Source organism: Bradyrhizobium sp. 197 (assembly GCF_023073375.1).
Lineage (GTDB): Bacteria > Pseudomonadota > Alphaproteobacteria > Rhizobiales > Xanthobacteraceae > Bradyrhizobium.
In genome coordinates this window covers 1-56,498 of the sequence record NZ_JADPJJ010000048.1, presented here as the reverse complement: position 1 = coordinate 56,498, position 56,498 = coordinate 1, and the positions used below count along the sequence as shown (strand labels likewise).

50 protein-coding genes and 2 pseudogenes (1 of these 52 running past the window's edge) are annotated in these 56,498 nt (G+C 64.4%); 30 read left to right on the top strand and 22 right to left on the bottom strand.

The window, feature by feature from the left end; all coding sequences use genetic code 11:
• Both pdxR and IVB27_RS10785 read left to right on the top strand, forming a co-directional pair.
• Positions 1-1,417 carry the 3' portion of a MocR-like pyridoxine biosynthesis transcription factor PdxR gene (gene pdxR, locus IVB27_RS10790; RefSeq protein ID WP_247443479.1) on the top strand. 56 nt of this gene lie to the left of the window's left edge, so only the last 1,417 of its 1,473 coding nucleotides appear in the window; its start codon lies off the left edge, out of view; it ends in the stop codon at positions 1,415-1,417.
• A gap of 65 nt (positions 1,418-1,482) precedes the next feature.
• The gene (locus tag IVB27_RS10785; protein ID WP_247443476.1) at positions 1,483-1,728 is read left to right on the top strand and encodes a DUF6719 family protein; all 246 of its coding nucleotides are present in this window, start codon (positions 1,483-1,485) and stop codon (positions 1,726-1,728) included.
• A gap of 3 nt (positions 1,729-1,731) precedes the next feature.
• Here the strand turns inward: IVB27_RS10785 and IVB27_RS10780 are convergent, their stop codons facing one another.
• Together IVB27_RS10780 and IVB27_RS10775 are read right to left on the bottom strand one after the other, a co-directional pair.
• Positions 1,732-2,097: a hypothetical protein gene (locus tag IVB27_RS10780; RefSeq protein WP_247443474.1), complete on the bottom strand. Its 366-nt coding sequence runs from the start codon at positions 2,095-2,097 to the stop codon at positions 1,732-1,734.
• Between the two features lie 36 nt (positions 2,098-2,133).
• Positions 2,134-2,298, bottom strand: coding sequence for a hypothetical protein (locus IVB27_RS10775; protein ID WP_247346471.1), 165 nt, complete (start codon positions 2,296-2,298; stop codon positions 2,134-2,136).
• 414 nt (positions 2,299-2,712) lie between these two features.
• Between IVB27_RS10775 and IVB27_RS10770 the strand changes: the two genes are divergently transcribed.
• A complete protein-coding gene (locus IVB27_RS10770; protein WP_247443472.1) occupies positions 2,713-2,922 on the top strand; it encodes a hypothetical protein in 210 nt (69 codons plus the stop codon).
• 31 nt (positions 2,923-2,953) lie between these two features.
• Here IVB27_RS10770 and IVB27_RS10765 read toward each other — a convergent pair whose 3' ends face one another.
• Positions 2,954-3,502, bottom strand: coding sequence for a CreA family protein (locus IVB27_RS10765; RefSeq protein ID WP_247443470.1), 549 nt, complete (start codon positions 3,500-3,502; stop codon positions 2,954-2,956).
• Positions 3,503-3,710: 208 nt separating this feature from the next.
• Here IVB27_RS10765 and IVB27_RS10760 point away from each other — a divergent pair, with 208 nt between their 5' ends.
• The 4 genes from IVB27_RS10760 (at position 3,711) to IVB27_RS10745 (ending at position 7,786) form a co-directional block, all read left to right on the top strand.
• The gene (locus IVB27_RS10760) at positions 3,711-5,384 is read left to right on the top strand and encodes a L,D-transpeptidase family protein (protein ID WP_247443469.1); all 1,674 of its coding nucleotides are present in this window, start codon (positions 3,711-3,713) and stop codon (positions 5,382-5,384) included.
• 101 nt (positions 5,385-5,485) lie between these two features.
• Complete coding sequence (locus tag IVB27_RS10755) at positions 5,486-6,052, top strand: glutathione peroxidase (RefSeq protein WP_247443468.1); 567 nt, start codon at positions 5,486-5,488, stop codon at positions 6,050-6,052.
• A 164-nt stretch (positions 6,053-6,216) separates the two neighbouring features.
• Positions 6,217-7,227, top strand: coding sequence for a polysaccharide deacetylase family protein (locus IVB27_RS10750; protein WP_247346437.1), 1,011 nt, complete (start codon positions 6,217-6,219; stop codon positions 7,225-7,227).
• 7 nt (positions 7,228-7,234) lie between these two features.
• Positions 7,235-7,786 carry a dihydrofolate reductase family protein gene (locus IVB27_RS10745; RefSeq protein ID WP_247443467.1) on the top strand — a complete coding sequence of 184 codons (552 nt, stop codon included), beginning with the start codon at positions 7,235-7,237 and terminating at the stop codon, positions 7,784-7,786.
• Positions 7,787-7,797: 11 nt separating this feature from the next.
• Here IVB27_RS10745 and IVB27_RS10740 read toward each other — a convergent pair whose 3' ends face one another.
• Together IVB27_RS10740 and IVB27_RS10735 are read right to left on the bottom strand one after the other, a co-directional pair.
• Positions 7,798-8,250, bottom strand: a complete 453-nt coding sequence (locus IVB27_RS10740; RefSeq protein ID WP_247346422.1) for a DoxX family protein — start codon at positions 8,248-8,250, stop codon at positions 7,798-7,800.
• A gap of 214 nt (positions 8,251-8,464) precedes the next feature.
• Positions 8,465-10,774 (bottom strand): NADP-dependent malic enzyme, encoded by a 2,310-nt coding sequence (locus IVB27_RS10735; protein WP_247443466.1) that lies wholly within the window; start codon positions 10,772-10,774, stop codon positions 8,465-8,467.
• Between the two features lie 245 nt (positions 10,775-11,019).
• Here IVB27_RS10735 and IVB27_RS10730 point away from each other — a divergent pair, with 245 nt between their 5' ends.
• Positions 11,020-12,984 carry an aq_1923 C-terminal domain gene (locus tag IVB27_RS10730; protein WP_247443465.1) on the top strand — a complete coding sequence of 655 codons (1,965 nt, stop codon included), beginning with the start codon at positions 11,020-11,022 and terminating at the stop codon, positions 12,982-12,984.
• A 43-nt stretch (positions 12,985-13,027) separates the two neighbouring features.
• On the opposite strand, the gene aspS is transcribed toward IVB27_RS10730, so the two are convergent.
• Positions 13,028-14,800 (bottom strand): aspartate--tRNA ligase, encoded by a 1,773-nt coding sequence (aspS, locus tag IVB27_RS10725; protein WP_247443463.1) that lies wholly within the window; start codon positions 14,798-14,800, stop codon positions 13,028-13,030.
• 195 nt (positions 14,801-14,995) lie between these two features.
• Between aspS and IVB27_RS10720 the strand changes: the two genes are divergently transcribed.
• From IVB27_RS10720 to rnd, 3 genes and pseudogenes are all read left to right on the top strand, one after another.
• Complete coding sequence (locus tag IVB27_RS10720) at positions 14,996-16,471, top strand: protein adenylyltransferase SelO (RefSeq protein ID WP_247443462.1); 1,476 nt, start codon at positions 14,996-14,998, stop codon at positions 16,469-16,471.
• Between the two features lie 56 nt (positions 16,472-16,527).
• Positions 16,528-16,638 (top strand): annotated as a pseudogene (locus IVB27_RS10715) (LysR family transcriptional regulator); the annotation flags it as partial.
• 366 nt (positions 16,639-17,004) lie between these two features.
• Entirely contained in the window at positions 17,005-18,156 is a 1,152-nt protein-coding gene (rnd, locus tag IVB27_RS10710; RefSeq protein WP_247443460.1) for a ribonuclease D, read from the top strand.
• Between the two features lie 180 nt (positions 18,157-18,336).
• On the opposite strand, the gene IVB27_RS10705 is transcribed toward rnd, so the two are convergent.
• From IVB27_RS10705 to IVB27_RS10685, 5 genes are all read right to left on the bottom strand, one after another.
• Positions 18,337-19,719: an aspartate aminotransferase family protein gene (locus tag IVB27_RS10705; protein WP_247346405.1), complete on the bottom strand. Its 1,383-nt coding sequence runs from the start codon at positions 19,717-19,719 to the stop codon at positions 18,337-18,339.
• A 171-nt stretch (positions 19,720-19,890) separates the two neighbouring features.
• Entirely contained in the window at positions 19,891-20,061 is a 171-nt protein-coding gene (locus IVB27_RS10700; RefSeq protein WP_247346393.1) for a hypothetical protein, read from the bottom strand.
• Between the two features lie 30 nt (positions 20,062-20,091).
• Complete coding sequence (locus IVB27_RS10695) at positions 20,092-20,655, bottom strand: isochorismatase family protein (protein ID WP_247443458.1); 564 nt, start codon at positions 20,653-20,655, stop codon at positions 20,092-20,094.
• A gap of 25 nt (positions 20,656-20,680) precedes the next feature.
• A complete protein-coding gene (locus tag IVB27_RS10690; RefSeq protein ID WP_247443457.1) occupies positions 20,681-21,301 on the bottom strand; it encodes a GNAT family N-acetyltransferase in 621 nt (206 codons plus the stop codon).
• Entirely contained in the window at positions 21,288-21,905 is a 618-nt protein-coding gene (locus IVB27_RS10685) for a hypothetical protein (protein WP_247346386.1), read from the bottom strand. Before IVB27_RS10685 ends, IVB27_RS10690 begins: the two co-directional genes overlap by 14 nt.
• Positions 21,906-21,976: 71 nt before the next feature.
• Here IVB27_RS10685 and IVB27_RS10680 point away from each other — a divergent pair, with 71 nt between their 5' ends.
• Positions 21,977-23,017: a LysR family transcriptional regulator gene (locus tag IVB27_RS10680; protein WP_247346384.1), complete on the top strand. Its 1,041-nt coding sequence runs from the start codon at positions 21,977-21,979 to the stop codon at positions 23,015-23,017.
• 77 nt (positions 23,018-23,094) lie between these two features.
• On the opposite strand, the gene IVB27_RS10675 is transcribed toward IVB27_RS10680, so the two are convergent.
• Complete coding sequence (locus IVB27_RS10675) at positions 23,095-24,246, bottom strand: autotransporter outer membrane beta-barrel domain-containing protein (RefSeq protein WP_247443452.1); 1,152 nt, start codon at positions 24,244-24,246, stop codon at positions 23,095-23,097.
• Positions 24,247-24,625: 379 nt separating this feature from the next.
• On the opposite strand from IVB27_RS10675, the gene IVB27_RS10670 reads away from it, so the two are divergent.
• On the top strand, positions 24,626-24,832 hold the full coding sequence (locus tag IVB27_RS10670; protein ID WP_148752975.1) for a cold-shock protein: 207 nt from the start codon (positions 24,626-24,628) through the stop codon (positions 24,830-24,832).
• Between the two features lie 87 nt (positions 24,833-24,919).
• On the opposite strand, the gene purN is transcribed toward IVB27_RS10670, so the two are convergent.
• Both purN and purM read right to left on the bottom strand, forming a co-directional pair.
• Complete coding sequence (gene purN / locus IVB27_RS10665) at positions 24,920-25,573, bottom strand: phosphoribosylglycinamide formyltransferase (protein ID WP_247443451.1); 654 nt, start codon at positions 25,571-25,573, stop codon at positions 24,920-24,922.
• On the bottom strand, positions 25,573-26,646 hold the full coding sequence (purM, locus tag IVB27_RS10660) for a phosphoribosylformylglycinamidine cyclo-ligase (protein ID WP_247443450.1): 1,074 nt from the start codon (positions 26,644-26,646) through the stop codon (positions 25,573-25,575). The genes purN and purM overlap by 1 nt, the downstream gene beginning before the upstream one ends.
• Before the next feature lie 155 nt (positions 26,647-26,801).
• Between purM and IVB27_RS10655 the strand changes: the two genes are divergently transcribed.
• The 4 genes from IVB27_RS10655 (at position 26,802) to ppx (ending at position 31,972) form a co-directional block, all read left to right on the top strand.
• Complete coding sequence (locus IVB27_RS10655) at positions 26,802-27,344, top strand: CDP-alcohol phosphatidyltransferase family protein (RefSeq protein WP_247346374.1); 543 nt, start codon at positions 26,802-26,804, stop codon at positions 27,342-27,344.
• A gap of 111 nt (positions 27,345-27,455) precedes the next feature.
• Entirely contained in the window at positions 27,456-28,133 is a 678-nt protein-coding gene (locus IVB27_RS10650) for a P-loop NTPase family protein (RefSeq protein ID WP_247443510.1), read from the top strand.
• 128 nt (positions 28,134-28,261) lie between these two features.
• A complete protein-coding gene (locus IVB27_RS10645; protein WP_247443509.1) occupies positions 28,262-30,454 on the top strand; it encodes an RNA degradosome polyphosphate kinase in 2,193 nt (730 codons plus the stop codon).
• Positions 30,455-30,469: 15 nt separating this feature from the next.
• Positions 30,470-31,972: an exopolyphosphatase gene (gene ppx / locus IVB27_RS10640; protein ID WP_247443449.1), complete on the top strand. Its 1,503-nt coding sequence runs from the start codon at positions 30,470-30,472 to the stop codon at positions 31,970-31,972.
• A 22-nt stretch (positions 31,973-31,994) separates the two neighbouring features.
• On the opposite strand, the gene IVB27_RS10635 is transcribed toward ppx, so the two are convergent.
• The gene (locus IVB27_RS10635; protein ID WP_247443448.1) at positions 31,995-32,855 is read right to left on the bottom strand and encodes a TerC family protein; all 861 of its coding nucleotides are present in this window, start codon (positions 32,853-32,855) and stop codon (positions 31,995-31,997) included.
• 44 nt (positions 32,856-32,899) lie between these two features.
• Positions 32,900-33,322 (bottom strand): nucleoside-diphosphate kinase, encoded by a 423-nt coding sequence (gene ndk, locus IVB27_RS10630; protein ID WP_106943663.1) that lies wholly within the window; start codon positions 33,320-33,322, stop codon positions 32,900-32,902.
• 310 nt (positions 33,323-33,632) lie between these two features.
• Here ndk and IVB27_RS10625 point away from each other — a divergent pair, with 310 nt between their 5' ends.
• The 3 genes from IVB27_RS10625 to IVB27_RS10615 all read left to right on the top strand — a co-directional run bounded on the left by IVB27_RS10625 (position 33,633) and on the right by IVB27_RS10615 (position 36,203).
• Entirely contained in the window at positions 33,633-33,887 is a 255-nt protein-coding gene (locus tag IVB27_RS10625) for a sulfur globule protein precursor (protein ID WP_247443447.1), read from the top strand.
• 219 nt (positions 33,888-34,106) lie between these two features.
• Complete coding sequence (locus tag IVB27_RS10620; protein WP_247346363.1) at positions 34,107-34,280, top strand: hypothetical protein; 174 nt, start codon at positions 34,107-34,109, stop codon at positions 34,278-34,280.
• A gap of 57 nt (positions 34,281-34,337) precedes the next feature.
• Positions 34,338-36,203: an ABC-F family ATP-binding cassette domain-containing protein gene (locus tag IVB27_RS10615; RefSeq protein ID WP_247443446.1), complete on the top strand. Its 1,866-nt coding sequence runs from the start codon at positions 34,338-34,340 to the stop codon at positions 36,201-36,203.
• Positions 36,204-36,303: 100 nt separating this feature from the next.
• Here IVB27_RS10615 and IVB27_RS10610 read toward each other — a convergent pair whose 3' ends face one another.
• The 3 genes and pseudogenes from IVB27_RS10610 to IVB27_RS10600 all read right to left on the bottom strand — a co-directional run bounded on the left by IVB27_RS10610 (position 36,304) and on the right by IVB27_RS10600 (position 42,755).
• The gene (locus IVB27_RS10610) at positions 36,304-37,758 is read right to left on the bottom strand and encodes an HlyD family type I secretion periplasmic adaptor subunit (protein WP_247443445.1); all 1,455 of its coding nucleotides are present in this window, start codon (positions 37,756-37,758) and stop codon (positions 36,304-36,306) included.
• Positions 37,745-39,877, bottom strand: a complete 2,133-nt coding sequence (locus IVB27_RS10605; RefSeq protein ID WP_247443442.1) for a type I secretion system permease/ATPase — start codon at positions 39,875-39,877, stop codon at positions 37,745-37,747. The genes IVB27_RS10610 and IVB27_RS10605 overlap by 14 nt, the downstream gene beginning before the upstream one ends.
• Before the next feature lie 29 nt (positions 39,878-39,906).
• A pseudogene (locus IVB27_RS10600) lies at positions 39,907-42,755 on the bottom strand (beta strand repeat-containing protein).
• 198 nt (positions 42,756-42,953) lie between these two features.
• On the opposite strand from IVB27_RS10600, the gene IVB27_RS10595 reads away from it, so the two are divergent.
• Complete coding sequence (locus IVB27_RS10595; protein WP_345946860.1) at positions 42,954-43,505, top strand: class I SAM-dependent methyltransferase; 552 nt, start codon at positions 42,954-42,956, stop codon at positions 43,503-43,505.
• A gap of 245 nt (positions 43,506-43,750) precedes the next feature.
• Here the strand turns inward: IVB27_RS10595 and IVB27_RS10590 are convergent, their stop codons facing one another.
• The 3 genes from IVB27_RS10590 to IVB27_RS10580 all read right to left on the bottom strand — a co-directional run bounded on the left by IVB27_RS10590 (position 43,751) and on the right by IVB27_RS10580 (position 46,368).
• Positions 43,751-44,242 carry a hypothetical protein gene (locus tag IVB27_RS10590; RefSeq protein WP_247443507.1) on the bottom strand — a complete coding sequence of 164 codons (492 nt, stop codon included), beginning with the start codon at positions 44,240-44,242 and terminating at the stop codon, positions 43,751-43,753.
• A 167-nt stretch (positions 44,243-44,409) separates the two neighbouring features.
• Positions 44,410-44,862, bottom strand: coding sequence for a DNA polymerase III subunit chi (locus IVB27_RS10585; protein ID WP_247346350.1), 453 nt, complete (start codon positions 44,860-44,862; stop codon positions 44,410-44,412).
• Positions 44,863-44,868: 6 nt separating this feature from the next.
• Complete coding sequence (locus IVB27_RS10580) at positions 44,869-46,368, bottom strand: leucyl aminopeptidase (RefSeq protein WP_247443440.1); 1,500 nt, start codon at positions 46,366-46,368, stop codon at positions 44,869-44,871.
• A 339-nt stretch (positions 46,369-46,707) separates the two neighbouring features.
• Between IVB27_RS10580 and lptF the strand changes: the two genes are divergently transcribed.
• The 9 genes from lptF to IVB27_RS10535 all read left to right on the top strand — a co-directional run bounded on the left by lptF (position 46,708) and on the right by IVB27_RS10535 (position 56,088).
• Positions 46,708-47,877 carry an LPS export ABC transporter permease LptF gene (gene lptF, locus IVB27_RS10575; RefSeq protein WP_247346345.1) on the top strand — a complete coding sequence of 390 codons (1,170 nt, stop codon included), beginning with the start codon at positions 46,708-46,710 and terminating at the stop codon, positions 47,875-47,877.
• Positions 47,874-48,971, top strand: a complete 1,098-nt coding sequence (lptG, locus tag IVB27_RS10570; protein WP_247443439.1) for an LPS export ABC transporter permease LptG — start codon at positions 47,874-47,876, stop codon at positions 48,969-48,971. Before lptF ends, lptG begins: the two co-directional genes overlap by 4 nt.
• Positions 48,971-51,460, top strand: coding sequence for an LPS-assembly protein LptD (gene lptD, locus IVB27_RS10565; RefSeq protein ID WP_247443438.1), 2,490 nt, complete (start codon positions 48,971-48,973; stop codon positions 51,458-51,460). The genes lptG and lptD overlap by 1 nt, the downstream gene beginning before the upstream one ends.
• A gap of 68 nt (positions 51,461-51,528) precedes the next feature.
• On the top strand, positions 51,529-52,455 hold the full coding sequence (locus IVB27_RS10560; RefSeq protein WP_247443437.1) for a peptidylprolyl isomerase family protein: 927 nt from the start codon (positions 51,529-51,531) through the stop codon (positions 52,453-52,455).
• Positions 52,455-53,471, top strand: coding sequence for a 4-hydroxythreonine-4-phosphate dehydrogenase PdxA (pdxA, locus tag IVB27_RS10555; RefSeq protein ID WP_247443436.1), 1,017 nt, complete (start codon positions 52,455-52,457; stop codon positions 53,469-53,471). The genes IVB27_RS10560 and pdxA overlap by 1 nt, the downstream gene beginning before the upstream one ends.
• Complete coding sequence (rsmA, locus tag IVB27_RS10550) at positions 53,468-54,322, top strand: 16S rRNA (adenine(1518)-N(6)/adenine(1519)-N(6))-dimethyltransferase RsmA (RefSeq protein WP_247443432.1); 855 nt, start codon at positions 53,468-53,470, stop codon at positions 54,320-54,322. Before pdxA ends, rsmA begins: the two co-directional genes overlap by 4 nt.
• Positions 54,323-54,346: 24 nt before the next feature.
• Entirely contained in the window at positions 54,347-55,405 is a 1,059-nt protein-coding gene (locus IVB27_RS10545) for an alcohol dehydrogenase (protein ID WP_247443430.1), read from the top strand.
• Positions 55,406-55,614: 209 nt separating this feature from the next.
• The gene (locus IVB27_RS10540; RefSeq protein WP_247443506.1) at positions 55,615-55,776 is read left to right on the top strand and encodes a Flp family type IVb pilin; all 162 of its coding nucleotides are present in this window, start codon (positions 55,615-55,617) and stop codon (positions 55,774-55,776) included.
• A 75-nt stretch (positions 55,777-55,851) separates the two neighbouring features.
• Positions 55,852-56,088 carry a hypothetical protein gene (locus IVB27_RS10535; protein WP_247443429.1) on the top strand — a complete coding sequence of 79 codons (237 nt, stop codon included), beginning with the start codon at positions 55,852-55,854 and terminating at the stop codon, positions 56,086-56,088.
• The last annotated feature ends 410 nt before the right edge of the window (positions 56,089-56,498 follow it).

Sequence of the window (56,498 nt, the reverse complement as noted above, 5' to 3'; positions counted from 1 at the left end):
CGACCTCACGGGCCCGCACATCACGGCCGCCGCCTCGTCGGCGCACCGGCTGTATCAGGCACTGTGCGAGATGATCGTCGGCGGTCTGGTGAAACCCGGGGAGCCGCTGCCGCCATCGCGCACGCTGGCCAAACAGACCGGCTTTCGGCGCAACGCCGTCGTCACCGCCTATGAGCGCCTGATCGCCGACGGCTTTGCCGACGCCACCGTCGGCTCCGGCACGTTCGTCGCCGCGCGTATCCCCGCGCGCGCGGCCGAGCCGAAGCGACCGAAGATCATCGTCGGAACGCCAGGACAAGGCGCGTTTTCGCTCGGCTGCACCCATATCGACGCGCGCGCCGTGCAGCGTTTCCGCGCCTTCATCGGCCGGCGCATGCGCGCCTTCGGCGCGGAGCATCTGCATTATGGCGATCCTCGTGGAAGCCGCGAGCTGCGTGCCGCCATCGCCGATCATCTTTTGTCGGCGCGTGGCCTGCGCTGCGATCCCGATCAGATCATGCTGACGTCAGGCACGCTGCATGCGCTACGCATCGTGCTGAGCGCGATCCTGAAGCCGAACGACCAGGTTTGGTGCGAAGACCCCGGCTACCCGGCTGCGCGGAAAACCATCGCGCATTGCGGCTATCGCGCCGTGCCCGTTCCCGTCGACGCGCACGGCATGCGTGTCGCCAGGGGCCGCAATGCGGCGCGGTCCGCGCGCGCAGCCTATGTGACGCCGTCGCACCAGTTTCCGCTGGGCGTGCAGATGTCGATGCCGCGGCGGCTCGAGCTGCTGGACTGGGCGAAGCAGGCTGGCGCCTTCGTGCTGGAGGACGATTACGACAGTGAGTTCCGTTATGATGGCGCGCCGCTGATGTCGCTTGCAGGCATCGATCACCTCCAGCGCGTGATCTACATGGGCACGTTCGCCAAGACGCTGTTTCCGGGCCTGCGCATCGGCTATTGCGCCCTGCCCGAGCGCCTGATCGCGGACGTCACCGCCGCGCGGGCCGCGCTCGACCGGTTTCCCGGCACGCTGATGGAGGGCGCGGTGGCCGACATGCTCAACTCCGGCGCGTTTGCCGCGAACCTGAAGCGGGTGCGCAAGCTGTACCGCGAGGCGCGCGACGCGCTGGCCGAGACCCTGGAAGCCGCATCCGACGGCGTGCTGTCGGTGCCGGTCCCGTCACAGGGTCTGCATCTTGTCGCCCGGTTCGATCCCTCGGTGGACCTGCCCGTTGCGGCAGAAGCCAAGCAGGCCGCCGGCGCCGAAGGCTGGCTATTGGCCGACACCTATTCACGGGCACGTCCCCTGCCCGGTTTCGTGCTGGGATTTTCCGGCCACTCGGTTCCGAAGCTCGTGGCTTCCGCCGAGCGGCTCGCGCGGGAATCGCGCGCGGCCTTGCGTGCGAGGAGCAAGCCGGCCTGGCGGGCATGACGAACGTTCACTATGAGAATCGGCTGCCGCTCCCTACATTGCGGCATCGATGGGGACCTCACACCATGCTGCTGTGCCGTGCGACTGGACTCTCGCTCCTGATCTCCATCGCACTCGCCGCGACGGCGCACGCAGGCACGATCGGACGCGAGCAGGACATCGTCGATCTCAAGCTCGGCCAGCGCGTTCAGGTGGATGACGGAACCTGCCCCGCCGGACAGATCAAGGAAGTGCGCGGCGCCAAGATGACCGAGAAGGGCGTGGCGCGGACCAGCGTCTGCATGCCGCGACACGGTCCAAGATCGAGGTGACGGCTACGATTTGGCCGGATCGAACATGCATTGCAGGGTCGGCTTGGCGATTTTGGTGAAGGTCGGCCCGATCTCGCCTTGCTTGGACGTCGGCACCCAATCGGTCTCGATCGTCGGCACGCCGGTCTCGCTGATGCCGCGCAGCAGCGCCTCGCGCAAATCCCGATCCTCGACGACCGCGGCGGCATGGTCGTGCAGGCAGCCGCAGACTTCCTCCGGATGTTCCCAGCGCCCGAGCATGCGCGGCGCACACTGACGCACGAATTCGGTCCGGGGATCCGGCAGCCTCGCGGGCGAACGCACCTGGGCCTGGGCGGCACTGATCGTCAGAACAGATATGAACGCCGCAGCGCCGAAACGAACAAGCATGATGGCCTTTATCGGCTGTTTTTTCGTTGTTGGCGATCAGAAGCGCGCGGCGACCACGATCGGCTGCGGCGCAGTGGTCGTGATTGGCGAGCCGCTGTACCGGAAGGTGCCGACACCCGGGAGATTGCCGTCCGGCGAGCCCGCGAATGAGGAGCCGGCGAGCACGAAACCAAAAGCAAGGATGAGGCTGAGCGTGCGCATGGACTTGTCTCCGAATTCGGTGGCCGGCGGTGAGCCGTCGTCGTTGTGAGGTTGATAACCATGGGCGGTTTCGCGTGTGATGCGCCAAAGGCCGAAAATGGTTTCATCTCCGTGAGAATTGTTTCGTCCCGCTCGGGGCGACGACACATTCGGCGGAAAATCTCAGTGTTTTCAAATGGGTCGTGCCGCTGCCGAATGTCGTTGGCAGGTTCCGTGCGAGCTCGGACGTGCGCCGGACGATAGGCGCCGTCATGGTCCCGCCTCGCACGCTTCACATGCATTTTACGTTTTTCTGCTGAAGCGAAGCCGAACGAAGGCTGGGCCCTGTTGAACCGGGGGCGCTTCGGCTGCGACCCAAGCCATCGAAACCTGGAGTCCGGATCACTGGGCGCGCTCATTTGAGGAATGGCCATCATGATGGCGCAAGATCGCGCACGGCCGCGCGATGCGGACCTACGGACAGACCGCGGAGATCAACGACCCGTTCGCAGCGGCGCCACCTCGCCCGGCGAAATGGTGCTGCAATCGAGCCGCGGCTTTGAGGCCGTGCCACAGATGTTCGTGCGGCTGACCGGCTCGCATCTTGCAAAGCCCCGCGCCTGCCGCGCAGGCATCACTGAGTGAACGCAAACGTCATTGAGTGAACGCAAGCGCGTCACTGAGTGAAGAATTCGCCGCACTTCTGGACGTTTGCGTCCGCAGGCCCCCATGGCATGATCGGTACGGTCGAGGTCGAGTTCTTCGGTGAACCCTCGATCAGCCTGTCCGAATAAACCATGTAGACCAGCACGTTGCGCTTGGCGTCGCAGCCGCGAACGATCTGCATCTTCTTGAAGAACAGCGAGCGGCGCTGGCGGAACATGTCGTCGCCCTGCTCCATCTTGTTCTTGAACTTGATCGGGCCGACCTGACGGCAGGCGAGTGAGATGTCCGAAACCTCCTCGGCAAGGCCCAACCAGCCCTTGAAGCCGCCCTTCTCCGGTATCGTGAAATGACAGGCCACGCCCTCAACCTCAGGATCGTCCAAGCCGTAGGTCGCGAGCTTGTCGTTCGGGCTCATCCATTTGAACACGGTCGATCGGCGGAAGATCAGATCGGGCTCGTCCGCGGCGGAGGCGGACGTTGCCGACCCGGTCAGCGCCAGGAAGAATAAAGCGAGGCCTTTCAAGCGGATGCCGGAACGACCGGGGAAACGAGATGACATGAAGTTCTCCGATAACAAGTCCCTGCAATGTAGGCATCTGGCGGCCGATCAGGAAGACGGCCCGCAATCCGACACGCCCGCCGTTTACCGCTCCGTGAGGCTTTCTTGCTACGGTTTGGACAAAAGTAGCTGATGGCAGAACTGCCGTGCTGGTGAACGCGTATCCCCTCTGAGAGACTAACATCTGGTTTGGATTGTGGATTGGAAGATGAATAGCGTGAAAGGGTCCGGTTTTTCTGCCAAACCGACGCGGCTTTGGCAGGTCGCCATTTTGACGGCGGCGGGTGCAATCGGTACGGCAAGCCAGGCAGACGCAGCGTTTTATTACTGGACGGATTATTCCGACGGGTTCTACGGGCGCCAGGAGCGCCATTCCGAAGTCCCGCGCCAGAAGCCACAGAAGCGCGGCGCCGCGGGCAAGAAAGGCGTCGTTGCCGAGAAAGAAGCCGGCACGAAACCGCAAGGTCCTCTCGTCATCGTCGTCTCGATCGACCGGCAGAGAGTCACGGTCTACGACACCAACGGCGTGTTCGCGGAATCTCCGGTGTCGACGGGCATGAAGGGCCATTCGACGCCGATGGGTGTGTTCAGTGTCATCCAAAAGCACAAATTCCACCACTCCAACATCTATAGCGGCGCGCCGATGCCGTACATGCAGCGGGTCACGTGGTCCGGCATCGCCATGCATGCCGGCGTGCTGCCGGGCTATCCGGCCTCGCATGGCTGCATCCGCATGCCGATGGCGTTCGCGGTGAAGATGTGGAACTGGACCAGGATGGGCGCGCGCGTGATCGTTTCGCCCCGCCAGATATCGCCGCAGAACTTCTCACATCCGCTGCTCGCCTCCGTGCGCGTGCCGCCGCAACCCGCGGCCAGCCTGGAGCCGCAGACCAATGCCAGCGACAAGGCCGACAAGGACGCGGCCAATACCTGGGCCGCCGAAGCCAAGCCGGCTGAAACGAAGACCGCCAGCGCCGACGGCGCGCTCGAGCTGCGCTCGTCGGTAGGCCACACCGTAATGTCGGACGTGACCACCGGCAATGCGCCGACCCGCGGCGAAGCCGCGGCATCGACCCAGACCGAGCCGACGGCAAAGCCTGAGACCAAGACCGCTGAGGCATCTGACGCGGCCAAACCACAGGAACCCGCAAGCACCGAAGCGAAGCCTGTCGAAGCCGCGGAGGCGCTTAAAGAAACGACCAAAGAAACGACCAAGGCTTCGACGGCTGCCGGAGACAAGGTAGAGGCTGCCAAGTCTGACGCCGTAAAGTCTAACGCCGCAAAGTCTGACACCGCAAAGTCCGAGCCCGCGAAGACGTCCGATGCACCAGCCACCGCGCCGGCACAGGCCGCCATGCCCGACGTCACGAAGGACGAAACCCGCGCCGCCGATCCGGCGCCGGCCGCAAAGCCGGAAGCGCCCAAGCGCGCCGGCCAGATCGCGGTCTTCATCAGCCGCAAGGATTCCAAGCTCTACGTGCGGCAGAACTTTGCGCCGCTATTCGAGGTGCCCGTCACGATCGCAGCGAGCGATCGGCCGCTCGGCACGCATGTCTTCACCGCCGAAGTCGACAAAGCCGATGCCAATGCGCTGCATTGGTCGGTGGTGTCCTTGCCAGTGTCCGTCCGCTCTGCCGCGCGCGAAGATGACGGCCGCGCGACACGCCGCCAGAGTGGTGCCGCCGTCATCCCCGTCGCCATCAAGCCGGTGGTGACACCGGACAGCCCGGCCGAGGCGCTCGACCGCGTCTCGATCCCTGCCGACACCATGGTCAAGATCAACGAGATGCTGACGTCGGGCGGATCGATCATCATCTCCGATCAGGGCATCAACCAGGGCGAGACCGGCGAAGGCACCGACTTCATCGTGCGGCTCTACTGAGCAGTTCGCCGCGTCAGATCGCGTCAGATAACGTGGTGTTGAGCAGGCTGATCGCCGCGGCGGAGTAAGGTGAGTCCCGGATCAGGTCGGGGGACGCCGCCATGCTGAACCGCAGGACCATGCTCGCCGCGCTTCTGACGACGGCCGCATCCGCAACTCGCGCATTGGCCAACGGCGGCATGAGCCGTATACCGGCCTACGCCTTTTCCTTCCCTGCATTGTCAGGCGACGACATCCGCCTTGCGGCTTTCACCGGCAAGCCGCTGCTGGTGGTCAACACCGCCTCGCTCTGCGGTTACACGCCGCAATATGCCGGCCTGCAAGAAATCTGGAGCGAGTTTCGCGAACGCGGGCTCACCGTGATCGGCGTTCCCTCCAACGATTTTGGCGGACAGGAGCCCGGCGGCATCAGCGAGATCTCGGAAACCGCGCACCACCAATATGGCGTTACCTTCCCGATTGCGGCCAAGGCCGTCGTGGTCGGTGCGAAGGCGCATCCGTTCTACAAATGGGCGGCAGAGGCGCGGCCAAAGGAGGTCCCGAAATGGAACTTCCACAAATATCTGATCGGCCGTGACGGCTACATCGCCGACGTCTTTGCATCCACGGTCGAGCCGGCCGACACGCGGATCAAGACGGCAATCGCCAAGACGCTGGCCGACAGCTGACGGGCCGCAGCCCAATCCGGTTGGGCACAATTGTGGTGAGGCGCCAAACAGCCGTTGCAATGGCGAGGGCCCACCATCTAGGCTAGGATTGTTTGGGGCAGGATGGTTTTGCCGGAAGCGAAAAGCCACGGCAGAACAACGGGATCAATCTCGAGGACAACACCATGCGTGTGGCAGCAGGACTGATTTTGGCAAGCGCGATGTCAGTTGCGTTGACAGGCGCGGCTTGGTCGCAGACCCCCGCGGCAAAACCTGCAGCCGCTACCCAGGCGGCACCCGCCGCAGTGCCCGCTCCAGCACCTGCTGCTCCCGCGGCTGCAGCCGCCGCACCGGCGCAACCGGCCTTCCCACCGCCGCCGAAGCAAGCGCCGCAGCCTGCCCGTGCCGCCTGCAACACGCCCGGCGCACTCGGCGTCGCCCGCACCGTCGAGATCGACACCACGGGTGGCCCCGGCTTTGGCTTCGAGCATTTCAAGGAGCTCGACTTCCTGCGCGACAAGGAGGTGGTGCTGACCTTCGACGACGGTCCATGGCCGAAGAACACACCCGCGGTGCTGAAGGCGCTCGCCGACGAATGCACCACCGGCATCTTCTTCTCGATCGGCAAGCACGCGACCTATGAGCCGGAGATCCTGAAGCAGGTCTACGCGGCCGGCCACACCGTGGGCACCCACACCTGGTCGCACGCCAACCTCAACAACAAGAAGCTCAGCGAGCAGCAGCGCAAGGAAGAGATCGAGAAGGGTCTTTCCGCGGTGAAATGGGCGCTCGGCGGCATCTCGCCCTCGCCGTTCTTCCGCTTCCCGGCGCTCCAGCACCCGCCGGAGATGGTCACCTATCTCGGCAACCGCAACGTCGCGATCTTCTCCTGCGACATCGACTCCTTCGACTTCAAGGCCTCGAAGCCCGAGAAGGTGATCGAGACCGTGATGAAGAAGCTCGACAGCAAGGGCAAGGGCATCATCTTGATGCACGACTTCCAGAAGCATACGGCGGAGGCCCTGCCCGAGTTGCTCAAGCGCCTGAAGGCGGGCGGCTACAAGGTGGTGGCGATGCGCGCCAAGTTCCCCGCTTCGTCGCTGCCCGAATACGATCAGGAGCTGCTCAAGGACGTCAAGCTGCCGACAGTCAGCACCCGGCCGGTCAACAGCGTCGTCACGACAGTTTCCGAATAGCCGGCAATTGTCTTTCCGCTTCGAAGGCTACGTCATCGTCTCCGCGGACGGCATGCTCGCCGATCCGGCGCACGTCATGCCAGACAGCCTGAAGTTCGAAGGCGACAAGCTGTTCTTCGAACAGGCGCTCGATCGCGCCGCGCTGGTCGTGCACGGCCGGCACTCCCACGAGCAGCAGCCGAATTCACCCAAGCGCAAGCGCCTGATCCTGACCCGCAAGATCAAGGCTCTGACCGTCGATCCCGAGATGCCGAACGCGACATTGTGGAATCCGGATCATGCGCGCTTCGAGGAGGCCTGCGCCTTCGCCGATGTCGCCTCCGGCACCATCGCGATCATCGGCGGCCCCGTCGTGTTCGACATGTTCATGGACCGCTACGACACGTTCTGGCTGTCGGAAGCCCCCCATCTGCGGCTGCCCGGCGGCGAAGGCTGTTTTGTGGATGTACCGGCGCGGACGCCGCACGAGGTGCTTGCGTCACACGGGATGAAGCCGGGCACGCCGTATCTGCTCGATGCGGCGCATGACGTGACCGTCACGCCGTGGCGTAGGACGTAGGTGGTTTAGCCTCACACGTCCCCGTAGGCCGCCTCGGCCGGACGCGTGGCGCGGCCGTAGCCCATGATCATGAACAGCGCGCCGATGATGGAGAGGTTCTTGAGCGCGTCGACCAGCATCTTGGCGTTCTCGGGCGCCGCCTGGTTCCAGAAGTCGTAGAACAGGAAGGTCGCGACCGCGACATAGATGATCATCAGCATCGCGAAGAAGCGCGCACCGAAATTCAGCGCGATCATCACCCCCCCGATGATCTCGAGCACGCCGACCGCGATCGCCAGCAGTTGCGGCGTGGACATGGCCGTCGCCGTCTCGATCTGCTTGGCGTAAGGCGCGATCATCTCGGGCACCACGACCTTGGCGGTGATGAAATCAACCGTCGCCTGCATGGCAAACAGTCTTGCCGCGCCCGTGTAGATGAACAGCACGGCGAACAGGATTCGCCCGAAAGTCACGAACGCTGGCATGATCGGCCTCTTGGCTCAGGCTTTCTGAAATCGCAACCTTGACGAAAGCACCGAGCGATTATGAAGAGTCATTCGCCGGTTTACAAACGGGGAAATCGCTAAGTAATTCAAAAATTGCCCCGCGGACGAACTTCCCCTCATCCGGCGCTTCGCGCCACCTTCTCCCACAACAAGGGGAGAAGGGATTGCACCTCCGGCGGCGCTTCAGTTCGCCTCAGGTAAACAACGTCGGCTGCTGCCGGGCCGCGCGCTCCTGCGCTTCGACCACGGCCACCGCGGTCATGTTGAGGATGCCGCGTGCCGTCACCGACGGGGTGAGGATGTGGGCCGGGCGCGCCGGGCCGATCAGGATCGGGCCGACGGGGAGCGCGTCCGCCAGCGACTTGATCATCTGATAGGCGACGTTGGCGGTGTCGAGGCTCGGCATCATCATGATGTTGGCCTCGCCCTCGAGCTTGGAGTGCGGCAGCACCATTTTCCGCGCTGCGGCTGAGAGGGCGGTGTCGCCTTGCATCTCGCCGTCGGCCTCGATCTCCGGATGCTTCTCCTTCAGGAGCTGGGTTGCCCGGCGCATCTTGCGCGAGGAGTCCGTGTCGTAGCTGCCGAAATCCGAATGCGACACAAAGGCGATCTTCGGCTTGATGTTGAAGCGCTGGACGTGAACCGCCGCGAGCGAAGCGATCTCGGCGAGCTCCTCGGCGCTCGGATTGGGCCGCACCTGGGTGTCGGCGATGAAGAAGGCGCCCTTGCTCGTGATCAGCAGCGCCAGCGCCGCATAGTCGCTGATCCCCGGGCAGAACCCGACGATCTCGCGGACATGGCGCAGATGGCTCATGTAGCGGCCCTCGACGCCGCAGAGCATGGCGTCGGCCTCTCCGCGCACCACCGCGAGCGCGGCGATGACGGTGTTGTTGGTGCGCACCACCGTGCGCGCCGCATCCGGCGTGACGCCGCAGCGGCCGGCGACCTCGACATAGGACTGCACGTAGGAGCGGTAGCGCGGATCGTCCTCGGGATTGATGAGGTCGAAGTCCTTGCCGGCCTTGATCGAGAGGCCGAAGCGCTTGATGCGCGCCTCGACCACCGACGGACGTCCGACCAGGATCGGCGTCGCCAATTTCTCTTCCAGCACCACTTGCGTGGCGCGCAGCACGCGCTCGTCCTCGCCTTCGGCGTAGATCACGCGCACCGGCTGGGTCTTGGCCTTGGCGAACATCGGCTTCATGACGAGGCCGGAGCGGAAGGCGAAGCGCTCGAGCAGCGCGGTGTATTCGTCGAAATTCGTGATGGGGCGGGTCGCAACGCCCGATTCCATCGCCGCTTTCGCCACCGCCGGCGCGATGCGCAGGATCAATCGGGGATCAAACGGGCTCGGGATCAGCGAGCCCGGTCCGAAACCCTGCGTTTCGCCGGTGTCAAAGCCTTGCGCGACCGCATCGGACGGCGCCTCGCGCGCGAGCTGTGCGATCGCCTCCACGGCGGCGTGCTTCATCTCCTCGTTGATCGCGGTGGCGCCGACGTCGAGCGCGCCGCGGAAGATGAAGGGAAAGCAAAGGACGTTGTTGACCTGGTTCGGATAGTCCGAGCGCCCGGTGCAGATCATGGCGTCAGGGCGCGCCTTGCGCGCCTCTTCCGGCATGATCTCCGGCGTCGGGTTCGCGAGCGCCATGATCAGGGGCTTGTCGCCCATCGCCTTGGCCATCTCGGGCTTGAGCACGCCCGGTGCCGACAGGCCGATGAAGATGTCGGCGCCGCCGATCACGTCGGCCAGCGTGCGCTTGTCGGTCTTCTGCGCATAGACCGCCTTCCAGCGGTCCATCGTGGTGTTGCGGCCCTCGTGCACGAGGCCGTCGATGTCGCAGACCCAGATGTTCTTGCGCTGCGCGCCCATCGACACCAGCAGGTTCAGCGTCGCGATCGCGGCGGCCCCTGCCCCCGACGCCACGATCTTGACGTCGGACAGCTTCTTGCCGTTCAGCCTGAGACCATTGGTGATGGCGGCGGCAACGATGATCGCGGTGCCGTGCTGGTCGTCATGGAAGACCGGGATCTTCATGCGCTCCTTGAGCTGCGCCTCGATCTCGAAGCACTCCGGTCCGCGGATGTCCTCGAGATTGATGCCGCCGAAGGTCGGCTCGAGCGCGGCCACGGTCTCGACCACGCGATCGATAGTGTCGGCGGCGATCTCGATGTCGAACACGTCGATGCCGGCGAATTTCTTGAACAGGACCGCCTTGCCCTCCATCACCGGCTTCGAGGCCAGCGGGCCGATATTGCCGAGACCAAGCACGGCGGTGCCGTTCGAGACCACGGCGACCAGATTGGAGCGGATCGTCAGCGTCGCCGCTTCCGCCGGGTTCTTGGCGATCTCCATGCAGGCGGCGGCGACGCCTGGAGAATAGGCAAGCGCGAGGTCGCGCTGGTTGGCGAGCGGCTTGCTCGCCTGGATCTCGAGCTTTCCGGGGCGCGGCAGACGGTGATAGGCCAGCGCCGCCTGGTGGAGATCATCGGAATAAGACGACATGCGGTGTCTCGCCTCGCGTTACCGGCCTCAAACTACGTTGTCCTGACCGGCCCGCCTTCGGGTGGTATTTCCGGGTCATGGAAACGGGATGAAGCACGGCGGGCGCCCCGGTGGCAACATCCGATTGCGGCCCCATCAACAGGGCGCGCGGTCAAATATCTGATAGCGCTAGCTTTCCCTAGACCGCGCGTTGCTTTGCGAATATGGCAGGTTGCGTAGTGCAACGCGAGCAACTGGAGCTGGGAATGAAGCGAATCCCGATCGGCCTGATCGTTGTGGCCGTGGCGGCCGCGGGCGGATGGTTCGGCTTCAGCCTCTACGCAAAACATCGCGTCACCGCCGAGATCGAGGCAGCCTTCGAGCAGATCCTCTCCGGCGGCGGCAAGGCGAGCCACGGCAAGATGGCGTTCGATCTGACGAACCGGACGTTGACTATCGAGGATATCGCGGTTGAGCCTGCCAAGCAGCAGGCTCATGTCAAGATCGCCGCGATCAAGGGCGTGGGCATCCGCCAGGTCGAGGAGACGCGCTTCGCGGCCGACAGTATCGATATCTCGGGCTTCGAAGTCGCGCTGGACGAGGTCGGCCCGGGGAAGCTGAAGGTCTCCTACAAGATCCCGCAGTTGACCATACGGGATTACGTCGGTCCAATTCATGCTCAGAACGCGCCGACGTCAGGCTCCCTGATCGACATGTACCGTTTCGTGCTCGATCAATACGCAAACGTGACGGCTTCTTCCGTCATAGCGCCGACCCTCGCAGTCGCCTTCGATGCGGGCAAAAGCACCGGAGGCAGTGGCGAGGTCGCCTATTCGGGTCTCGCGATCCAGAAGCTCGGCGAAGGCAAGATCGCCGCGATCAAGGTGGAGCGCGCCAGTTTCACGATCAACGTGTCGCAGCCGGGCAAGGCGGACAAGCTGACCGGCGAGTTGTCCGACATCATCATCAATGACTTCGATTCTACCGCGATCGCTGCCGCGCTCGATCCGCTGAAGGCCAACGACGATAGCTATCATCGTGTCTACGGAAAGATATCCAGCGGCACTTATGTCGTGACGTCGACGCTCGGCATCCGGATGCAGGTCGATGGGGTCGCCATCACCGACATGGCGGTGCAACCATCGAAATTTCGGCCGGCCGAGATCCTGGCGCTGCTGCCGACGGACAGCTCGGTCCCGCCGACGCCGGCGCAATCGCGCGAGATGTTGGAAAAGCTCGCCGGTTTCTATGAAGGCCTTCGCGTCAGCAAGATCGAGATCGACACCATGTCGATGACGACCCCGCAAGGGACGCCCCGGCTCAGAGCCATCAGATACCAGGAGGGCGAGTTCGCGCTCGAAGGTCTCGATGCGCCGACGCCGCAAGGGCAAATCAAGATGGAGCGCTTCGCACTCAAATCGCTCAGCATCGCGAACCTGATGCGCTGGGCGGCGAGCCTCACCCATCCCGGACAGCCCCCCTCGCCGGATCAGATGCTGGATCTGTTCCGGGTGCTCGCGGGCGCGGAGATCAAGGGCGTGTCGGCGCCTTACAAAAACACCAAGAAGCTGGTCACGATCGACACGCTCAGCCTGGACTGGGGACAGATGATCGGCTCGATCCCGAGCAAGGTACATGCGGTCGCCAAGATGGTCATGCCCACCGATCCATCCGACCCGAAGCAGATTACATTGATGCTCAGCGGGATCGACAAGCTCGCGATCGACCTCGATCTCGGCGCGGCGTGGACAGAACAGTCCAACAGCTTCGTTCTGACGCCCGCGACCCTCGACATCGGGATCGCAAAAGTGCAATTGCGTATCGCGCTCAGCAACGTACCACGCGAAGTGTTTTCGACCGATCCCGCCCAACTGATGGGTCAAGCGGCCCGGATTGAGGCTGTCGCGCTCGAGTTCTCAGTGCGCGACAATGGTTTCGTCGATTCCGCGGTGACGCAGAATGCACGGGGGCGAAATGTCAGCCGCGACGCCGCGCGCCAGACACTCGTCGACAGCGTCAAAGCCTACCGAGCAGATATCGCCGCCGCCGATCCGGAGGCAGGCACGGCGGTGGATGCGGTCGCAAGCTTCATCGAAACGCCGGGCCAGACGCTCGTCATCAAGGTCACTCCGCGCGCGAAGGTGCCGCTACTGCAATTGATGCAGCTCTTCAATGCCGACCCGGAGGGCACGCTGGCGCAGTTCAATATCGAGGCGTCGACGGGGCTGTAGGGAAACGAGGCGCAGCTCTCTCGGCGTCATTGCGGAGACAGCCTCACTTCTGCGGCAGGCTCACCTTCACATGCAGATCGCGGAGCTGCTTGGTGCTGGCGTCCGACGGCGCGCCCATCAGCAAATCCATGGCCTGCTGGTTCATCGGGAACAGCGAGATCTCGCGCAGATTGTTGGTGCCGCACAAGAGCATCACGATGCGGTCAACGCCCGCGGCCATGCCGCCATGCGGCGGCGCGCCGTACTGGAAAGCGCGGTACATGCCGCCGAAGCGATCGACCACTTCCTGCTCGCCATAGCCGGCGATCTCGAACGCCTTCACCATGGCTTCCGGCACGTGGTTGCGGATGCCGCCCGAGGCAATCTCGTACCCGTTGCAGGTGATGTCGTACTGGAACGCCTTGATGGTCAGCGGATCCTGCGACTTCAACGTTTCCAAGCCGCCCTGCGGCATCGAGAACGGGTTGTGCGAGAAGTCGACCTTCTTGTCCTCCTCGTTGTACTCGTACATCGGGAAGTCGACGATCCAGGCCAGTTCGAACCGCTCCTTGTCGGTGAGGTTCAATTCCTCGCCGACCTTGTTGCGGGCCAGCCCTGAAAACTTCCAGAACTTGTCGGGATCGCCGGCGACGAAGAAGGCGGCATCGCCCTCCTTGGTGCCGATCTGCGCGCGGATCGCAGCAGTGCGCTCGGGCCCGATGTTGTTCGCGAGCGGACCGGCACCCTCGCCGCCCTCGCGCCACATGATGTAGCCGAGGCCCGGCTGGCCTTCGCCCTGCGCCCATGAATTCATGCGGTCGCAGAAGGCACGGCTGCCGCCGCCCGGCGCGGGCATCGCCCAGACCTGATTCTTGGGGTCTTCGAGCATGCGCGCAAACACCTTGAAACCCGAGCCGCGAAAATGCTCGGAGACGTCCTGCATCTCGATGGGGTTGCGCAGGTCCGGCTTGTCGCTGCCGTACTTTCGCAGCGACTCGGCGAACGGAATCCGACGCCAGTTCTTGCTCACCGGCTTGCCCTTGGCGAACTCCTCGAACACGCCGGTGATGACAGGCTCCATCACCGCGAAGACGTCTTCCTGCGTGACAAAGCTCATCTCGACGTCGAGCTGGTAGAACTCGCCGGGCAGACGGTCGGCACGCGGGTCCTCGTCGCGGAAACAGGGCGCGATCTGGAAGTAGCGGTCGAAGCCCGACATCATCAAGAGCTGCTTGTACTGCTGCGGCGCCTGCGGCAGCGCGTAGAATTTTCCCGGATGGATGCGCGAGGGCACCAGGAAGTCGCGCGCGCCTTCCGGCGAGGACGCGGTCAGGATCGGGGTGTTGAACTCGAAGAAGCCTTGCCCCTCCATGCGCCGGCGCATCGACTTGATGATCTCGACGCGCGTCATGATGTTCTGATGCAGCTTCTCGCGGCGCAAATCGAGGAAGCGGTACTTCAGGCGGATGTCTTCGGGATATTCCTGCTCGCCGAACACCGGCAGCGGCAGGTCGCCGGCCGGGCCCAGAACTTCGATCTCGCTGACATAGATCTCGATCTTGCCGGTCGGCAGATCGTCATTGTCGGTGCCTTCGGGGCGGCGGCGGGCTTTGCCGTCCATCCGCACCACGAATTCCGAGCGCAGCTTTTCAGCCTGCGAGAACGCCGGCGAGTCCGGGTCGACCACGCATTGGGTCAGGCCATAATGGTCGCGCAGGTCGATGAACAGCACGCCGCCATGGTCGCGAACGCGATGGACCCAGCCTGAAAGGCGGACCGTCTCGCCGATGTTGTTCTCGCGGAGCGCGCCGCATGTATGTGACCGGTAGCGATGCATGGTCGTCCCAAAATCAATGTCGGAGGATCGAATCGGACCGCCGAAAACGGCCGGTCCAAAGTTGCGGCAGGGTTTACCCGACGAGGCCCAAGGCGGCAACCAAGGGAACGCCCTGTTTTCGGCTGGAAGTGCCCATTTTTGGTCAATCTGGGCTCAAGCCTTTGCCATCAGGCGTTCCACGCCTATCTTGAGGCCATGACAGTCCATTTCCCGTTCCAGAACTCCTATTCGGCGCTGCCGGACAGCTTCTTTGCCCGGGTCGCACCGACGCCGGTGGCAGCGCCCCGCCTGATCAAGCTGAACCGGCCGCTGGCGCTCCAGCTCGGACTCGACCCTGATGTCTTGGAGACGCCGGAGGGCGCCGAGATCCTGGCCGGCAAGACGGTTCCCGCAGGCGCCGATCCCATCGCCATGGCCTATGCCGGCCACCAGTTCGGGCAATTCGTCCCACAGCTCGGCGACGGCCGGGCGGTCCTGCTCGGCGAGGTCATCGACAAAGACGGCATCCGCCGCGACATCCAGCTCAAGGGCTCGGGCCCCACCCCGTTTTCCCGCCGCGGCGATGGCCGCGCCGCGCTCGGGCCGGTGCTGCGCGAATACATTGTCAGCGAGGCGATGTTCGCGCTGGGCATTCCGACCACCCGCTCGCTCGCCGCCGTCGTCACCGGCGAGCACGTCATTCGCGAGACCGCGCTGCCCGGCGCGGTGCTGACCCGCGTGGCCTCGAGCCACATCCGCGTCGGCACCTTCCAGTTCTTTGCCGTCCGCCGCGACGCCGACGCGATCCGCCAGCTCGCCGACCACGTCCTCGCCAGGCACTATCCGGAGCTGCTTGGCGTCGATAGGCCCTACCTCGCACTGCTCGCCGGTGTCGTCGCGCGCCAGGCCGACCTCGTCGCGCGCTGGCTGCTGGTCGGCTTCATCCACGGCGTGATGAACACCGACAACAGCTCCGTCTCCGGCGAGACCATCGATTACGGTCCGTGCGCCTTCATGGACGCCTATAATCCCGCGCAGGTGTTTTCCTCGATCGACGAGATGGGCCGCTACGCCTATGCCAACCAGCCGCGCATCGCGCTGTGGAATCTGACCCGGCTGGCCGAATGCCTGTTGCCGCTGTTTGGTGAAGAGCAGGAAAAGGCGATCGAGCAGGCGCAGGAGATCCTTGGCGCATTTCCGGACACCTTCAGCAAAGCCTATCAGGCAGGCCTGCGCCGGAAGATCGGGCTATTCACCGAGCGCGACGGCGACGAGGCGCTGATCCAGGACCTGCTGGATGCGATGGCGAAGAACCAGGCTGATTTCACCCTCACCTTCCGCAAGCTGGGCGAAGCCGCAGGCAGTCTCGTTGCGGATGACGCGCGCGCGCAATTCACGGACCCCGCAGCCTTCGACGAATGGGCCAGGCGCTGGCACGAACGCACGGCTCTGGAGCCGCAGTCTGCAACCGAGCGGCAAGCCGCCATGCACGCCGTCAACCCGATGTTCATTCCCCGCAACCACCGCGTCGAAGCCGTGATCCAGGCCGCGGTGAACAACGACAACTACGCGCCGTTCGAGGAATTGGTGAAGGTGCTGGCCAAGCCCTACGAGGACCAGCCCGAGTACGCGGCCTACGCCGATCCGCCGCTGCCGGACCAACGGGTGTTGCAGACGTTCTGCGGGACGTGAGGACGTTCAATTCGGTAGGGTGGATTAGTTAGCCGAAGGCGTAATCTATGATGCGGGGGCGTGTCCGGCCGTGGCTGTTTCCGCAAACAGACCGGCCTCCACGCGAGATCATGCCTTCAGGCAGGCTGAGGCTCGACGATCTTGAGGCGATCGCCGATGCCGCCGCGGTCGTGACGTGATCGTGGGCCTCAAGTCCCGTTAACCCCGCGTCCACCATCCGGCCCGGCCCGCCGCCGGTAACCACGAGAATTAACAGACCCTCAATTCGCCCCGGACAAGTTTAGCAATGTTTCCGAGGGGTTTTGCCATGGATCTGTTGGTTTTCGAGTTCCTGGGACTGGCGCTGGTCGCCATGTGCGTGGTCGTGGTGGCACTGCCTTGCGCCCGAAAACCCTCGCGCCGGGTCCGTTACGAATAGGATTATCGTCGGAAAATGCGATTCCGGCCCAAATGCAAGGCTCGAATTCGCTTAGAGCCCCTTGACATCACAGCGCTTTCGGCAGAACGGCTGATGGACTTGTCATGGGCCGTTCATGGATTTGATTACCACCACCGCTGACCTTGCGGCTGCCTGCAGCCGGCTGGCCAAGCACCCCGTCATAACAGTCGATACCGAGTTCCTGCGCGAGACCACCTATTACCCGCTGCTGTGCGTGGTGCAGATGGCCAGCGCTGAGGAAGCGATCGTCATCGACACCCTCGCCGAGGGCATCGACCTCAAGCCGTTCTTCGAGCTGATGGCTAACGAGGGCGTGCTGAAGGTGTTCCACGCCGCCCGCCAGGACATCGAGATCATCTGGCACCAGGCCAACATCATTCCGCACCCGGTGTTCGACACGCAGGTCGCGGCTATGGTGCTCGGCTACGGCGACAGCATCGCCTACGACGCGCTGGTCGAGAAGGTCGCCGGCCACCGGCCCGACAAGACCCACCGCTTCACCGACTGGTCGCGCCGGCCGCTGACCAAGGAGCAGATGCATTACGCCGTGTCCGACGTCACGCATCTGCGTGACGTGTTCGCCGCGCTCGATGCCGATCTGAAGAAGCGCCGCCGCAGCGAGTGGGTCTCCATCGAGATGGAGGTCCTGACCTCGCCGAAGACCTACGACTTCCACCCCGAACGCGCCTGGGAACGGCTCAAGACGCGGGTGCGCAAGCCCAAGGACCTTGCGGTCCTGATGGAGGTCGCCGCCTGGCGCGAGCAGGAGGCGCAGAGCCGCGACGTGCCGCGCGGCCGCGTGCTGCGCGACGAGGCAGTCAGCGACATCGCGACCCACGCGCCGAACACGATCGAAAAGCTCGCAAACTTGCGCTCCGTGCCGAAGGGTTTCGAGAAATCAAAATGGGGCGCGGACATCGTCGCAGCGGTCGTGCGCGGGCTGGCGCGGGATCCCGCCACGCTGCCGAAGCTGGAGAAGCCGCGCAACAACAACAATGGCGCCGCAATCGTGGAGCTGTTGAAGGTGCTGCTGCGGATGACCGCGGAGCGCCATGCGGTCGCCAGCAAGGTGATTGCGACCGTCGACGATCTCGAGGAGATCGCGGCCAGCGACGAGGCCGACGTGCCGGCGCTACGCGGCTGGCGCCGCGAACTGTTCGGCGAAGCCGCACTGAAACTGAAGCGCGGCGAGCTGGCGCTGGCGGTCGAGAAAGGCCGCGTGATCGGGGTTCAGCGGGCGGAATAGGCCCTCCCCGATGTCGTCCTGGCGAAGGCCAGGACCCATCCATTATCCCAGCGAGGCGTTTGGTGAAGACACCTCGCTCGGTACTCCTACCATCCTTCTCGATAGATCACGCGGTATGGGTCCTGGCCTTCGCCAGGACGACACCGAGGGGTATAAGTCGACCGCTCGCAACGACACGCCTTACGCCGGCGTCAGTTTCGCCACTTCCGGCTTCATGTCATCCAGCACGCCTGAGATCGCCGCGATCAGCTCGTCGATCTGGGCCTTGGTGACGATCAGCGGCGGGCAGATGGCGATGGCGTCCAGCATGTTACGCGAAATGACGCCGCGCTCCTGCAGCATGCGGCTGGCCATGCCGCCAACGGCGCCGGGCGTCGCCGCTGCGGTCTTGCGCCCCTTATCCAGTACCAATTCGATCGCAGCGATCATGCCGACGCCGCGGACCTCGCCGACCAGCGGATGGCTGGTGAGTTCACGCAGCTTGGCTTGCATGTAGCCGCCGAGCTCGGCGGCATGCGCGACCAGGCCGCGCTCCTCGATGATTTTCAGATTCTCCAGCGCAATCGCCGAGCCGACCGGATGACCGCCCGCGGTAAAGCCGTGGCCGAGCACGCCGATCTTGTTGCTCTCGTCCGCGATCGGCTCGAACATGCGCTCGTTCAGCAGAATCGCCGACAGCGGGAAATAGCTCGAGGTGATCTGCTTGGAGACCACGATCGCGTCAGGCTTGATGCCATAGGTCTCGCAGCCGAACATCTTCCCGGTGCGGCCAAAACCGCAGATCACCTCGTCGGCGACCAGCAGGATGTCGTACTTGTTCAAAACCTTCTGGATCTTGTCCCAATAGGTCGCCGGCGGCACGATGACGCCGCCCGCCCCCATCACCGGCTCGCCGAAGAAGGCCGCGATCGTGTCCGGGCCTTCCTTCTGGATCAGCGCATCGAGCTCCTCGGCCCGCCGTGTCGCGAAGGCCTCCTCGCTCTCGCCGGGCGCGCCGTCCTTGTAGAAATGCGGCGAGCCCGTGTGCAGGATATTCGGCAGCGGCAGGTCGAATGAGCGGTGGTTGTTCGGCAGGCCGGTCAGGCTGGCGGACGCGATGGTGACGCCGTGATAGGCGCGCATCCGGCTTATCACCTTCTTGCGCTGCGGCTGGCCGAGCGCGTTGGAGCGATAGGCGATCAACTTCAGGACGGTGTCGTTCGCCTCCGAGCCGGAATTGGTGAAGAACACCTTGCTCATGGGCACCGGCGCGAGCGCCACCAGCTTCTCGGCGAGATCGATCGAGGGCCCGTGCGATTTGGCGGAGAACGTATGGTAGAACGGCAGCGCCAGCATCTGCTTGTGCGCGGCCTCGACCAGCCGCTTCTCGTTGAAGCCGAGCCCGACGCTCCACAGGCCTGCCATCGCCTCGAAATAGCGCTTGCCCGACGCGTCGAACACGTAAGGACCCTCGCCGCGTTCGATCACCAGGGGACCGGCCTGCTGATGGGCGCGCGCGTTGGTGTAGGAATGGAGCTGGTAGGCCACATCCCGGGCCTCTTGCGAATTGGGCAGCATGGACATTTGCGAGAATCCTTGAAAGCGTCACGTCGCCGGCGCGGCCAGCGTCATCACTCGATGATCCAGTCACTTGGCTATTGCGGCAACGCAAAACTTGCAACGCCAATTCGTCGGCGGCAAGCGCTCAGCAGCGTTGCACAAAGCCGCACATCGGGCAGCTGCACGGGGCAGCGCTCACGCCGCGCCGTCGTCATTCCCGTCGCCATCGGCGGCAGTGGCTTCCCGCACTTCCACCAGCGCCATCGACAGCAGATACACCGTCGTGGACAGACCAAGACGGCGCGCCGCCTCGGCGGCATGCGACAAGTCGCTTGCCAGCTCCTTGAGCTGATCTCCCCGTGACAATGTCCCACTCCATCCGCCGATCGCGGCCGCCTACACCGCAACGGCGCCGCTGGCCCTGATCAGTTCGGCGCTGGACTGGATTGTAGCAAAATTTCCGATCACATTCACTACCGCATGCTTGTAGGCGGCGGCGTCGCCAGTTCCCGGCTGGCGGCAGGCCACCGCATCGGCGGCCACCTGGTAGCGATGGCTGCGGTGAAACCCGTCGACAGCGGTGGCCAGGATGGTTTCGTCCAGGGAAAAGCCTGCGAGCACGCAACGCACATTGCGGATATTGGACATGTAGTCGACGAACCGCGACGAACTGTACGCCGACGGCAGCGGGTGCTCGAATGTCATTTCTCCCGGCCGCGGCTTCGCGTCCGCGATCCAATCGGTCAGCCTGGATGCCGGATTGAACCAGGCTGCCTGAGCGATGCGCTTCAAATGCATCACCGGCCAGAGATTGTCGCGCCACAGCGTCAGCAGTTCCAGGCAACGCGCCGTCGCAACCTCGCCGTCGAGGATGACGTGGCGACGTCCAGGGGTCAGATATTCGACCTGGAGATCCGCGCAGACCAGGATTGGCGGATCGTCGGTGATGGAAGCTAGCATGATCTTGTGCGCAGCTGCACTGGTTTCAACGGCCAGCGAGCGCGACGTCCCGCAGCGGCGACGTCACGGCTCGTCCTGCCGAGGCGTCGAGCACGCCCGGCCGGTCCCAATCGCCCTCGGGACGGATGATCACATAGGGATCGCTGTCCAGCGTAATCGCGTCCGGACCCGGTTCGATCTCCAGCAGCATCTCCGTGTAGGAGAAGTCGGAGAAGGTGACCTTGCGATTGTGGCCGAGCGGCTTGGCGCCGAAATGGGCCCAGAAATCGACCAGGCGGTCCTGCGCCTGGCCGTAGATCTTGCGAAAGCCCTTGCGCTTCACATAGTCGACGCTCGCCTGCACCAGTTTGAACGAGACGCGCGAGCGCCGATATTGATGCCGCACCGCAAGCCGTTCCACCTTGGCGAAATCGCCGAAGAACCGCACCCGCAGACAGCCGGCAGGCTCGTTGCCGACATAGCCGATGAAATGCGCGGCGACCATGTCGTTGCCGTCGAACTCCTCATCGAACGGGCAATCCTGCTCGGCGAGATAGACGGCTGAGCGGATCGAGGTGACCAGCATGAGATCGCTGAGATCGCGTGCGAGGCGAATGGTGATGGCGCGGGAGTCGGGCTTCGCGAGAGGAATCCTAGTACCGTGCATCTGCAAAACTCCTTGCTTGGATGACCGCGCCGGGCATGCGCATGGGTTGTCGATGCCAGGGGCGCTCGTAGCACCAGAGGTCGGGTTGGAAGCTCGGAACAGGCTCGAAGCCGGTCGCCTTCATGATGTCGCGTCCGGCCACGGTTGACGGCTGCGCATAGCAATCCGCGTTGCGAAACCTTAGCTGTCTTAAATGAGCCGCGGCCTTGCCGAGACCGGCGACGCCGCGCCCTGTCGCCGCGATCGCCCAGATGTAGATGGCAGAAACGTCCTCCTTCGCAGAAGCGAGATGGCGCGTTTCCGGCGCGGTGAGACAGATCTCGTCGAGCAGCAGCGCATCGTGGCCGCGTTCGTTGAGAAACAGGAAGGCCATGCCGCCGACGAGGTTGCCCTTCCGGCTGAAAGTCAGGATGCTCTCGGGATCGAAGGTGAAGTATCTTGCAAGCTCAGCCGTCCCGATCCGAACGCCCGGCACCAGCCGGTGCGCCATCTGCGAAAGCGCGGCAATTTCGGAAAATTGGGCGCAACGGACGTCGACATCCGGACTGAGCGGCAGCGCGTCGAAATCATGCCTTGCGGCAAACGAGCCCCTTTCCATACCCATGTCACCCCTTTATCGTCCGCGGCTTTCGTGCCCCGCTATCGCGAAGAGCTTAGCGGCTGGGGATCAGGAGTATGCAGCAGTTATTGCACCGGGGTGCTGCTATGATGCAGCACCGTGAAGAAGCCCTGGATGCGTCCTGGGACGATTTGAAATTATTTTTAGCTTGCGCAAAATATAAAAGCTTCCGCAACGCCGCTGAGGAGCTCGGGCTCACCTCCACGACCCTCATGCGCAGGATCGACCGGCTCGAAGAGAGCATCGACTGCAAGCTGTTCCTGCGCGACCAGAGCGGGCTCACGCTCAGCGACGAAGGCAGCGCCATGATCGCCGACGTGGCGCTGATGGAGCGTCATGCCTTCAACGTCCTCCGGCGTGCCTCGCGATCGTCGAACGATATGTCAGGCACCGTGCGCGTCGCGGTGACGGAAGGCCCCGGCAATTTCTGGATCCTGCCGCGACTGATCGACTTCCAGAAGACCTATCGCAAGATCACCGTCGACCTGCGCTGCGCGATGGAGCAGGCCGACGTCGCGCGGCTCGAATCCGATATCGCGATCCAGCTCGAGCCGCCGACCAATCCGGATCTGATCGTCGCCAAGCTCGGCCGTCTGCACATCTATCCGTTCGTCTCCAAGGAGTACGAAAACCTCTACGGTGTCCCGGCGGGCTTGGCCGAGCTGAAGAACCACCGCATCATCAAGCAGAACGCGCCGCAGGTTGATGACGGCGCCTACGCCCGCGTGCTCGGACTGAAGTCGCTCGAAGGCATCGTCGGGATCAAGACCAACTCGTCGGTCGGCGTGCTCTATGCGGTGGAGCGCGGCGCCGGCATCGGGTTCCTGCCGACGGTCTCGATCGCGCTCGGCGCCCCGCTCGTTCCCGTCGATCTCGGCGTCAGCCACCACGCCGATCTCTGGCTCACTTACCACAAGGAGTTCCGCACCTCCGAGCGCCACAAGATCGTGGTCGACTGGTTGAAGAAAATCTTCGATCCCAAGATGCATCCCTGTTTCCGCGACGAGTTCATCCACCCGAACGCGCTGGTGCCGATGATGACGGCCGCGCGCGAGGGCTTTGGATTGACGGGATATATCGCGGCAACGCCGACCTGAAGCTTGGGCATGACCTTTTCAAACAACCGCTCCGCACTCTTCCGGATCGCTCTGGGCGGACGCAGGCAGGCTTCGCCTCACCACCGATATTCGAAGCCGAGCGTGCCCTGGTGCGACGTCAGCTCGTTGCGGAACTTGCCGTCGTAATTGACGTAGAGCCGCGCAGTGTTTGTCAGGCTGAGCGAGGCCGAGGCGCCGGCATCCATGCCGTAGCGGCTCTCGCCGACGCCGGGCACGACAATGCTCTGGGTCCCGAGGCTCACCTGCACCGATCCCAGGTTCTGATAAAAATTGTCGACGAACTTGCCGTAGGCGGACAGGTCCAGGATATTCTGCTCGAAGATGAAGTAGCGCCCGATCTCCGCCCCGATCATGACGCGCGCGCGTGAGAGTGCCGTCGAGCCGACATTGAGCGGATCGAGGCCGCCGGCCTCCTGGAACGCGGCGCTGGTGGCGCGGACATATTCCAGCGCCCCCTTGGGCACGATGCGCATCTGGTCCTGGGTCCAGTAGTAGCTGATCTCGGTCAGCGCGCCGTCGATTGCGGCGCGATAACCCGCGATCGCAAAGCCCAGGCCGGTATCCCGGCTGGAACGGACCTTCCCGAAACCGTGCACCACCGCGAAGGCCCAGGTCCATGGGCCCTTGTCGACGGAGCCGTTGAAGCCGAGCTGCGTCAGGTCCAGCGTCGCTGACTGAAGCGCAAGCGGCACGTCGACGTCGGTGTGGCTCTGGTCGACGGAGAAGCCGATATTGACACCCGGCGCGAGCCGCGCGCCAAAGCCTGCGACCCCGCCAACCGTCTTGCGCTTGTCGCCGACGAAATCGCCCTGCGCATCGGTCCGGACCGAGATGCCGTAGCCCTCGAACCAGGTGCGGTAGCGCGGATCCTCCGTGGCCGTCGACGCGCCGCCACCGCCCGGATTGGTCCGAAATGCCCGGTTGACGCCGCCAGATGCCTGGTTGCCGAGCCGCTCCAGGAAATTCGAGCCGAGATCGAGCGCACTGTTGCCGGCCGACTGGTCGTAATTGGTCGAGGTCGGCATCGGAACCGGGGTCGGCAATGGGGTTGGGGTCGGCGTGGGCGTCGGACTTTGCGCCAAGCCGGGCGTCGCGGCCGACATCATCACGACGAACGTACAGGCCATGGCGATCGCCGTCGCAATCCGGCGGACGCGATCCAGCCCGATCGTCTGCCGTGTCCCGGAGAGCTGCGAGGTGCAGCACATGACGACCTTCCCGAAGCGAGTGGCGGAGCGCTGGAATGCAACACAAGCTGCGGCGCGTGCGGCGATTTGTTCCGAACTGTCACGGAGGGTCAACGGGTTGGCACGCTATGGCCGAGGCTATTGCCCGGGATTGTGGTTCCACGGCCACAGGTCGCAAATTGCAATCCTGTTCGCCTGGCCCTGGCTTGAAATTCGCGCACGGCTTGCTAACGCGCGATTTTCATGTTGCAATATCGGACACAATCGGAATTGGCGCTCGGCTGTGCGTTTCGCGACATTGAGATTCAAGACTCGAACAGACTTCCGGAAGCCCGTTTGTGGCGTGGCACGCGAAAAAAAGCGGCCGCGTCTTTTTTGTATCTAGCGGAGGAGACTGAGGATGCCGCAAAAGGGCACCGTCAAATGGTTCAACCCGACCAAGGGCTATGGGTTCATCAAGCCGAACGGCAGCGACAAGGACGTGTTCGTCCATATCTCCGCCGTCGAGCGTGCGGGACTTTCCACCCTCAACGAAAACCAAGCGGTTGAATACGACCTCGTGGAGAACCGCGGCAAAGCATCCGCGGAGAACCTCAAGGTTTCCTGATTTCTCTCGATTTTGCGCGAGAGATCATGACGTTGCCCCCGGCTCCGCCGGGGGTTTTTATTTATGACGACGAAACGCGACAGCGCTTCAATTCGCCACCGGCGAAATCAAAAAATTCTCCGACGGCCCGCTGCTCGCCGTCTTGCAGACGTCGCCCTCGATCCGGACCTTGCCGGCCGCGAGCAGCCGCAGCGCCTCAGGATAGATGCGGTGCTCGATCTCGAGGATGCGCTCCGACAGCGTGGCTCCGGTATCGTGGTCGCTCACAGGTACCGCGCCCTGCATCACGATGGGGCCGGCGTCGGTCTCGGGGATCACGAAGTGCACCGTCGCACCAGACAGCTTGACGCCGGCGCGCAAGGCCTGGCCGTGCGGGTCGAGACCGGGGAAAGACGGCAGCAGCGAGGGATGGATGTTGAGCATCCGCCCGTACCAGGCCTTGGTGAATTCGGCCGTGAACAGGCGCATGAAGCCGCCGAGACAGATCAGCTCGATGCCGTGCTGATCGAGCGCTGCCTGCAGCACCGTCTCGAAGCCGGCGCGATCCTTGCCGAACGGCTTGCTTTCGATCACCAGCGTCTTCACGCCGCGCGCTTTGGCCGTTTCCAGCCCCAGCGCATCGGCCTTGTTCGAGATGACCAGGGAAATCTCCGCCGGAAAATCCGGTGCGGCCGCGCCCTTGATCAGCGCGGCCATGTTGGAGCCGCGCCCCGATATCAGGATGGCGACGCGGCGCTTCATCACAGCGCCAGGTCGAGGTGGCCGTTATAGACGACGCGGTGCTCGCCTTCGGCCGGGATCACGGTGCCGAGCTGTGCCACGGTCTCACCGGCCTCAGCGAAGACCTGCATGACCTCGTTCACCTTGTCCGGCTCGACGATCGCGATCATGCCGATCCCGCAATTGAAGGTCCGCAGCATTTCGAGCTCGGCGATACCGGCCTCCGCGGCCAGCCATTTGAACACCGGCAGCACTGGCAGACGCGCCAGATCGATCCCGACGCCGAGATGGTTCGGCAGCACGCGCGGAATGTTGTCGGTGAAGCCGCCGCCGGTGATATGGGCAAGCCCCTTTACCGCACCGGTCTCGCGGATCGCGCGCAGGCAGGATTTGACGTAGAGCCGCGTCGGCGTCAGCAGCGCGCCGCCGAGCGTCATGACGGGCGAGAACGGCGCCTGCGCCTCGAAGCCGAGGCCGGATTGTTCCACGATCTTGCGCACCAGCGAGAAACCGTTGGAGTGGACGCCCGACGAGGCGAGCCCGATCACGGCATCGCCGGCGGCGATGTCCTTGCGCGGCAACAGCGTGCCACGCTCCGCGGCGCCGACGGCAAAGCCGCCGAGATCGTAATCGCCGTCCTTGTAGAGGCCGGGCATCTCGGCCGTCTCGCCGCCGATCAGAGCGCAGCCGGATTCGCGGCAGCCTTCGGCGACACCGGCGACGATCGAGGCGGTCGCCTCCGGATCGAGCTTGCCGCAGGCAAAATAATCCAGGAAGAACAGCGGCTCGGCGCCCTGCACCACAAGGTCGTTGACGCTCATGGCGACGAGGTCGATGCCGATCCCGCCATGCAGGCCGGTCTCGATCGCGATCTTGACCTTGGTGCCGACGCCGTCGGTCGCGGCCACCAGGATGGGGTCCTTGAAGCCGGCCGCCTTGAGGTCGAACAGGCCGCCGAATCCGCCGATTTCGGCGTCGGCGCCGGGCCGCGCGGTGGCGCGCACCATCGGCTTGATCAGGTCGACCAGGCGGTTGCCCGCGTCGATATCGACGCCTGAATCGGCGTAAGTGAGGCCGTTTTTGCGGTCGGTCATGCCCGATTTCCAGTGGGTTTGCGGCTGGTTACGTCGAATTCCGGGGACGCGCAATGGCTCGCATGGCGCGCCTTCGTATACTATGTAGAGATATCAACCGGTTCAGCCTCTAAGGGCCGGATTCGAGGTCAGACCGGGTGCCGGGAAGCGCTTTCGTGAGTATTCCGAATATCATTACCCTGGGCCGCATCATGCTGGTCCCGATCATCGTCTGGGCCATCGTGTCGAGCCAAATGGAGGTGGCGTTCGCCGTCTTCCTGATCGCGGGTATCAGCGATGCGGTCGACGGCTTCCTTGCCAAGCGCTTCAACATGACGAGCGAACTCGGCGCCTTGCTCGACCCGCTCGCCGACAAGGCGCTGCTGGTCTCGATCTACATGGCCCTGGGCATCTGGGGTGCGATTCCGCGCTGGATCGTCATCCTGGTGGTCTCGCGCGACATCATGATCGTCGCCGCCGTGATCGTTTCGTGGCTGTTCGACCGCCCTGTCGAGATGAAACCCTCGAGGGTATCCAAGCTCAACACTGTGGCCCAGGTGGCATTCGCGGCGCTGGTGCTGGCCGCCCTCGCCTTCGGCTTCAAAGCCGGTCCTTATGATATAATCCTGATGGGCCTCGTCACGGTCTTCACGCTCTCCTCGGTGTCGCTCTATCTTGTCGAGTGGCTGCGGCACATGAGTACGATCGAAGCCAAGTAGCATGATCGAGGCCAAATGAGTTGGGATGCGGCGCCGCAAAAGGCCAACTCCGCTCGATTAAGTCGCATCTCCTCAAACGAAGCCGGCACGCCGGCACGGAGCAAAGCAAGCGTGCCAGGCCGCGTTCATCCCCGACAATTGGCGTTTTCGCTTCCGCATGCGGAGAGCCTGAGCCGGGACAATTTCCTCGAAGGCCCCGCCAACGCCGCCGGTGTTGCCCTCATCGACGCCTGGCCGGAATGGCCGAACCGGATCATGTGGCTGGCCGGCCCGGAAGGGAGCGGCAAGAGCCATCTCGCCGCGATCTGGGCCGAGGCTTCGGGCGCCCGTTCGACAACCGCCAATGCGCTGACCGCCGAAGCCGTCCCGGGTGCGCTCGTCACCGGCGCGCTGGTGGTCGAGGATCCCAAGGCCAAGGAATTTGACGAGCGCGCCTTGTTCCATCTGATGAACCTGGCCCGTGAGGACGAGGCCTACGTCCTCTTCACCGGGCGCCAGGTCCCGGCGTCGCTCGAGATCGAGCTGCCCGACCTGCGCTCGCGGCTGCGCGCCGTGCCTGTCATCGCGCTGCTGCCGCCTGACGACCAGCTCTTCCGCGGCCTGATCGTCAAATTCTGCGCCGACCGCCAGCTCGCCGTGGACGAGAGCGTGGTCAGCTACCTCGCCACCCGCCTGGAGCGGTCCTCGGCCGCCGCCCGGCAGGCGGTGGAGCTGCTGGACAGCGAGGCCCTGCGCCTCGGCCGTCCCGTCACCCGGGCCCTGGCCGCCGAGCTCCTGCGGGATGTCTGACCAAGGCGGCTTGACGCGGCCCGGCAGCGGAACATCAATGTCATCGAAACGTCATCGCTCTAACACATGCTCCCGACGGTTTTGCGCATAAGTCGCAAATTTGGGCGAACTGGATGGATCGATTTCTGATGGACTCTGCGCAAGCTGTTGAAGTTAAAGAAAAAGCTCCGGAAGCAGAGGGCCATCCGGCGATCGCATCGAGCCCCGAGCGATTCATCAATCGCGAGCTCTCCTGGCTGCATTTCAACCGCCGCGTCCTGGAGGAATCGGTCAATGCCAGCCACCCCATGCTGGAGCGGGTGCGATTCCTGTCGATTTCAGCGAATAATCTCGACGAGTTCTTCATGGTCCGCGTCGCCGGCATCAAGGCCCAGGTGCGCGAGGGCATTGCCGAACGCAGCCCCGACGGCCTGACGCCGTCCGAGCAGCTCGCGCTTATCAACCGGACCGTCTCGCAACTGGCCTCCGACCAGCAGGCGATCTGGCGCGACCTGCGCGGCACGCTGGCCAACGAGGGCATCGTTCTGGTCGAGGGCAAGGAGGTCACCAAGGCGGAGCGAACCTGGGTCGAGGACTACTTCCTCAGCAACGTGTTTCCGCTGCTGACACCGCTCGCGATCGACCCGGCCCACCCCTTCCCGTTCATTCCGAGCCTCGGCTTCACCATCGCGCTCCAGCTCACGCGCGCCGCCGACGGCAAGCAGATGAACGCGCTGATCCGCATGCCCGGCAAGATCGACCGCTTCATCCGCCTGCCGGTTGACGGCAAGGTCGTCCGGCTGATCTCGCTGGAGCAGGCCACCGCGCTGTTCATCAATCGCCTGTTCCCCGGCTACAATCTTCAAGGCCAGGGCGCTTTCCGCATCATCCGCGACTCCGAGCTCGAGATCGAGGAAGAGGCCGAGGATCTCGTCCGCCTGTTCGAGACCGCACTGAAGCGCCGCCGCCGCGGGTCGGTGATCCGGCTCGAGATCGACGCCAAGATGCCGGAGCAACTGCGCAGCTTCGTGCAGCATGCGCTGTCGGCCGCCGACGACGAGGTGTTGCTGGTCGACGGCGTACTGGCCATGAACGAGCTCTCGCAGCTCACCCGCCTCGACCGGCCCGATCTCGAATTCACCCCTTACGTCCCGCGCCATCCCGAGCGCGTGCGCGAGCACGGCGGCGACATCTTCGCGGCGATCCGGCAGAAGGACCTCGTCGTCCATCATCCCTACGAATCCTTCGACGTGGTGGTGCAGTTTCTCCAGCAGGCGACGCGCGACCCCGACGTCGTCGCCATCAAGCAGACGCTCTACCGCACCTCCAGCAACTCGCCGATCGTGCGCGCGCTTGTGGAAGCCGCCGAAGCCGGCAAATCCGTCACCGCGCTGATCGAGCTGAAGGCGCGCTTCGACGAAGAGGCCAACATCCGCTGGGCGCGCGATCTCGAACGCGCCGGCGTCCAGGTCGTCTATGGCTTCCTCGAACTGAAGACGCACGCGAAGCTGTCGATGGTGGTGCGCCGCGAGGGCGGCAGCCTGACAACCTACGTCCACACCGGCACCGGCAATTACCACCCGGTGACCGCGCGCATCTACACCGACCTCTCCTACTTCACCTCGGAGCCGACCATCGGCCGCGACGCTGCGCGCGTGTTCAACTTTATCACCGGCTATGCGGCGCCGAGCGATCTGGAAAAGATGGCGGTGTCGCCGCTGACCTTGCGCAAGCGCATCATCGAGCACATCCAGGGCGAGACCGCGCATGCGCGGCACGGCCGGCCCGGCGCGGTCTGGATGAAGATGAACGCGTTGGTCGACCCCGACATCATCGACGCACTCTACGAGGCCTCACAGGCGGGCGTGCAGGTCGAGCTCGTGGTGCGCGGCATCTGTTGCCTGCGGCCCGGCATCCCCGGCCTGTCGGAGAACATCCGCGTCAAGTCGATCATCGGACGCTTCCTGGAACACGGCCGAATCTACTGCTTCGGCATGGGCCAGGGCCTGCCGAGCGCGAAAGCGGCTGTGTATATCTCCTCGGCCGACATGATGCCGCGCAACCTCGACCGCCGCGTCGAGGTGCTGTGTCCGCTGCAAAATCCCACGGTGCATCAGCAGGTTCTCGAACAGATCATGGTCGCGAATCTCAAGGACAACGAGCAGAGCTGGCAATTGTTGCCGGACGGGTCCTCAACGCGTATGAAGACCGCGAAGGGCGAGGAGCCTTTCAACGCTCACAACTACTTCATGACAAATCCGAGTCTGTCTGGCCGTGGTAAGTCGCTCAAGGAATCCTCGCCGCGCCGCCTCACGCGCCGTAATGAACGTCATCAATCCTGATCCGGGATCTCTGACGTGAAGCGGCCGCGCAAGCGCGGCTCGAGCGTCGCGGTCATCGATATCGGCTCCAACTCGGTCCGCCTCGTCGTGTACGAGGGACTGACGCGGAGCCTCATTCCGATCTTCAACGAGAAGACGCTGTGCGGCCTCGGGCGCGAGGTGCAGAGCACGGGCCTGCTCGCACCCGACGCCGTCGACAAGGCGCTGACCTCGCTCAAGCGCTTCCGTGCGCTGTGCCGGGTGATGCAGGTCGGACGGGTGTTTGCGATTGCGACCGCCGCCTGCCGCGATGCCTCCAACGGCCCCGACTTCATCGCCAAAGCCGAGCGCATCTGCGCGGTGAAGATCGAGATCCTGTCGGGCCCGCGCGAGGCGCGGTTGTCGGCGCTGGGCGTGATCTCCGGCATCCATCACCCCGACGGCATCGTCGGCGATCTCGGCGGCGGTTCGCTCGAACTGATCGACGTGCGCAAGAACAGCGTGCGCAGCGGCGTGACGCTGCCGCTCGGCGGCCTCGCTCTGCAGGACCTCGCGCATAAATCTCTCAAACGCGCCGACCGCATCGTCCGCGAGACGCTCGACGGGGTGCCGCAACTCAAGGCAGGTGGCGGCCGGAGCTTCTACGCGGTCGGCGGCACCTGGCGCGCGCTCGCGCGCATCCACATCATCCAGAGCGGCTATCCGCTCCAGGTGATGCACGGCTATTCGATCTCGGCTGCCGAGGCGCTCGACTTCTCGCGTCGTCTGCGTCGTCTTGCGGCTGTCGACATGCTCGCCGACATCGAGATCGTCGCGGATGCGCGTCGTCCTCTCCTGACCTATGCAGCGCTGGTGCTCGAGCACATCATCCGCGTGGCGAAGCCGAAGACCATCGTGTTCTCGACCTTCGGCGTGCGCGAGGGCCTGCTGCACGAGAAGCTGTCGGAAACCGAGCGCAACAAGGACGGGCTGATTTGCGCGGCGGAGGAGCTGAACCAGCTGCTGTCGCGTTCGGCGAAGCACGCCCGCGAGCTGATTGCCTGGAGCGACCGCCTCGCACGCGTGGTGAAGCTGCGCGAGACCGAGGAGGACCGCCGCCTGCGCCATGCCGCGTGCCTGCTGTCCGACATCGGCTGGCGCGTGCATCCCGATCATCGCGGCGAGCAGACGCTGAGCCTCGTCGTCAACGGCAATTTCGGCGCGATCACCCACACCGAACGTGCGTTCGTCGGCCTGTCCGTGTTCTATCGCTACGCCGGCCTGAGTGAAGAGAACCAGCCGCCAGTCGCCATGCAGGAGCTGCTGACGCCGGCGCAGCTTGAGCGCGCCCGCCTGCTGGGCGCGGCCTTCCGCGTCGCGCATCTGATCTCGGCGGCGCGTCCGGGCGTCTTGCCCGCGACGCATTTCCGCAGCGTGGGCCGCAAGCTGTTGCTCGTGTTCGAGCACCGCCTCGGCGATCTCGTCGCGGACCGCGTCGGCAGCCGCTTCCGTGCGCTCGCCCGGCTGATCAACCGCGCCGGCTCGATCGTCCGGCGCTAGAGAATTACTCAGCCGAGGCCTTCTACTCCGCCGAAGCCTTGGCGTGGCGCTCGGAGGACTCCAGCGCGGCCGCGCTGAGGCTGCGTCGGCGCCAGATGGTGCCGACGACCAGCACGACGACGACGCCGAGGATCGCGCAAAAATACTCGCCGCCCCCGCCACCATGGGCGAACTGCGGCGGGATGCGCAACGCGCCGAGCATGTTGTCCAGCGAGACGCCGAACGGACCGTCGAACAGCGTGTGCAGCCGCGGCGCAATGGCGGGATCGGTGGCAATCACTTCGCCTGCGATCCAGCCGAGCAGCGCCGCGCCGGCCCACACCAAAACCGGCAACTTTGTAAGCAGCGCCATGATCAGCGCCGCACCGGCGACGATCAGCGGCACGCTGATGGCAAGTCCGAGCACCAGCAAGGGCACGCTGCCATTGGCGGCGGCGGCCACCGCAATGACGTTGTCCAGACTCATGACGATGTCGGCGACGACGACGATCTGCACGGCCTGCCACAGATGCGAGGCCGACTCGACGCCGTCCTCGTCCTCTTGTTCCGGCACCAGCAGTTTGGCCGCGATCACGATCAGCGCGAGACCGCCGACGAGCTTGAGGTACGGCAGCTCCATCAGGCTCGCGACGATGCCCGTGAAGATGATCCGCAGCAGCACCGCTGCGCCAGCACCGAAGATCATGCCCCAGAGCCGATGCCGCGGCTTGAGGCCGCGGCAGGCGAGCGCGATCACCAGCGCATTGTCGCCGGACAAAAGGATGTTGATCCAGATGATCTTGCCGACCGCAACCCAGAAGGTCGGTTCGGCCATCTCGTTGCGAAACTGGGTGAAGAATGCCCCGATCGTAGCGGGATCGAAGATCTGCCAGAGCCAGTTCACACTACGTCCTTTCGCCGTGTCTCTTTAACTTATCGGCTGAGCGATCAGCCGACGATCTCGTTGCCCGAGAAGAACTGCGCGATTTCGATCGCGGCGGTCTCCGGCGCATCCGAACCGTGCGCAGAGTTTTCGCCGATCGACTTTGCGTAGAGCTTGCGGATGGTGCCGTCAGCCGCCTTGGACGGATCGGTGGCACCCATCGCATCGCGGTACTTGGCGACGGCGCCCTCGCCTTCCAGCACCTGGACCACCACGGGCCCCGAGGTCATGAATTCCACGAGCTCACCGAAGAACGGCCGCGCCTTGTGGACCGCATAGAAGGTCTCGGCCTGCTCCTTGGTCATGCGGATGCGCTTCTGCGCGACGATGCGCAGGCCCGCCTTCTCGATCACGGCGTTAACCGCACCGGTCAGGTTACGCGCGGTGGCGTCGGGCTTGATGATCGAGAAAGTGCGTTCGATGGCCATAATCTTGTCCTTGGGGAAGAATGCGGTGGTTCGGAGTTGCCGGGCTTATATCGGCGCCTTCGCCGGACGGCAAGCGACCGCCCGAATGTCTCACAGGCGCTTCGCCGCAGGAGCGAACGGCCGATTCCAGCATGGCTTACAACAATTTCACCCAGATGAACCCAATCTGAAGCCCCCGTCAGGATTCGGTTCAGCTTCGCCGGCGTAACGTCAGGTCTATCGAAACCGAAACCTGATGATCAGGCAGACCGTTTCGGCGGCCTTTCCATCGACGCGATAGCCCCGCGCCGGCAATTTTGAGGAGATCACCATGTTGAGGAAACTTTCGCTTGCCGCTGTTGCCGCGGTCGCGCTGGGTGCCGCGCTGGCGCCGACCTCCGCGTCCGCTCACTGGCATGGCGGCTGGGGCCACGGCGGCGGTGGTGGCTGGCATCACGGCTGGGGTGGACCGCGCTTCTATGCCGGCGGCCCCGTCTCCTACGGTTATGGCGGCGGCTGCTATGTGCGGCGGCTGGTCCCGACTCCCTGGGGCCCCCGCTGGCGCCTGACCAATCGCTGCTACTGAGCCCGACAGCACCTTCCCAAAAGGGTACCTAAGCCCCCAGGTACCTTTCAAGCGAAGCCCCGGCGTTCCCCTGCGCCGGGGCTTTGTATTCGGGTTGGGGTATCGCGCGCTCTCATACAATTTTTGCTAGAATGACGGGCAATCTCCGCGAGTGGCGAAACCATTTGGGGGCCAAGGACTTGATACTGTGTCGCTTCTTTGAAAACACGGAACCCTGCGATGTCCGGCCTTTCTGCCAATGACGGCGAACAAATCGATCGGCGCACCAGCCGCTCGATCTCCGATGCCGTGGGCGAACGGCTCCGGCAGAGCCTGCGCCCCGAAGCTAGGCTCCCGACGCACCTCGAGCAGCTCCTCAACGAGCTGAAGCAGCGCGAGCGCGATTCGCACTGACTTCAACCTCACGGAAAAACGGGTTGCGTTTGATCCCGGCTGCGGTGACAAGGCCGCATGCTTGCTATCACCGACCTCTCCATCCGCCTCGCCGGACGCCTTCTGATTGACCAGAGTTCCGTGCAGATCACGCCCGGATCCCGCGTCGGCATGGTCGGTCGCAACGGCACCGGCAAATCGACCCTGTTCAAGGTGATCCGCGGCGAGCTCGCGGCCGAGCACGGCACGGTCACATTGCCGCCCCGCTGGCGCGTCGGCAGCCTCGCGCAGGAAGCCCCGAACGGCCCCGAAAGCCTGATCTCCGTGGTGCTCAAGGCCGACCTCGAACGCGACGCTTTGCTTACCGAGGCCGAGAGTGCGACCGATCCGCACCGGATCGCCGAGATCCAGACCCGGTTGGTCGACATCGACGCGCATTCCGCCCCGTCGCGCGCGTCCGCGATCCTCTCCGGCCTGGGCTTCTCGGCCACCGACCAGCTCCGCCCGTGCGCCGAATTCTCCGGCGGCTGGCGCATGCGCGTTGCGCTCGCCGCAACGCTGTTCGCGGCTCCCGACCTGTTGCTGCTCGACGAGCCCACCAACTATCTCGACCTCGAAGGCACGCTGTGGCTGGAGGATCACCTCGCGCATTATCCGCGCACAGTGATCGTGATCAGCCATGACCGCGATCTCCTCGAAAGCTCGGTCGACCAGATCCTGCATCTGGAGCGCAGCAAGCTCACGCTTTACAAAGGCACCTACTCCTCCTTCGAGGAGCAGCGCGCCATGCGCGAGATGCTCGATGCCAAGCAGGTCAAGCGCCAGGAAGCCGAACGCGCGCGCCTGCAAGCCTTCGTCGATCGCTTCAAGGCCAAGGCCTCGAAAGCCCGGCAGGCCCAATCACGCGTCAAAATGCTGGAGCGGCTGAAGCCGATCACGGCGCTGGTCACCCAGGATGTGCGCGAGATCAGCTTTCCGGCGCCCGAGAAAATCCTGTCGCCGCCGATCATCGCCGTCGACAACGCCGCGGTCGGCTACGATCCGGCAACGCCGGTGCTGGGCCGCGTCACCTTGCGGATCGACAATGACGACCGCATTGCGCTGCTCGGCTCCAACGGCAACGGCAAATCGACACTGGTCAAACTGCTCGCCGGCCGCCTCGCGCCATTCTCGGGCAAGGTGACGCGCGCGGACAAGCTGTCGATCGCCTATTTCGCGCAGCACCAGCTCGACGAATTGAACGAGGACGGGTCCGCCTACGACCACGTCCGCAAGCTGATGGGCGGCGAAGCGCCCGAGGCCAAGGTGCGCGCCCGCGCCGGCGCGATCGGTTTTTCCGGCAAGGCGGCCGACACCAAGGTTGGAAAACTGTCGGGCGGCGAGAAGGCGCGGCTTCTGCTGGGACTCGCGACCTTCTTCGGCCCCAACATGATCATCCTGGATGAGCCGACCAACCATCTCGACATCGACAGCCGCGCCGCGCTCGCCGAAGCCATCAACGAATTCCCCGGCGCCGTTATCATGGTCTCGCACGATCGCTATCTAATCGAGGCCTGCGCCGACCGGCTCTGGATCGTCGCCGACCGCACCGTGACCAATTACGACGGCGACCTCGACGAATATCGCCGCCTGGTGCTGTCCGCGCGCAACGGCGAGCCCGCCCCGCGCGAGCGCAGCGCGGCAAGCGAGAAGCCGCAGCGTCCGAGGTCGGACAACCGCGGCCCGCTGAAGAAGCGCATCGCGGAAGCCGAGTCCGAGATCGCCCGCGTCAGCGAGATCATCACCAAGATCGACACGGCGCTCGCCCTCCCCGACATCTTCACCCGCGATCCCAAGCAGGCCGCGCAACTGTCAAAGGCACGCGCCAACGCCGCCGACGCGCTGGCGCGCGCCGAGGAGCAGTGGTTGGAGGCGAGCACGCAGTTTGACGAGGCCGCGGGGTAACGTCTTCGCCTACCCGCGCTTGCAGGAAATGGCTCAGTCGGCAAACTGGCCGGCTGCCGTGATCGTGGGCGCCCAGCGGTCGTCGGCAGCGGGGTCGGAACTACCGCTCCCGCATGATGTCGTGCCGGTAGCGCTGCAGCGGCGACAACAAATAGCTCAGGATGGTGCGCGAGCCGGTTCTGATCTCCACCGTCACCGCCATGCCCGGCGCCAGGCTGACGAGGCGGTCGTCCACCTGCATCTGCGTGCGATCCAGCAAGATGCGTGCGCTGTAGCTCAGCTCCTGCCCGTTGGGCTCACTGCTATCGCGCGGCGTCCCGAGCGGGCGGTCGCTTCCGCGCTCCGGTGGACGGTCGTGAATGATGGCATCATGCGAGACGCTCAGCACTCGGCCTTCCAACAAGCCGTAGCGGGTGAAGTTGAAGGTGTCGATCTTGACGGCGGCGCCCTGCCCGGCCTCGACAAAGCCGATATCGCGGTTGGAGATCATCGCCTCGACCTCGAGCCGCGTATCTGATGGCACGATCACCAGCAGCGATTGCGCGGGCGTGACCACGCCGCCGACGGTGTGGATCGCAAGCTGCTGCACGACGCCGTCGACCGGCGACGTCAGTTGCTGAAGCCTCGTCCTCTGCTGCGCCTTGATCAGATCGCGCGCGACGCCGTTGGCTTTCTGCTCGCTCTTGGCGAGTTCGTCGGACAGGTTCTTCCTGTACTCGGCTACGGCCTGGTTACGGGTCTCCCGGATCGCGGCAACGGCGGACGCGGCCTCCTTCAAGCGGCTGCTTTGGACGCGAAGCTCCTCCTGCTGCTCGATCTGGAGCTGAAGGGTCTCGTAGTAGGTCAGCTTCGAGCCGATCTCCTTCTCCGTCAGCGTCTTGCGGATCTCGACACGTTGCTGCGTGACGGGGAGCAGCGAGTCGAGCTTATGAATCGTGGCCGCGATCGTCTGATGCTCGGCGTCCTTCTGCGCCTCCTGGCGCGCAAGCGCCGCGAGCTTGGCCCTGTTCTCGCTGACCTGATTGGCGAGAAGCTGCCGCTGCGTCGCGATCAGCATCGGATCGGCGTCCGCGGGCGGGGTCAGATCGGCAGAAGCCTCCTCGCCAGCTGTCAGCGCGGCGCGAAGGCGCGCGATATTGAGCCGTTCAGCCATGAGATCGTCATGAAGACGATCGCGCTCCGCGGCGTTGACGGTCGGATCAAGCTCTATCAGCAAATCGCCTAATTTGACCGCCTGCCCATCCTGCACGTGGATGGCCCGTACCACGCCGGTCTCGAACGGTTGCACCACCTTGCTTCGCCCGCTCGAAACGACCTTCCCGGTTGCGGAAGCGACAATGTCGATCGTGCCCCATGCCGACCATGCGAGCGCCGCACAGACAAGCAGCATCAGGGCCATGCCGATGGCGCGGCCGGTTGGCGACGGCGGTGTTTCGGTGATCTCCAACGCCGCCGGCAGGAAGGCGATTTCCTCGGCGCGTCGTTCTTTCGCTTTCCGGAAAGGAACCACCGTCTGCTGCGGCCGAGCAGCCGGCACCGCGCTAGCCGACCTCATAGATCCCTCCCTGAAGACGATGCAGCGCCGCGTAACGGCCGCCGGTCTTGATCAAGCCGTCATGCGTGCCGTCCTCGACCAGCCGGCCTCGCTCCAGCGTGAAGATGCGGTCGGCGCCGCGGACGGTGGACAGGCGGTGGGCGATGATCAGGACCGTGCGGCCGCTGGCGATCTCCTTCATGTTGTCGTGGATGATCCGCTCGCTCTCATAGTCGAGCGCGCTGGTCGCCTCGTCGAAGATCAGGATACGCGGATTGGTCACCAGCGCGCGGGCGATCGCGATGCGCTGGCGCTGTCCGCCGGAGAGCGTCGAGCCGCGCTCGCCGACCACCGTGTCGTAGCCCTCAGGAAGCTCCAGAATGAAATCATGCGCGCCCGCAAGCTTTGCAGCGTCCATGATGCGCATCATCGGCAGAGTCGGATCGGCCAGCGCGATATTGTCGCGCACCGAGCGGTTGAACAGCATGTTGTCCTGGAGCACCACGCCGATCTGCCGCCGCAGCCAGGCCGGGTCGGTCATCACCAGATCCATGCCGTCGATCAGCACGCGGCCGCCTTGCGGCACATAGAGCCGCTGCACCAGTTTTGCAAACGTGCTCTTGCCTGAGCCCGATGATCCCACGATGCCGACGGTTTGGCCTGCCGGAATATCGAACGAGACGTCGTGCAGGATTTCCGGCGCGTCGAGCCTGTACCGAAAGCCCACGTGCTCGAACCTGATATTGCCCCGGAGCGGCGGCAGCCCCGCGCGTGCCGCGGAGTGAGCCGGCTCCGCCGCGCTGTTGAGAATATCGCCGAGCCGCGCGATCGACAGCCGCGCCTGATGAAAATCCTGCCAGACCTGGGCCAGCCGCAGCACCGGGGCCGAAACTCTCCCTGCGAAAATGTTGAAGGCCACGAGCTCGCCGACCGTCAATGCGTCCCCGATCACGAGTCGCGCGCCGACATAGAGGATGGCGGCAGTGACGATTTTGCTGACGAATTGCACCAGCTGGCTCGCCGTGTTGCCGAGGCTGGTGACGCCAAAACTCGCGGAGACATAGCCGGCGAGCTGCTCTTCCCAGCGGCGCTGCATCTGCGGTTCGACCGCCATTGCCTTCAGCGTTTCGATGCCGCTGACGCTCTCGACCAGGAACGCCTGGTTCTCGGCGCCGCGGCGGAATTTCTCGTCCAGCCTGCGGCGGAACAGCGGCGTCGCCACCGCCGAAATCGCGATGTAGAACGGGAACGATGCCAGCACGATGCAGCTCATCAACGGCGAATAGGCGAACATCACCGCCAGGAACACCGAGGTGAAGAACAGGTCGATGAGAAGCGTCAGCGAGGAGCTGGTGATGAAATTGCGGATGTTCTCGAGCTCGCGGACACGGGCCACGGAATCGCCGACGCGCCGGGCCTGAAACCAGGCCATCGGCAGCGCCAGCAGATGGTGGAACAGGCGCGCGCCGAGCTCGACGTCGATGCGGTTGGTCGTATGCGAGAACAGATAGTTGCGCAGGATTCCGAGCACGGTGTCGAACAGGGAGACGACCACGAGGCCAATGACGAGAACGTCGAGCGTGGACAGCGAACGGTGAACCAGTACCTTGTCGATCACGACCTGGAAGAACAGCGGTGAGACCAATGCAAAGAGCTGGAGGAAGAACGAGGCAGCCACCACCTCGCCGAGCAGTCGCCGGTATTTGCCGATCGCGCCGATGAACCAGGTGATGTCGAAGTGGCGGCCGAGGTCGGATAGCCCGGCGCGCCGCGCCATCAGGATCAACCCGCCGTCCCAGTTCGCGCACAGTTCGTCGCGCTCCATCAACACAGGCCGCTGCACCCCCGGCGACTGCACCAGCACCTGGTCGGGGGAAGCTTTGGCGATGACCATGAAGCTGCCATCACGCAGCATCGCAATCGCAGGCAGCGGGCTGTCCGGCAAACGGCTCCACTGCGTTCGATAGGTTCGTGCTTTCAGTCCGAGAGACCTGGCGCAGCGGACGATGTCCGCTGCGCCGAAGACTGCCGCTCCGGCCCGGTGCCTGAGCTGGTCGCGATCGGCCGCAACGCCCTTCAAATGCAGAAGCGTCAGCAGCGCGTCGAGCCCCGTATCGGCCACGCCAGCGTTCGTCGTCATGAGCGTTCTCCAGGCCGCGGCGGCTAACGTCAGGCGTGCTGCGGCGGAGCGAGCGTCTGGCTTTGGCCAGCGTGCGGATCGGGCAACGGCATCTCGCCGTGGCCGTCACCTGCCGGGACGAAGCTGGCCGCCATGGCCTGGTTGAGCAGCATCGCGGCCGCCATCGCCGCCCCGCCCTGAATGACGACGTTGTTTCCGCTGCCGCCATCGAGAACGTCGAAGCCCCCGCCACCGATCAGCACGTCGTCACCCGCGCCGCCCGCAAGCGTGTCGTTGCCGGGGCTGCCGATCAGGATGTCGTCGCCATTGCCGCCGTTGGCAACGAGCTGGATGCCGCCGTGCAAACCGGAGGCCGTGATGACGTCGTCCCCATCGAGGCCGTTGATGACGATCCTGTCGCCGGCGCCGGCATCGGTGATGTTGATGTCCTGGCCAAGCCCCGAGACCGTGATGATGCCGTCGTGCTCGGTCACCGTGATGACATCGTTGCCGCCGGTCGCGTTGATGGTCACCGTATCGGCGGCGCCGTCATTGGCGCCGAGGTCGAGATTGACCTCGTTCACGCCGGTCCCGGGAGGTCATTGACGGTGATGTTGTCGGCACCGCCGAGGGCTTTGAAGTCGACATGTTCGACGCCGTTCAGGTCCATCGCGATGGCGGCAACGTCGCGCGTGAACAGCACCCGGCCGCCGTTGGCCGAGATGTTGATGTTCTCGTTGATGTTGGCGCCGTTGAACGCCAGCGTGTCGGTGCCGTTGCCGCCTTCGACGGTGTCGCTGCCGTCGCCGGGATTCCAGACGAAGGTGTCGTCACCCGCGCCAAGACTGGCCACGTCGTTGCCGCGTCCGCCATTGACGATATCATTGCCGGCGCTGCCGGTGATGGTGTCGTTGCCATCGCCGCCGCTGATGTTGAGGCTGAACAGCTGTCCCGCCTTGATCGCGGAGGCATTGATGACGTCGTTGCCGCCTCCGCCATTGACACTGAACACGTCACCGGAATCCGCGTGGGCGATCGTCACCTGCGCCGCGAGGCCGTTGACCACGATCGATCCGCCGCTGGTGGCAACCGTGATATGATCATCACCGGCGCTGCCGTTCACGGTCACGCGGTCCGCCGCACCGTCCCCACCCTGGCTGCCGGGGCCGGCACTGAGGTCGACGGCAACCTGGGCGATTCCTGTCCCGGTCAGATCGTTGACGGTGATGTTGTCGGCGCCGCCGGCCGCCGCGATCTGCACGCGCTCGATGCCGTCGAGATCCATGACGATGGCGGCGACGTCGCGGGTGAGCAGCGCATGGCCGCCGTTTGCCGAGATCGACATGTTCTCGGCGACATTCGAGCCGTTGAACACCAGCGTGTCCGTTCCCGCGTCACCGAAGACGGTGTCGCTGCCGTCGCCGGGATTCCACGTGAAGATGTCGTCGCCCGCGCCGAGGAGAGCCACGTCGTTGCCGCGGCCGCCGGTGACGTTGTCGTTGCCATCGTCCCCGATCAGGGTGTCGGCCCCCTGACTGCCGGTGATGGTGTCGTTGCCCGCGCCGCCGTCGATGGTCAGCCCGATCGCCGCGGCGAGCAGGGATGCATCAATGACATCGTTGCCGCCGAGCGCCTGGATCACCAGCCGGTCGTTGGCAGCCTCTGCATTTGCGATCGTCACCACCTCCGGCATCCCCGTGACGGTTACCGTTGTGCCCGTGGCTATGACTTCGATGTGCTGATTGCCGCCGGTGCCGCTGACGGTCACCGTATCAGCCACACCGTCGCCTTGCGTCCCTCCGGGCGTGGCTCCGAGATCGACCAGCACCTGCTTGACGCCGGTGCCGGTGAGATCGCCGACAAGGATGTTGTCAGCGCCGCCGCGCGCATCGAATTCGATCTGCTCGACGCTGTTGAGGTCCATCGTGATGTTGGCAACGTCGCGGGTGAAGCGCACCCGGCCGCCATTGGCCGATATGTTGATGGTCTCGTTGATATTGGCACCGTTGAACAACAGCTTGTCGTTGCCCGATCCGCCCTCGACCGCGTCGCTGCCGTCGCCGGGATTCCAGATGAAGGTATCGTCGCCCGATCCAAGCTCGGCAACGTCGTTGCCGCGTCCGCCATTGACGATGTCGTCGCCGCTACCGCCGATCAGGAGATCGTTGCCGTCGCCGCCGGCAATCCTGTCGTTGCCGGCGCCGCCATCGAGCGTCAGCGAAATCAGGCTGCCGAGCCCGTTGCCCGCGGTGATGACATCGTCGCCGCCGCCGGCGTGCAGGACGAGATTCTCCGTCGTGCCGATGTCGAGCGAAAATGGCGCCGCGCCCGTCCCGTCGAACCGCACCCGCGTGCCGTTCGCCGTGATCGTGAACGTCTCGTCGCCGTTGCTTCCGTTGACCTTAGCCGTATCATTGCCCTCACCGCCCTCGAACAGGTTGGTGCCGCCACCTGGATTCCAGATCATGAGATCGTCGCCGGTCTCGCCAAACAACTGGTTGTCGCCGCTGCCGCCGTCCAGCGTGTCGTTACCCGCGCCGCCGAACAGCAGATCGTTGCCGCCGCCGCCGTTGATCACATCGTTGCCGGCCTGACCAAACAGAAGGTCGGCCCCCGAGCCGCCCGTGATCCTGTCATTGCCGTCACCGCCGAAAATGTGCACCGCGGGCATCGGGCCATGGCATTCGTTAACGGTGATCGTGTCGTCGCCGCCTTGACCGAAGATGTCGATCTCACTGGTGTTGGCGACGGTGGGGGCGCCACCGATTGGCGTCACAGACCCGTTATTGATGAGAATGCGGCCTGCGTTATTGCGGCTGATCACGACGCCGTTATTGGCGCTATCGCCGAAAATGGTGAGTTGGCCCGTAACCGGGGAAAAAACAGAGGTAGTAGACATTCAAAATGATCCTTCGGTCGATCTAGCCCCACCCCTCCACGTAACAGCCGCGAACATGACATTCTTGAACCGTTGCTTGAGACGCGCGTGATTATTCTGGAGATTTCGTCCAGATTTGCTTCGGGGGAGTTTTCGACAGCGGATGCGAAGGCTCTCTCATCACGAATGGCCTGATCACGGATCACGCGTAACGACCCCGTGATTTTCAAACGCGCGCGGAAGAACCGCGGCTCGAGACAAGCGCGCAGTTTGACTTGGGTGGATGTCGGTTGCGGCAAGGGCGCGTTCACTGAGCTCCTTGTTGCGAAGTCCGCCCCTTCGTCCGTTTGCGCGATCGATCCGTCCGACGGACAGATTGCGACTGCACGCCGGAAATTATCAGCAAAGCAGGTCGAGTTTTCGATTGGCGATGCGATGGCACTTCCCTACGACGTCAACCGCTTCGACGTCGCGGTGATGGCGCTGGTGCTGTTCTTCGTCCCGGACGCGCACAAAGGTGCCTCGGAAATGGTCCGCGTCACCAAGCCTGGCGGCATGGTCGCATCCTACACCTGGGACATCTTGCCGAGTGGCTCGCCCACGCAGCCCTTGTGGGAGGAGATGGACGCTCTCGGCAAACCTGCACAGCGCCCACCGAGTGCAGATGTATCGCGATACGAGGCACTGAGGGCGCTTTGGGCGAAGCTCGGCATCCGCCGATGTCGAAACTCGCGAACTGGTCGTCGAGCGAACGTTTGCGAATTTCGATGACTACTGGCTCTCGATGGTCGTCAGCAGCCCGGCCGGCGTATTGGGAAGGCTGTCGGAGACAGGGAGCGCGGAACTCAAACGCCGGCTACAGGCAAGATTGCCGGCGAGCGCGAACGGAGAGATCACCGTTCACGCCTCGGCCACCGCAATCAAGGGATGCAAAGCTGCTTGACGATGGGGACGAGCATGGGCGGCCGATCGCATCGACAGCCGCAACCAGCTTCAGGGCAGAAGGCCGACCCGTGTTACGCCGCCGATTTCTTCTTCGGCTTCGGCTTGGCAGCCTTCGGCACAACCGGTGCCTCCGGCGTGCCCTCGATCGAGGACAGGCGGCCGGCCGTGAAGGTGTAGATGCCCGCGCGCGGACCGGTCGTCCACGTCACGACCGCGACGCGCCTGCCGGCGGCATCAGCGGAGAGGTTGACGTTCGAGGGCGCGCCGATGCCGCGCACCACGTCGCATTCGGTGTGGCCGAGCGCAACGGTGCCCCCCATGGGCGCCGGCGCCGTCGTGGACGCATTGGCATCAGCCGGCCCGGGCTGCGGCGCCATGCCGGCACAGCCTCCGTCTGCACTGACCAGATCCTCGGCCCCAACCGCCCTGTCGGGGGTCAGCGGCGGCGACTCAATCGAGATGTTCCGGATGAACATGCGGCTGGGCGTGTTGAACCACTGGGCGTCCCTGGAGAACACATCGGTCCCAGAGCAGCCCGCGACCAGCGGGGCTACGGCAGCCAACGCAACTATGAGCGAGCCGGGAAGCTTTTGATGTCGCACGATAAACTAAATTCCCCGTGTGAAGGATCGACCCTAAGCGTTTGTCCCAACATCACTTTGCGGCACGAAGGTGACCAAAGCCATCATCGTCCGAAAAGTGCAAATTATCATTAATTTGCGCGCGACCGCTAATTCCGCTTCTGCCACCGGCCCCGTTCGTCGGCCTGCCAATAGGTGACATCAAATCCCCGCGCCTTGCAATCCGTCCAGGCGCTACGGGCAAATGCAAGCGCGTCCGGATCGTCGCCGTTGAACAGCAGCACCATGCGCTCATAGCCCTGGGCGTCCTGCGGCAGCGCGGCGTTGTCGACGAGGAAGCGGACATTGGCGCCGTTCGGATTGTCCTCCTCGATCGCCAGCACGATCGGCTGATCGGCGGCGTCGCCCACCCGCCATGTCGCGTGCGGCAAGAAGGAATCGTCGCGGTAGGTCCACAAGTGCGCGTCGAGCGCATCCGCGCGCTCCGGCGAATTCGACTGCACCACGACGCGCCAGCCCCGCTCGAGCGATTTCTCGAGAAGCGGCGGCAACACGTTCTCCACCGTCATGTTTTGCAGATGATAGAACAGCACTTCAGTCATCTTGGGTCATTTGCGCTCGTAATGGTCGGCGACCAGACGGTCGAGCAGACGGACGCCATAGCCGCTTCCCCAGCTCTGGTTGATGTCGGTTTTCGGTGCGCCCATGGCGGTGCCGGCGATGTCGAGATGCGCCCAGGGCGTGCCGTCGACAAAACGCTGGAGGAACTGCGCCGCGGTGATCGAGCCGCCGTGGCGGCCGCCGGTGTTCTTCATGTCGGCGAACTGGGAATCAATCAGCTTGTCGTATTCGGGGCCGAGCGGCAGGCGCCAGACCTTTTCGCCGCTCTCGATGCCGGCCGCCAGCAGCCGCTCGGCAAGCTCGTCATTGTTGGAGAACATGCCGGCATGGTCGGTGCCGAGCGCGACCACGATCGCACCGGTCAGCGTCGCCAGATCCACCATGAATTTCGGCTTGGTTTTCTTGGCGACGTACCAGAGCACATCGGCAAGCACCAGGCGGCCTTCCGCGTCGGTGTTGATGATCTCGATGGTCTGGCCCGACATCGAGGTGACGATGTCGCCCGGGCGCTGCGCATTGCCGTCGGGCATGTTCTCGACGAGGCCGATGGCACCGACGACGTTGACCTTGGCCTTGCGTGCCGCGAGCGCATGCATCAGGCCGACGACGCAGGCCGCGCCTCCCATGTCGCCCTTCATGTCCTCCATACTGCCGGCCGGCTTGATCGAAATGCCGCCGGTGTCAAAGCAGACACCCTTGCCGACGAAGGCAACCGGTGCCTCACCCTTCTTGCCGCCGTCCCAGCGCATGATCACGGTCCGGCTCGGCCGCGACGAGCCCTGGCCGACGCCGAGCAGCGCGCCCATACCGAGCTTGTCCATCGCCTTGACGTCGAGCACCTCGATCTTGACGCCGAGCTTGCGGAGCAAGCCTGCGCGGCGCGCGAACTCCTCAGGAAAAAGAACGTTCGGCGGCTCGTTGACAAGGTCGCGCGCAATGATCACGCCGTCCACGATCGCACCGGCCGATGCAAACGCCTTCTTCGCGGCGGCGGCATCGCCAACGGCAAGCGAGATGTCGGCGCTGGAGCCGTCCTCCTCACCGTCCTTCTTCTTGGTCTTGTAGCGGTCGAACTTGTAGCTGCGCAGCCGCAGGCCCGAGGCGATCGCAACTGCCTGCTCGCTCGTCATGGCGCCATTGGGCAGTTCCGCCATGATGGTCATGGCCGCGGCTCCGGCGGGAAGCTTGCTCGCCGCCACGCCGCCGAATTTGAGGAAGTCGTTCGCCTTCAGGCCGGCCGCCTTGCCGGCACCGATCACGATCAGGCGGGTGGCCTTCACCCCCTCCGGCGCCAGGATGTCCAGCGCGGCGCCGCTTTTGCCTTTGAAGGCGGCGGCGGAGGCGGCCCGCTTCACGAGTTCGATTGCCCCGCCGAGCGCCTTGACGGTCGCCGGGCCGAGCTTCAGACCGTCGTCGCAGAACACGACCACAATGCCACGGACGGCGGTAGACAACGGGACAATGCCGACCTTGATGGCATCGGACATAGGTAACTCCTCCAAAACATGGGGCTTTTTGCCGATCGGCGGTCCCGGCCACGGGCCGGAGCTGAACGGCGATTCACTGAGTCTGCCGTACTATGGGCTAGGGGCCCGGCAGATGCCAAGCACCCCCGTGGCGGCGAGGCCACAACGACGGAAATGTTAACCATATGTTGAGGGTGCCACGGGGCGGCCATTTTGTTGACGGATCAAAGGGATGGTAGTGAGAGAGTAAGCTGCCGGAAGAGACGGTTGGCCGACCTTGGGGATCCCGTCGCGGGGATTGGTTGGACAGCCGAAATTACGGCCGACGTTGGGGACATGGTGGGATTCGTGCGGTAGCGCATGGGGTCAATCGACAGGTATATCTTCCGCACGACGCTCGCGTCGTTTGCGCTGGTCTTGGTCAGCCTTACGGGCGTGATCTGGATTACGCAGGCGTTGCGCGGCATCGACCTGATGACGAGCCAGGGTCAGACCATCCTGACCTTCCTCGGCATCACCAGCCTCGTCGTGCCCGCGCTGGTCCTGATCATCTCGCCGATCGCGCTGATGATCGCGATCTCGCATACGCTGAACAAGCTCGCGACCGATTCCGAGATCATCGTGATGAATGCCGCCGGCTTCTCGCCGTTTCGGCTGTTCTATCCGTTCTTTTACGCCACCTGCGTGGTGGCGCTGCTGGTCGCCTTCATCGCGGCCTATCTCGCCCCCGACGGCATGCGGCGGATCAAGCAGTGGGACGCCGAGATCACTGCCGACGTGCTCACAAACATCCTCCAGCCCGGCCGCTTCGCCCAGCTCGACAAGAACCTGACGATCCGGATTCGCGAACGTCAGCCCGGCGGCATCCTCGCCGGCATCTTCATCGACGACCGCCGCGATCCGAACGAGCGCGTCTCGATCGTCGCCGAGCACGGCGAAGTCGTGAAGAACGACACCGGATCGTTCCTGGTGCTGGAGACCGGCAATCTCCAGCGCTTCGAGGCCGGCAAGCGCGATCCCGCGCTGGTGGCGTTCGGCCGCTACGGCTTCGACATGTCGAAGTTCTCGGGCCAGGGCCGCGACGTCGCCCTCGGCATCCGCGAGCGTTATCTCTGGGAGCTGCTCTCGCCATCAGAAGACGACCCCGTCTACAAGCAGATTCCCGGCCAGTTCCGCTCGGCCTTGCATGACAGCCTGTTGGCGCCGATCTATCCGTTCGCCTTTGCCGTGCTGACCTTTGCGTTCCTGGGGGCGCCACGCACCACCCGCCAGAGCCGCAATTTCTCGATCGGCTCCTCGATCCTCGCCGTGTTCGGCCTGCGTATGGCCGGCTTCGCCTGCTCGGTGGTGGCGGTGAAATCGCCGGGCGCGGTGCTGGTCCAATATGCGATGGTCTTTGGTGCCATCGGCATCGGGCTGGCGATCATCATCGGCGGCCTCGTGGTCGAACCGCCGCCGCGCCTCATGGAGGCCATCAACAGGTCGAACGCGCGCATCGCGCGGCTGTTCGGACGGCCGGCGACCGCATGAGCATGCTCACCAACACACTCGGGCGCTATTTCGCCGGCCGTTTCGTGGTCGCAGCGCTCGGCGTGTTCGCCAGCATTTTCCTGCTGCTGGTGCTGGTCGACTACATCGAGATGGTGCGCAAGACCTCGGGCCTTGCATCCGCCTCCGCGGTCATGGTGGCCGAGACCTCGCTGTTCCGCGTGCCGCAACTGTTGGAGAAGCTGACGCCGTTCTGCATGCTGATCGGCGCCATGACCTGCTATCTCGCCCTCTCCCGCCGGCTCGAGCTCGTGGTCGCGCGCGCCGCCGGCGTCTCCGCATGGCAATTCATCTCGCCGGCGCTCGGCAGTGCGCTGCTGATCGGAGTGATCGCCACCGTCGCCTACAATCCGATGTCGGCCAATCTGCGCGAACTCTCCAAGCGCATGGAAGCCGAGCTGTTCGGCTCTGCGCCCGGCGGTGGCATTCAGGACGCCTCCGGTTTCTGGCTCAATCAGGTCACCAATGACGGCCAGACCATCATCAACGCGGCGCGCAGCGAGCAGCAGGGAGTCCGGCTCACGGGGCTCACGCTGTTCCGGTTCGACACGGAGCAGCACTTCAAGGAACGCGTCGAGGCGCGCGAGGCGACGCTCGAGTCCGGCCGTTGGCTGTTCAAGGGCGTCCGCCGCTTCTCGCTGGATTCGCCGCCGATCGACCAGGCCAGCCTGGAGATTCCGACGACGCTGACCGAGGCACAGGTCCGCAACAGTTTTTCCACACCCGAGACTGTGTCCTTTTGGCAACTACCGAGCTACATCCGCTCCTCCGAAAGCTCGGGCTTCGCGACAGCCGGATACCGACTCCAGTATCAGAAGCTTCTGGCGCAGCCGTTTTTGCTTGCAGCAATGGTGATGCTAGCGGCCTCCGTGTCGTTGCGCTTCTTCCGGATGGGCGGCGTACAGAAGATGGTTTTGAGTGGCGTGGGCGCAGGCTTTCTGCTCTACGTTTTGTCGAAAGTGACTGAAGATTTGAGCAAGGCTGAGTTGATGCATCCGATCGCTGCGGCGTGGTTGCCCGTGGTGGTGGGCGGCCTCACCGGCTTTTTGGCCTTGCTGTATCAGGAGGACGGATAGTGACGGCCGTCCACCAAGGACCCGTGTCTCGTTGGACGCGGCGCACACTGGTGCGCGCGAACGGGTTTGGCTTGTCCATTCGCAGGTTCCTGCTTGCTTTCGCCGCCGTGGCATCGCTCGGTGGCCTGATCGACGTTGCCGTCGTGGCGCCGGCCTCCGCCCAGGGCTTCACCTACAATCCGCTGCCGCCGCGTCCGAAGCCGCCGAAGGTCGCCAACGACAACCAGATGCTGGTTCAGGCGACCGAGGTCGACTACGACTACAACAATTCGCGCGTCTCCGCGGTCGGTAACGTCCAGCTGTTCTATAACGGCACCAGCGTCGAGGCGGACAAGGTCATCTACGACCAGAAGACCAAGCGGCTCCATGCCGAAGGCAACATCCGCATGACGGATGCCGACGGCAAGATCACCTATGCCGAGATCCTGGATCTCTCCGACGATTACCGTGACGGTTTCGTCGATTCGCTGCGCGTGGACACGGCCGACCAGACCCGCATGGCGGCGAGCCGCTCCGATCGCTCCAGCGGCAACTACACGGTGTTCGAGAACGGCGTCTACACCGCCTGCGCGCCGTGCAAGGACGATCCGAAGAAGCCGCCGCTGTGGCAGGTCAAGGGTGCGCGCATCATCCACGACCAGCAGGAGAAGATGCTGTATTTCGAGACGGCGCAGCTCGAATTCTTCGGCGTGCCGATCGCCTATATGCCCTATTTCTCGACGCCCGACCCGACCGTGAAGCGCAAGTCCGGCTTCCTGATGCCGGGCTTCACGTCGAACACGCCGTTCGGCTACGGCGTCGAGGTTCCGTTCTACTGGGCGATCGCGCCCGACATGGACGCGACCTTCAACCCGCGCATCACGTCCAAGCAGGGCGTGCTATTCCAGGCCGAGTTCCGCCAGCGCCTGATGGACGGCGCCTATCAGATCCGCGTCTACGGCATCGACCAGCTCGATCCGAGCGCGCTCGCCGGCCAGCCCGGCGACAAGCAGTTCCGCGGCGCCGTCGACACCAAGGGTCAGTTCGCGCTGAACGACAAGTGGGTCTGGGGCTGGGACGGCGTCCTCATGTCCGACTATTACTTCTTCTCGGACTACCGGTTGTCGCAATATCGCGATCCGTTGGGCTCGTTCCTGTATCTGCCGACGGATGCGCTCTCGCAGCTTTATCTGACCGGTGTCGGCAATCGCAGCTTCTTCGACGCGCGCACGATGTACTGGCTGAGTTACTCGGGCAACCAGAGCCAGGTCCCGGTCGTCTACCCCGTGATCGATTACTCTAACGTGCTGAACTATCCGGTGTTCGGCGGCGAGTTCAGCTACAAGACCAATTTCGTGAACCTGTCGCGTGACACCGCGGTGTTCGATCCGATCACGACGCTCGCCAACACCAACAGCCTGTGCACGACGACGTCGGCCGATCCGCTCGCGCGCACGCCGTCGCAGTGTCTGCTACGCGGCTTCCCGGGCACCTACACCCGCCTGACGGCCGAAGCGCAGTGGCGCAAGTCCTACACCGATCCGTTCGGTGAAATCTGGACTCCGTTCGCCATTCTCCGCGCCGACGCGATCAACTCCTCGGTCTCGAACCAGCCGGGCGTGTCGAACTATCTTCCGGTCGGCGACACCCAGGCATTCCGCCTGATGCCGACTGTCGGTCTCGAATACCGCTACCCCTTCATCAACATTCAGCCCTGGGGCTCGACCACCATCGAACCGATCGCGCAGGTCATCATCCGGCCGAACGAGACCTATGCCGGCAAGCTCCCCAACGAGGACGCCCAGAGCATGGTGTTCGACGCCTCGAACCTGTTCAGCGTCGACAAGTTCTCCGGCTATGACCGCGTCGAGGGCGGCGGCCGCGCCAATGTCGGCGTGCAGTCCACCACGCAGTTCGACAAGGGCGGCGCCGTCAAGGTGCTGTTCGGCCAGTCCTACCAGCTGTTCGGCATGAACTCCTTCGCGGTCCAGGACTCCATCAATACCGGCGTGGATTCCGGCCTGCAAAGGCCGCGCTCCGATTATGTGGCGAGCGCCGCCTACTCGCCCAACAGCACCTATACGTTCAGCGTCCGCTCCCGCATGGACGAGCAGACCTGGAACGTCCAGCGCTTCGAGGCGGAAGGCCGCGCCAACTTCAATCGCTGGTCGATCAGCATGCTGTACGGCAATTACGCGGCGCAGCCGGAACTCGGCTATCTGACCCGCCGCGAGGGCATCCTGACGTCGGGCTCGATCAAGGTCGCGGCCAATTGGGTGGTCACGGGCTCGGCGCGCTGGGACCTGGAGGCCAACAAGATCAACCAGTATGTGCTCGGTGCCGGCTATGTCGACGATTGTTTTGTGCTCGGCTTGAACTACGTAACTGCGTATAGCTATTCCGCGGGCTCGACGCCGCCCGTGCTGAACCACGCGATCATGTTCCAGATCGGCCTGCGCACGCTGGCGAATACATCGACGGCCAGCAGTTCCGGCGGCGGCCTCCAGTGAACGGTTTGAAGTGACGTCCGCGTGTTCCCGATCGCAGGTTCACCGCGGCTGACATGCGAGCGACAAATATGACGATGCCATTGCCTGTCTTCCGCCTCCTCCTCGTTCTCGCCGCCCTGCTCCTGGCCGGCACGCCCTCGCGCGCGCAGAACATCGTCGTGATGGTCAACGGCGATCCGATCACCGACTTCGACATCGAGCAGCGCTCCAAGCTCGACCAGCTGACGACGCAGAAGATGCCGGCCCGTCAGGACGTCATCAACGAGCTGATCGACGACCGGGTGAAGCTGAAGGAAGGCAAGAAATACGGCGTCGATCCCGGCGTCTCCGACATCAACCAGTCCTACGAGGGCATGGCGCAGCGCATGCGCATCTCGCCGGACCAGCTCACCAAATCGCTCGAAATCAAGGGCGTCCGCCCCGAAACCCTGAAGACCCGCATGAAGGCCGAGATGGTCTGGACAAGCCTCGTGCGCGGCCGCTTCAAGGAGAAGCTGATGGTCGGCGAGAAGGACGTCGCGCAGGCCGTGCAGGCCCAGACCGGCGACAAGCTTCAGATCGAGGGCACCGAATACAAGATGCAGCCGATCGTGCTGATCGTGCCGCGCGGCTCGTCGCCGGCATTCCTGGAGACGCGGCACAAGGAAGCCGAGCAATATCGCTCGCGCGTCGGAAGCTGCGAAGAAGCCAATTCCTTGTTCCGTTCCACGCCGAACGCCACCATCCGCGACACCGTCACCAAGACCACGGCGGAGCTGCCCGAGGCGCTGCGCAAGGTGCTCGACGACACGCCGATCGGTCACCTGACCGCGCCCGAGGCGACCAAGGCGGGCATCGAGATGGTGGTGCTGTGCTCGCGCAAGCCGACCATGATCGACACGCCGAAGAAGCGCGAGGTCCGCGAGAAGATGTATCAGGAGAAGTACGAGAAGACCCAGAAGACCTATCTCGATGACCTCCGCAGGGCGGCAATGATCGAATATCGCAACCGCTGATGGCCAGGCAGCCAGCCAAGCCCCTCGCCCTGACGCTGGGAGAGCCTGCCGGCATCGGCCCCGACATCACCATCGCAGCCTGGCTCAAGCGCCGCGAACTGGACCTGCCCGCCTTCTACCTACTTGGCGACGAGGCGCTGATCGCCCGCCGCGCCAAGGCGCTCGGCGCCGACGTCAGGATCGCCTCGGTGAGCGCCAGCGGGGCCTTATCCGTCTTCGCCGAGGCCCTGCCCGTGGTTGCGACCGGCGAGCCCGCGAGCGCCGAGCCCGGCAAGCCCGACGCATCGAGCGCCCCGGCCGCGCTCGCCTCGATCCGCCAGGCGGTCACTGACGTCCGCGAGGGTCGCGCCGGCGCCGTCGTCACCAACCCGATCGCCAAGAGCGTGCTCTACCGCGCCGGCTTCCGCCATCCCGGCCACACCGAATTCCTCGCCGAGCTCGCCGCGGAAGACGGCCGCGTGCCGCAGCCGGTGATGATGCTGTGGTCGCCGCGGCTCGCCGTGGTGCCCGTGACCATCCACGCCTCCTTGCGCGACGCGCTGGCCCAGCTCACCAGCGAGCTGATCGTCTCGACCGTGCGCATCGTCGTAACCGAACTGAAATCCCGCTTCGGCATCTCGAATCCGCGCATCGCGATCTCCGGCCTCAATCCGCATGCGGGCGAGGACGGTTCGCTCGGCCACGAGGAGCAGACCGTGATCGCGCCGGCGCTCAAGGCGTTGCGCAGCGAGGGCATCGAGGCGAAGGGACCGCTTCCTGCCGACACCATGTTTCACGAAGCCGCGCGAAACAGCTATGACTGCGCCGTCTGCATGTACCACGACCAGGCGCTGATCCCGATCAAGACGGTGGCATTCGACGACGCGGTCAACGTCACGCTCGGCCTGCCCTTCATCCGCACCTCGCCCGACCACGGCACCGCCTTCGACATCGCCGGCACCGGCAAAGCCAATCCGGCAAGCCTGATCGCGGCGTTGAGGCTTGCGAGCCGGATGGCGGCTGCGAAAATCCGATGAGCGCGATCGACGACCTTCCGCCGCTTCGCGAGGTCATTCGCCAGCACGATTTGTCGGCGCGCAAATCGCTCGGCCAGAATTTCCTCCTCGACCTCAATCTCACCGCGCGCATCGCCCGTGCGGCGGCTCCGCTTGAGGACTCCACCGTCGTCGAGATCGGTCCCGGCCCGGGCGGACTGACGCGCGCGCTGCTCGCGCTCGGCGCTAGACGCGTCATCGCCATCGAGCATGACGAGCGTGCGATTCCTGCCTTGCAGGATATTTCCGCGCGCTATCCCGGCCGTCTGGAGATCGTGCATGGCGACGCCACGACCTTCGACCCGCGCCCGCTGCTATCAGGCGAACGAGCAAAGATCGTCGCCAACCTGCCCTACAACATCGCGACCCACCTTCTGATCGGCTGGCTCACCACCGAGCCCTGGCCGCCCTGGTACGACATGATGGTCTTGATGTTCCAACGCGAGGTCGGCGAACGCATCGTGGCGCGCGAGGACGAGGAGGCCTTTGGCCGGCTCGGCGTGCTCGCCAACTGGCGCTGCGAGACCAAGATCCTGTTCGACATCGCGCCGTCCGCCTTCGTGCCGCCGCCGAAGGTCACGTCTTCGGTCGTGCGACTGACACCGCGCGAACAGCCTCTCACCTGCGACCGCAAGCTGCTCGAACAGGTCGCGGCCGCCGCCTTCGGTCAGCGCCGCAAGATGCTGCGCCAGAGCCTGAAGTCGCTCGGCGCCGATCCCGCGCGGCTCGCCGCAGCGGCCGGCGTCGATGCGACGCGGCGCGCGGAGACCATTCCGATTTCCGGCTTTGTTGCCATGGCGCGTGAATTGGCGGATATACGAAACGAAAACTAAGACAGAAATTCCGGAGGAAGAAATATGGCGTTGATGCGTCGGCAGTCCCTGGTCAAGTTCGATGCGCCGCTGTGCGAGACCATCGTTGACACGCCAAAGCCGACAGGGCGCGAGGTGCTGGTGCGCATCGAGCGCTGCGGCCTCTGCCACTCCGATCTGCACATCCAGGACGGTTATGCCGATCTCGGCGGCGGCAAGAAGCTCGACACCACGCGCGGCATGACGCTGCCCTTCACGCTCGGCCACGAGATCGCCGGCGTGGTCGACGAAGTTGGTCCGGAGGTAGCGACCGGCCTCCTAGGTCACAAGAAGGCGGTGTTTCCGTGGATCGGCTGCGGCCAGTGCCGCGACTGCGCCAATGGCGACGAGAACCTCTGCGCCAAGCAACGCTTTCTCGGCGTCTCCATCGACGGTGGCTTCGCCACCCATGTGCTGGTGCCCGACGCGAAATATCTGCTCGACTACGACCCCCTGCCCGTCAACCAGGCTGCGACCCTGATGTGCTCAGGCGTCACCGCCTACGGTGCGCTCAAGCGCCTGGTCGACCGTCCGCGCCAGCGCAACCTCCTGCTGATCGGCCTCGGCGGTGTCGGCATGATGGGCCTTTCCTTTGCAGAGGCCATGTTCAAGCAGCCGATCACGGTCGCCGACCTCAGCAGCGCCGCGCGCGAGACCGCGTTGAAGAACGGCGCGGCGGTGGCTTACGATCCGGCCGAGCCCGACGTGGTCAAGCGCATCCTCAAGGAGACCGAGGGCGGCTTCGACGAGATCGTCGATTTCGCCGGCAACGAGAAGTCGATGGCCTTCGCGGTCGCCGTCGCCGCGCGCGGCGGCAAGATCGTGGTCTCCGGCCTGATGGGCGGCCAGTTCACGCTGCCGATGGTGCAGTGGGTCTACAAGCGCATGACCATCGAGGGATTCATGGTCGGCACGCTCACCGAGGCCCGGGAGCTGATGGCGCTCGCCCGCGCCGGCAAGATCAAGCCGACGCCGATGCGCGAGGAGCCGATGGGCGACGTCCAGACATGGATCGACGAATTGCGCGCCGGCAAGGTCGTCGGCCGCATCGTGCTGAAGAATTAGCGACGCAAGGATCGATCGGTCGTGGCGGCGGGATCGATGTGCCGCCGCACGCTTTGATGACCGCGATTGACGCAAGGTGCGGTTCCGAATTGGGGAACCCACCGCCCGCGGATATGGTCCTCGCCAGCTCCTTCCTGGAATTCTGGCAAGGCAATTCTGGCAAGACAATTCTCGCAAGACAATTCTCGCAAGACAATTCTCGCAAGACCATGCAGACCATTCGCCGCCTCCTCGCCGGCGAATCCGGCGCCACCGCGATCGAGTACGGCCTGATCGCCGCCGGCATCGCGCTCGCGATCATCGCCGTCGTCAACAACCTCGGCTCGACACTGAACAAGAAGTCCAGCGCGATCAGCACCTCGCTGAACTAACGCGGACACCCGCGTTAGTTCGCGGCACCTCGCCTTGGGCGCGGAACGTCGGCGGCCGCCTTGCGTTGGCAGCGCATGACCATTCGTTGCACCGTCGAAAGCGCATTCTTCATCGCCTGGAGCTTCCTGGAGCAGAGCGGAGAGCTCGGCCCTCCGGACGAGTCCGCGAACGTCCTTCTCGACGCCATCGAAGCCCAGCTCAGGACTGGCGAACGCCGGCAGTTGATGCTCGCCAACAAGGCGATCGATGCCTATCGCGCGCATTCAGCCAAAGTGCGGTCCGCGCACGACTGCGAAGCCCGCTTCGGGTGACGAACCTCGCCGCCGCCCTCGGGGCCGCCGGCTCCGGCGGCGTACAGGTATAGCCCGGCGGTCCGTCGGGCGGAGCGCGCGGGGTGCGTCGCTCCGCAACGAGGACGCTACGCCGATCCGCGTGCCTGTTGTGTGCACTCCTGCACAGAGTTCATGAAGTCGAATGCCTCCGGTTCGGCCGCGCCACGCGGCCCGCCGACTTCCGGATTCCGCAAGCCAGAGGCCAACTTTTCAACGCCCGAAAAACGCCTTGTGTGCACTTTGGAACCGTCGGCCTAGGGTCTGTTGGGATTCATCTGGAGTTTATCGCGGCCGCGGCCAGATAGATCATTGAAGTGAAGCTCTGGTCGGTCTTGTCGGCGCGCATTGCGATGCGCTTGAATTCCTTGAGCTTGCCGAAGAAGTTCTCG

Bases quoted from the DNA above. Each gene is read 5' to 3' on its own strand.
- IVB27_RS10685 (WP_247346386.1), bottom strand. From the start codon at position 21,905: ATGGGTATGGAAAGGGGCTCGTTTGCCGCAAGGCATGATTTCGACGCG.
- IVB27_RS10605 (WP_247443442.1), bottom strand. From the start codon at position 39,877: ATGACGACGAACGCTGGCGTGGCCGATACGGGGCTCGACGCGCTGCTG.
- IVB27_RS10560 (WP_247443437.1), top strand. From the start codon at position 51,529: ATGACGATGCCATTGCCTGTCTTCCGCCTCCTCCTCGTTCTCGCCGCC.
- IVB27_RS10580 (WP_247443440.1), bottom strand. From the start codon at position 46,368: ATGTCCGATGCCATCAAGGTCGGCATTGTCCCGTTGTCTACCGCCGTC.
- ndk (WP_106943663.1), bottom strand. From the start codon at position 33,322: ATGGCCATCGAACGCACTTTCTCGATCATCAAGCCCGACGCCACCGCG.
- IVB27_RS10695 (WP_247443458.1), bottom strand. From the start codon at position 20,655: ATGCTAGCTTCCATCACCGACGATCCGCCAATCCTGGTCTGCGCGGAT.
- IVB27_RS10735 (WP_247443466.1), bottom strand. From the start codon at position 10,774: ATGTCGTCTTATTCCGATGATCTCCACCAGGCGGCGCTGGCCTATCAC.
- IVB27_RS10785 (WP_247443476.1), top strand. From the start codon at position 1,483: ATGCTGCTGTGCCGTGCGACTGGACTCTCGCTCCTGATCTCCATCGCA.
- IVB27_RS10740 (WP_247346422.1), bottom strand. From the start codon at position 8,250: ATGCCAGCGTTCGTGACTTTCGGGCGAATCCTGTTCGCCGTGCTGTTC.
- IVB27_RS10545 (WP_247443430.1), top strand. From the start codon at position 54,347: ATGGCGTTGATGCGTCGGCAGTCCCTGGTCAAGTTCGATGCGCCGCTG.
- IVB27_RS10730 (WP_247443465.1), top strand. From the start codon at position 11,020: ATGAAGCGAATCCCGATCGGCCTGATCGTTGTGGCCGTGGCGGCCGCG.
- IVB27_RS10765 (WP_247443470.1), bottom strand. From the start codon at position 3,502: ATGTCATCTCGTTTCCCCGGTCGTTCCGGCATCCGCTTGAAAGGCCTC.
- lptG (WP_247443439.1), top strand. From the start codon at position 47,874: ATGAGCATGCTCACCAACACACTCGGGCGCTATTTCGCCGGCCGTTTC.
- rnd (WP_247443460.1), top strand. From the start codon at position 17,005: ATGGATTTGATTACCACCACCGCTGACCTTGCGGCTGCCTGCAGCCGG.
- IVB27_RS10750 (WP_247346437.1), top strand. From the start codon at position 6,217: ATGCGTGTGGCAGCAGGACTGATTTTGGCAAGCGCGATGTCAGTTGCG.
- IVB27_RS10645 (WP_247443509.1), top strand. From the start codon at position 28,262: ATGGACTCTGCGCAAGCTGTTGAAGTTAAAGAAAAAGCTCCGGAAGCA.
- IVB27_RS10770 (WP_247443472.1), top strand. From the start codon at position 2,713: ATGATGGCGCAAGATCGCGCACGGCCGCGCGATGCGGACCTACGGACA.
- lptF (WP_247346345.1), top strand. From the start codon at position 46,708: ATGGGGTCAATCGACAGGTATATCTTCCGCACGACGCTCGCGTCGTTT.
- IVB27_RS10615 (WP_247443446.1), top strand. From the start codon at position 34,338: ATGCTTGCTATCACCGACCTCTCCATCCGCCTCGCCGGACGCCTTCTG.
- IVB27_RS10720 (WP_247443462.1), top strand. From the start codon at position 14,996: ATGACAGTCCATTTCCCGTTCCAGAACTCCTATTCGGCGCTGCCGGAC.
- aspS (WP_247443463.1), bottom strand. From the start codon at position 14,800: ATGCATCGCTACCGGTCACATACATGCGGCGCGCTCCGCGAGAACAAC.
- IVB27_RS10535 (WP_247443429.1), top strand. From the start codon at position 55,852: ATGACCATTCGTTGCACCGTCGAAAGCGCATTCTTCATCGCCTGGAGC.
- IVB27_RS10760 (WP_247443469.1), top strand. From the start codon at position 3,711: ATGAATAGCGTGAAAGGGTCCGGTTTTTCTGCCAAACCGACGCGGCTT.
- IVB27_RS10625 (WP_247443447.1), top strand. From the start codon at position 33,633: ATGTTGAGGAAACTTTCGCTTGCCGCTGTTGCCGCGGTCGCGCTGGGT.
- IVB27_RS10675 (WP_247443452.1), bottom strand. From the start codon at position 24,246: ATGTGCTGCACCTCGCAGCTCTCCGGGACACGGCAGACGATCGGGCTG.
- IVB27_RS10620 (WP_247346363.1), top strand. From the start codon at position 34,107: ATGTCCGGCCTTTCTGCCAATGACGGCGAACAAATCGATCGGCGCACC.
- purM (WP_247443450.1), bottom strand. From the start codon at position 26,646: ATGACCGACCGCAAAAACGGCCTCACTTACGCCGATTCAGGCGTCGAT.
- IVB27_RS10755 (WP_247443468.1), top strand. From the start codon at position 5,486: ATGCTGAACCGCAGGACCATGCTCGCCGCGCTTCTGACGACGGCCGCA.
- IVB27_RS10690 (WP_247443457.1), bottom strand. From the start codon at position 21,301: ATGCACGGTACTAGGATTCCTCTCGCGAAGCCCGACTCCCGCGCCATC.
- IVB27_RS10610 (WP_247443445.1), bottom strand. From the start codon at position 37,758: ATGAGGTCGGCTAGCGCGGTGCCGGCTGCTCGGCCGCAGCAGACGGTG.
- purN (WP_247443451.1), bottom strand. From the start codon at position 25,573: ATGAAGCGCCGCGTCGCCATCCTGATATCGGGGCGCGGCTCCAACATG.
- IVB27_RS10775 (WP_247346471.1), bottom strand. From the start codon at position 2,298: ATGCGCACGCTCAGCCTCATCCTTGCTTTTGGTTTCGTGCTCGCCGGC.
- IVB27_RS10780 (WP_247443474.1), bottom strand. From the start codon at position 2,097: ATGCTTGTTCGTTTCGGCGCTGCGGCGTTCATATCTGTTCTGACGATC.
- IVB27_RS10705 (WP_247346405.1), bottom strand. From the start codon at position 19,719: ATGTCCATGCTGCCCAATTCGCAAGAGGCCCGGGATGTGGCCTACCAG.
- IVB27_RS10680 (WP_247346384.1), top strand. From the start codon at position 21,977: ATGCAGCAGTTATTGCACCGGGGTGCTGCTATGATGCAGCACCGTGAA.
- IVB27_RS10540 (WP_247443506.1), top strand. From the start codon at position 55,615: ATGCAGACCATTCGCCGCCTCCTCGCCGGCGAATCCGGCGCCACCGCG.
- pdxA (WP_247443436.1), top strand. From the start codon at position 52,455: ATGGCCAGGCAGCCAGCCAAGCCCCTCGCCCTGACGCTGGGAGAGCCT.
- IVB27_RS10585 (WP_247346350.1), bottom strand. From the start codon at position 44,862: ATGACTGAAGTGCTGTTCTATCATCTGCAAAACATGACGGTGGAGAAC.
- IVB27_RS10670 (WP_148752975.1), top strand. From the start codon at position 24,626: ATGCCGCAAAAGGGCACCGTCAAATGGTTCAACCCGACCAAGGGCTAT.
- rsmA (WP_247443432.1), top strand. From the start codon at position 53,468: ATGAGCGCGATCGACGACCTTCCGCCGCTTCGCGAGGTCATTCGCCAG.